Here is a 56,246-nt window from a genome sequence, read left to right on the forward strand (position 1 = left end):
GGTGTATTCGCGGGCGTATGGGCACTGGGAGTTACAATTATTGGCTACTACAACAGCGAGGTGACCAGTATTGACAGAGCACTATTCTCCGTCTCATCGTTGTTGTTAATGGTTCCAGCACTTATTCTGCTTCCAGTAGAGACCACGCTCTCGTTTGCAGGCGTTTCGGTTTCGTTGCACACGCTTACGTTCGATCTGATCTTCCGAGGTCTCGGTGCAGCGTTGCTTGTTGGACTAATTGTACGCAACCGCGGTGGAAATAAAGAGGATCAAACTGTTCACGAATCCGCAGGCGAGCCGATCGCAGCCGAATAGCGCTAACGCGTTTCCGTTCGAGTCTCATTACATATACCAATTGATCAGACCGTGTCACGGTGTCGTGTGCTGGTGTGCATGAGGCTAGATTCAGATACGAACTGCGCGCACCAATTACCAGCGATTGCATACGCAATGTACGGAAGATTCCGGTCTGTGAACTTCGGCACCCAGATGTCCGGATACTGAACAAATGCGTTATTTCATTAGGTTGACGCTATGTGACGAGTATCATAACAGACAGAAAAATATGGCAGAACGTATTGCAATCAGAATCCAAATAGAAACGTACTCTAGCTCCCTCGGTTCAGTGCGTTGGTGACGTACGGTTTGATCGATGGACCTAATACCATGATCACGATCAGAATCGAGAGGATAATTGTCAGTGGTCGATCTGGGTTAAAGAATACCAACCAAGAACCATCAGAAAGCTGGAGTGATCGGTCTAAGTTCTGTTCAGCAATTGGCCCCAGGACCACCCCTAACACGAATGCAATAATTGAGTAGTCGAATTTTTTCATGTAGTATCCGATAATCCCAAGCAGTACGACCGTGGAGACATCAAGCCAGTTTTGTCCGGTTCCACGGAGTGCGAATGCACCAACGAGTGCAAGGACGATGATGATTGGAATGATGTAATCCGTGTCTACTCTAGTAATTGCACTTGCACGAGTGACCAAGAGCAGCCCGACCGTCAGAATCAAGACGTTACCAATCAGCAGTGCGATAAATAGACTGTATGTTGTCACTAACTCTTCACCAAAGAGTGTCGGCCCTGGGCGAAGTCCATGCATCACCAATCCACCAAGCAACACTGCAGTAGCGGCACTTCCAGGAATACCGAATGAGAGTGTCGGAATGAGCGACCCACCAATTGTACCGTTGTTTGAAGATTCGGCCGCGATGAGTCCAACTTCATTCCCTTTTCCGTAGGTTTCGGGATCTTTTGCAGACCGAACTGCCTCACCATACGCAACAAATGTCGAAACGGTGGAGCCTGCGCCAGGAATAGAACCGATCGCCATGCCAATGTATCCTGACTTGAGAACTGTTCCAGGATACGAAAAGACCGTTCGGATACCTGGGATGACACTACCTGAAAGAACGGTGTCACTCTGGGAGATTCCTCCCTTTTCCCCTGCAAGTTTGAACATCTCTGCAATTGCAAACAACCCAATGAGGACCGCGACAAACGCAATCCCCTCGACTAACACGAATCCGAACTGGTCCTGGAATGTGTAGCGTGGGGTAATTGCCATTGGGGCAGTCCCAACTGACGTAATGAGGAGGCCAAACATTCCTGCAGTGATACCCTTGACCATTGACCCACGTGCAATGACCGTAATCATTGCAAGTCCAAGCAGTGCAATAAGGAATCTCTCAGGAGATCCAAAGGCTAATACAATCTCAACAAGAACGGGTGACAGTAAAATTAGTGTAATTACGGTAAAAAATCCAGCAATCGACGATGCCGTTGCCGAGATTGACAATGCTTTCATAGCATCGCCCGATCTCGACATCGGATACCCGTCAAACGTTGTTGCTGCTGCGGCGGCGGTCCCCGGTGCATTGATTAGAATAGCCGCAATCGCACCACCATACATTGCACCGCTGTATACACTCACAAGGAGAATAATCGCATTGACCGGCTCAAGCGGTAATGTGAGCGGAAGCATAATTGCCATACCAAGTGAGGGACCAAGCCCAGGGAGTGCACCAATCACAATTCCTAGTAAGATCCCAACAATGATCCATCCAAATGTTGGCCAACTAAATGCAATTCCTACTGCCTCAATGAACACGGATATGGTCTCAGCAAATGGCATTAGTATCCCTCCCTCATAGATATGACCCCAAATCAACGAGTGCACCACTGTCAATATTGATGTTCAATACAGCGACAAATCCATAGGCCATGAGGAACCCAAGAACCGACAGTAACACAATCATATACCACGGACGTCGGAGTCCAATCAAATACGCTGCGATAAATATTGGTGACGCCCACAGCATACCAATTGCATACGAAAGGGCAACAAACAATGATGTGAGGATACCAACAAACAGTGCACCATGTACAGTAACGTATTTTAAATCAACATATCGCGTTTCAGGCTCTGCAAGAGACCCTTGCTCATCTCCCGGTGTTTCTTCATCAGCAGCCATATCTTCAAATGCACCACTGCTATCAGTAACAAGCCGCTTCAACGGTCCCGGTAGGTACGAGCGAAACAACAGAGCTAGTGCACCGAGGACCGTCATTGCAGCAGTGAACCGTGGGAATGCTGCCGGTCTGTCGGGAAACGAATAAGATTCGACGAACATGTATGTCCCTACTATGATAAATAATAAGAGAAGCCCATGTTCGGCGGTAACCCGTTCTTTAAATGAGCGTAGTTCCATGCGTGTAGGTAAAAAGCGATAGTTGCAGTTGACTATTTTTTGTGGGTAAATCCACCGGTTATTGTTATTAGGCGTCTTCTCTGAGCTCGTCTATATCAACAACCTCTGGGATTGTCTCGAGGACCTCGTCGAGAATCTCTTGTGCCTCTTCCGGTCCGCTATGTTCGACAACATTTCCACTATCTTCACCGAACTGTTGTACTTCATCGGTGTCAATTCCTTCTCGTGCAGCCTCGGAAACAATCTCGCGGACTTCCATAGGTGTGCCCGGCGGCATGTACCAGCTTGGCTGAAGCATTGCAAGAAGATCAATATTGTCTCCTTCATCAGCAAAGCCTTGCTCAGCAATGGTCTCTGTATCTGGGAAGACAGCACTTCCACCCGATGGGATTATTGCAATCGGATCCATACGTTCCTCTTCAACACCTGAGAGTGCGCCCGAATCAGTACCGATACCGACTGAAACCTCATCCCCCATAATAGCTTGCGTGACTTCGCCGCCACCTTCATACGCAATGTAGTCGTTCCACGCAAGACCCACCTCGTCACGGAGAACACGTGCAACAACATCAACAAGTGTTCCTGATCCTTGTCCCGCAATTTGAGAGAATTCTCCATCTTCAAATCGGTCCACCAAGTCGCCAAACCCTTCAACTTCATAGTCGGAGTTCGCGGTGATGATGTACGGGAATCGACCAATCGTACACACTGCTTCAAGATCTCCAATCTCAAAGTCAGGTTGCTGAATAAACCAAGACATTGGTGTTGATGGTGGATTAAACGCAACCATATTGTAGCCATCTGGCTCTTGTCTGAATACCTGTTGTGTACCGATGAGCCCACCTGCTCCAGATTCATTTTGCATCTCGATCGGTTCATCAAGGAAGTCGGCCGCAGCTCGGCCAACAGTCCGTGCAAACGTATCTGTTCCGCCACCTTCTCCGAACGGAATCGTCATGGTAATCGACTGTGTTGGGTAGTCAACACCAGCGTCGCCGTTACCGTCATCTGCGCCGTTGCCGTTACCATTTCCACCAGCACCCGCGTCGTCACCGTTTCCATCGTCTCCGGTACATCCTGCAAGAGCAGCCATACCGACGGTTGCTACTCCAGACTGTTTGAGGAATCTACGTCTGTTGACCTTTCTCATACATAGTAGGAGTATGTAACAGATATATAAATAACGTGAAATTGTACTCAAATATAAATGCCTAAACATGTTTTAAATATATTTTAATATTTATGTTATAGTAAAGGGTAATAATGTCAGAATCAGTTGCTGAAAAAACACGACACAAAATCAATTCAAACCCATTCATTTATAAGGCTTTACAGGCCGATATTCTCAATTACAGTACGACGGCATCTTTTTTATTTAACACCGATAAGACAGAATCTGTCGCTGCTGCAATTCGGCGCTACCAATCAACACTTCCCAAATTTGACCAAAAGAGCTCTCGAGTGACAATCCGTGTTCTCACCCCAGTCGAGGTACAAGAGATGGATAACCCTTGTACAGCCACTCCGCTGCTACGGCTTGGTAAATATCGTATTATCGAAACAGATGGAGGACACACTGCATTAGTCCTCACTGGTGAAATAAGCCACTCACTATTTATTACAATGCTATCTCGGCTCACTATTGCTAATATTGAACCAGTTGCTCATTCGTTTGTTGAAAATACAGCGTACATCATTGTGGACAATACAGAACAGATCACAGCGCTTCGCTTGATTGAAGAAACAGCTGACAGCTACTACGAATGATCGACGATTTATAGGGGGTGGACGAAGTAATCGGGGTAATGACGCTATCCGTGACCAATACCATTTCAGGTGAACGTGAAGCTTTTGAGCCGGTCACTGATGAGACGGTGTTGTTGTATGTCTGTGGGTTAACCGTCTCGGATGATGCACACTTGGGTCATGCCCGAGTATGGACACATGCAGACGTAATGCACCGCTGGCTCGAACATGTTGGGTATACTGTCACGCATGTTGAGAACTTCACCGATGTGAACGAAAAGATTGCAGCAAGAGCCGGAGAGCCGGGGCTTGGAGAGACAGAAGAAGCGGTCGCACAGCATTTTACTGCATCTGTAATTGCCGACATGCGCGGATTAAATCTCAAGCGAGCATCGGTCTATCCACGCGTCTCAGAGCATATTCCAGAGATTATTTCGCTTATCGAACGCCTGATTGATGGTGGGCACGCGTATGAGTCAAACGGTTCAGTGTATTTTGACGTAACCACATACGCGGAGTACGGAAAGCTCTCTAATCAAAAACTTGAGCACCTCGAATCACAGGGTGACCCAGATGAACGATCGGAGAAGCGGAATCCATCCGACTTCGCACTGTGGAAGGCTGGTGGTGTCTCACCTGAAGCCATCCAAGAACATGCAAAACATGACCACGGGGATGACGTCCCATGTGGGCAAACGTGGGATTCACCATGGGGAGAAGGACGGCCTGGATGGCACATTGAGTGCTCAGCAATGTCGATGACACACCTTGGAGAGACGATCGACATCCACGTTGGCGGCCACGATCTCGTCTTCCCGCATCACGAGAACGAAATTGCACAGAGTGAGGCCGCAACTGGAAACCAGTTTGCAAACTACTGGCTACATACAGGGTTGCTTGAGACGAAAGGCGAAAAAATGAGTTCGAGCCTCGGTAACTTCTTTACCGTCTCAGAGGCGCTTTCGGAGTTCGGCCCGAATGTGATCCGATCGTTCTACCTCTCAACCGAATACAGCTCAAAACAGACCTACTCAGTTGATGCAATGACAGAGGCAGAAACTCGATGGGAGCGGCTCTCACGGGCATATGAGAATGGTGTGGCAGCACTCGACTCCGTTACTGCACAGACAAAAGCAGCAGATGAATCGCTCCGGAGTGCGGTCGAAACCACACGAACCGAATTTACAGCCGCAATGAATGATGATTTCAATGTCCGAGAGGCAATGGCTGCACTCCTTTCTCTTACCAGTGCCGTAAATAGCCACGTAGATTCAGGAGGGCCGCACGATTACAAGGCGCTCAAAGACGCAATTGAAACGATCGAAACCTACGCAGAGGATGTGTTTGGATTCCAGTTTACAACTCCAAGCGATGGTGATGTCTCGCTTGCAAGCGATCTTGCAGCACTTGTCCTCGAAATTCGAACGCAGGAGCGTGACGCTGGAAACTACGATCGAGCGGATGACCTTCGAGACTCACTCACCAGCATTGGGATAGAAGTTCAAGACAGTGATGATGGGCCAACATTCAGACTTCCATAGACCCAATCGCGCCGGTCCAAATATGTACTGGCAAACAAAATACCACGGCACCTGCACTGCCTCAAAAACCCATATGTGAAAAGTTCAATCGAGGCAGTATTTATTATTTCCAGTTCGTTCCATGCTGAAAGTCATCAAACCAATATCTAGGCAAATGCACGATGTATTTTATTTACTGGTCAGTCGAATCCTATGTAATGAACGCCCAGCGTGGCGTACTGTTGTTGTTGATCGCGGCGCTATCGTATCTCTCCTTTCAGTTGGTCCAACCGTATTTCCCATATCTAATTGGCGCGGTACTGCTGGCGTACATCTTCTCTCCAATTCAAGCGAAATTGGAGACCAGAATTAGCCCGACGGCTGCTGCTGCGCTGTTGGTTGTCGGTGCAACAGTCGCACTGTTGTTTCCGCTTGCCGTGCTACTTATCGCGGTTGCGGGCGATGCGATCCGGTTTGCTCAAGCGTTTGCTGCGGATGATATCACTGGCCAGATTGAGCCTGCCGAAGCGTGGCTCGCCGAACAGTTTAATCAAGACGTCAACATTGTTGCTGAGGTTGCAACTCGAATCGAAGGACTCGCCGGAGTAGTGCTCGGAACGGCACCCGACATCATTGGGATACTGGCAAACGCGACAATCGGGCTCGGGTTGGCCGTCTTCGTACTATTTTATTTGCTCCGCGACGGCGACCAGTTGATGGTTTGGATCCGTAGCGCGACGCCACTTCCAGAATCCGTCCAAACCAAACTGTACACCCGTGTCGATGATATGACCCGTGCAGTGCTACTGGGCCACGTGCTTGTCGCGGTGATTCAGGGAGCGATCGCCGGTCTCGGACTCCTTGTTGTTGGAATTTCGAACATACTGTTGTGGACCAGCGTGATGGTTCTGCTCGCACTCTTACCGTTTATTGGGACGTTCTTAGTCTGGGGGCCAGCCAGTATCTATTTACTCTGGACCGGCGACCTGCTCGGCGGCGGATTCCTGTTGGTCTATGGAACGATCATTGTCGGAATCTCCGATGAGTACCTCCGACCAGTTATTGTCGATCGGTATGCCGAGGTCAGCCCCGCAATTATTGTTATTGGCGTTATCGGTGGCCTCTCAGCTTTCGGTGTCATGGGACTTTTTATTGGTCCTGTTATCGTCGGCGCACTCAAAGCTGCAATCGAAGTCTTCGACGAACAATATGAGCAGCTGTGACAGTAGCACTTTCGGACAGCCACAGACACTCACATTGTAAATAGCTCAGTGCCGTCTGGAATCTGGAACAAACCAATTCTCACACCTGCATCAAGCCATCCATAGCCGTATGAGAATGACGCTAACGCGTTTACTGGATCATCATGTTCCAAAAAATGTTCACCATCTTCAAGATACGAGGCGGCCATCTCCTGACAATCTGCTGCAGCATCACCAAGCGGTGTCTCAGGTGGAACTGCAACCGTCGCCTCAGCGAGTGCCGATGCGAGCATCTCATGATATCGATCGGTCTTTTCTGTAAGATCTGCGGGCATTTCCGATTCAGGATACGCGGTTGATCAATAAAGGCGGCACCGATTTTCCGAAGGGCGATTAGCTGATGGAAAGGAACGTTACGTAGGTCAGGACAAGCAGTATCGTTGCATGTTTGACACCGTCATGAACACGGCCTTCACCAAGCTGGCCTGCGACAAGGCCTGAACAGAGCCCTTGAATTGCAGAGACATGATAAAATACGATTAGGTACGCTTCTGCGTTGATATCACCAAGCGTTGGGGCAAACCCAACACCAACCGGGAGGTCGTCGGTCGCTGCTTCGCCCGCTGCAGCCTCTATCGCAGGGATAAACGAAACAGAGAGTGCTGCGATAATTCCCAAGAACACAAGGAACGAGATATAGATCACAATGAGGTAGGTGAGCATCTCTTGGCTTCGTTCCCGTTCAAGTTGTGCACTCGATCGAGACTGATCTGCTGCAATCGAGACAACAGGCCCAACGTCACCGCTTGTCCGCATTGCATTACTAATGAGCGCAACTGAACGAGTCACTGCTGGCGATCGCGTTCGAGCATCAAATCGGGTTAACGCATCCTGGGTCGTTGCACCCCATTGGATGTCGTTCCATGTTCGTTGTAACTCATGAGTAAGAACACCAAGATCAGAGTTTGCAACCCGTTTGAAGCTCTCGATAACAGTCATTCCAGCATCATTAACGCTTGCAAACCGATCCAGGAAATCAGGCATCTGTGACTCAATCCGTTTCGTCCGGCGCTTTCCTAGCTCGTAAACAATCGCATACATACCCAATGTGATGATTGCTGCCTCAACAACCGGACCAGCGATCGCTGCACCAAGTTCTGGGAGTGGAAGGAAGAAGGAATCAACACGAAACGTAATCCAAATAATACTAAATGGAACGGTTACAATCGCGGTGGTCCATGGTGCAGAGAGGACTGCATCTTTCGGTTGGTTCGCCCACTGCAAGATGGTTTTAATCCGGTCATACGCGGCTAACCGCTCTTGATTGACAATTTGTTGTTCGTCACTATCGGTACCGGAAAGTGTCGCTGTATCAGTAGAAATTGAGTTTCCGGTGGTGGATGCATCACTTGTTTTTGCACCCGATTGAAAACTCTGTGTGATGCTATCTACGTAGACAACAAAGGCGATTGTTCCGAGCGGTAAGCCAATATAAGAGATCGCACGAACGAGCGAGAGGGTGTCCTCTAAGACCAACCCAATAACAACCAAAATCGTGATCAAAAACAATGGACCAGCGACAAGAACGGTGACGTACGCTTCAGCAAACGTTGCAAGGAGATCTAAATACTGACGCTGTTGGGACTCGGACTCATCTTTATATTGGATGTACTGTTCATGCAGGAACCCGGAGACATTTTTTCCGCTCCCAAGAACGCTCGCCAAGTTTTCCGAGAGGTCTGCCATCCCATCCGAAGGAGTCCGTTCAGATAGCTGTGTAAGTGCAGTGATGACATCCGTCCCGAACGTATCCATGTCGTTGACAACAACAGAAAACTCCTTTGCAGCCTCACCGTACACTGCTTGATTGTCCGACAACGTTGAGAGAATCGCAGGAAACGACATTCCACTGCGGGAGAGTGCATAAATAAACGCAATTGTTTGTGGAAGCGTCGCTTCAATCTCTGAGGCTCGTGCATGTGCTTTTTCACGAAGTATGTACCATCGAAGCCAGTAGCTCCCGATTCCAAGCACGACACCACCAACAGAACTTGCTGCAACGAATAGTACAAAAATCTGACTAAGAGATAATGATTCGAGTTGAAACAGAGCTGCGACCGACCAAAACATCGCCGGAAGGGCGTTTGCGAGCGGTTCATCACCAACTTCGAGGACCCAAAAGACAAACGTCGCAAAATATACTCCCAAAATCCCACCAGCAACACCGAGTATTGCAGAGTATAGCAGTGTACGTGACGCATACTGACGGTGTGTCTCTGCAATATGTGCAGCATGCATCAGTTTTCGCTGTTGTTGTTTTTTGTGTGAAGTTGCGACGTATTCGCCGAACAGGGCGAGTGCGAGTCGGGAGAGGAGTGCATCAGCACGGGAGCTCACAGAGGGAATGAGAACAACGAGACAGAGCGCACTTGCAAAAAGAAATGGGAGATATCGTATCATGCTACTGTGCAGTGTGTGATTGTTGTTCTATCTGTGTATCTGCGTCTGCAATACGCGATAAGACCTTTTTTGGCTCCGAATAATACTCGTTTATTAATGCGGTAAACTCTCTGTATCCAGTTACCTCTTTTTTTTGCAAAAACTCCAAGAATCGCTCTCGGTTTCTGATCTCTTCGAGTAACTCTGACCGGGACCATCCCCGTTCGTCTTGGATCTCATCTATCAACCTGCTGTCGTTTCGACTGAACGAATCTGTCGTAGGGTTCCAGACATATGCAGAAGAGTAGTCAAGTTCGCCGGTTCGCTGGTCAATTCTCCCAATTTCACCGATCGTTTTTGCCCGGCGGACCCGTTTGTCACCAAAGCGTGATAACGTTTGTACGGAAAGCAAATCGAGCGATTGGACCATTGCACGTGGGACATTGATCGGGTCGTTTTCTAATCGGTTGATGACTGTCTCGATCGAATCTGCGTGCATCGTCGAAAACGTGGTATGGCCGGTATTCATTGCCTGAAACAGCGTGACTGCTTCTGAACCACGAACCTCACCAACAATAATATACTCCGGGCGGTGACGGAGTGCCGAACGGAGGAGATCATACATGTCAATATCTGAGCCTTCCTCCCTCCGTTCACGAGTGACACTAGAGAGCCAGTTATCATGGTACAACGACAGTTCTCGTGTATCTTCAATGCTGAGCACCTTCGATCGAGGTGGAATAAACATTGAGACTGCGTTCATTGAGGTCGTCTTTCCAGATGCAGTTCCCCCAGCAAAGATCAGGCTTTTATTGTGCTCAATACAGAGCCAAAAATATGCCATCTGTTTGATATTGTAGGTTCCATAATTGATGAGATCAATCGGCGTAAACGGCTCGTCTGCATACTGCCGAATCGTAAATGCGGATCCGCGAGGTGTGACCTCTTTCCCAAGCGCAATTTCAGCACGTGAGCCGTCAGGGAGGGTTGCCTCTACAATTGGGTCACCGATACTGATATGTCGCCCCGATCGCTGTGCGAGCCGGATGACATAGTCGTCCAACTCTTCAACATCAAAGATAATGTCTGTCTGGATGTCAGTGTACTCGTCATGATATACAAAGACTGGAAGATTGTATCCATCACAGGAGATATCTTCAATATGCGGATCGTTGAGTAACGGGTCTACCTTTCCAAATGCACGAAAATCACGGTGGAGATAATAAAAAAGGCGATAGAATGTATTCATAGTTATTTCAATGCCATATCCCTCAATGACTGCTGAGAGCTCCTCGATTAGCGTCTGTTCAGCCGCATCTGCAGAGACGGGCTGATAGAGCAATGGGTTACGGATATCTTCGGCAACTCTGTCAAGTAGTTCACGTTCAAATGAGTCAAGCCCTGGTTCAACAGTATGATAATAATGGACGTTTGCTGTGGGATCGTGTGTGATAACGACATATGCATATGGGGCATTAACCCAGTAGCGATCGACCTCGGTTTCACCCTCAGGGACAGAAAATGCGCATAGAGGACCATCTTCACTCGGCCTCAATGGACGAACGTCAATTTCAGAGCCAGAAATAGCTTCTTTGACTCGTAGTAGCGTTTGTTGCGTGTCGCTCCACTGCTCGGAAAGCGTATCACGGAGATCAGAGATGGTGTATGCCATATATGAATGCAAACAGGTGTAGCGATCGGTGATTTTGTCCTGGCCCTACCGATGAGCTACCGGTTCAACGAAAATAGTAAGCGATAGTATATAAATACCGCCGTCAGTGCACGCATTCTATCTTTCTTCGAGGAGAGAATCCGACAACTCCTCTACGGCCCACCGGCGATGGCAGGCCGGATATTCAACGCTAATCCACACCATTACGTAGATTTGATTACATATCCTCTGTATGGCGATTAAGACCACACGCACCTACGTTGGTTCTATCCAGAACCACCAACAGGTCTGTGATGGTCTTGATTCGATCGGAGACTCTGCTTCCAAGATTTGGAACGTTATCAGACTATGTCTGATAGCCCGTGAGACATAATCTCACGACGTCGCACGATGGACAGCTGATGGTATCTGGAACGCAACCGGCGAAATCCCGAACGGTAGTGTGCTGAAATCGTATATGAAGACCACGCTAACCGGAAAGCAGCGGCATGCGTAGCGCAAGAGCGGTTTAACGACCACGATGGAAATGTGCTGGCTTTCGAGAGCCTTCCTCGCGTGAAGAAGGTGAGACGGACAGTATCGGGCCTGTGTGAAGAGGTCTCCGCTCACGGTGCAGTTTTTGTTCCGGGCGTTACCGAGACGGAGTCGGCGCAAGACTCTCAAAGTCAAGCAAGAGTGGAATTAAAGACTGTTGCATCCACGGCGGGGTAGACACAGACGCCCGCATCACCCGACATGGGGTACTTCACAGAAATGCAAGGAGGAAGCCCACGACTTTAGTGGTGGGTTGCTGACGCGCTAACTTGCGTTCGCAATAGGATTGCGGAGAACACAGCCAGCAAAATCAGACCGATCGGAAGCGGTATACCACCCAATCCTCGATACTGCATGTATATTGTTGCAAAGGTAAGCCCAATTGTTGCGATAAGTAATAATACGCCAATCAGTGTAACCGGATTCACGGGGCTTGTCTGTAGCTGTGCTTCGCGCAGGTAGTACACTGTTGCAAAAATACCTGCTGTTGCGATCACTACTGCTGAGAGACTCCAGAGCACATATCCAGGATACACCGCCTGTCCACTTTGGGCAGTCAGTGCAGTGCCAACATGTGCGAACGATGCTCCATCAAGCATTGGTGAGCCTGTACCCCACCAATACTGAAGTTGAACAAACGGGAACCGAACGTAGAGAACAGAGCCACCAAATATTCCGCCGACGTATGTGATATTCCACGGGAGAAACAGCGCCAACCACGCAAATACAACGGCAAGTTCACCGGCATACTCTTTTTCAACCCAAGCCATAGCAGTACTGTTATCCTGGTGAAAATAAAGTATACTGACTCTTTGGAACGATACCGTATCGAAGTTGATGTTTCAAGAGTGCAGTACTAACGGAAACCGTAGCACGAATCGGTCGACATTTTACTGCTGGTTGTCTACCTGTTGGTGTGAGAAACGTTACGGACAGAACAAAAAACCCGTTTGGAATGGAGCCGTCCTGTTCGCAGTTTGTACCGGGATATGGCGATGCGAACGCGGATTTCCATGTTATTGGAGACCATCCGGGAGTGCATGGTGGTGTAGAGACGCAGATCCCATTTACTGATGTAGACTGGGCAGAAACACTACAACAGACGTTGGTAGATGCAGGATTGTTATTATCAACTGGAGATGAGCCTACGATGCAAAATACGTTTTTTTCGTATTTGCATATGTGTGTTCCGACCGAGGAGCCGACAGAAGCGCAGTATCATGATATGGAGCGGTTCTTTGATGCTGAACTTCGTGCGATCGCTGCACACGTGCTACTTCCCGTTGGTGCACGAGCAACAAAGCATGTTCTCGAACAGTACTCCGCGCAAGCGTGGAAGACAGAGATTGACATGACTGCACTTCACGGAAAGGAGATTCGAGGCAGTGGATTCCTTATTCTGCCAATCAAAGACCCCGCCGAATGGGTCGATGGTGATGCAGAACGACTTCGAACGTCGATACAGACGCTCCGATCGACAGACTACCGTCGTGAAACCGATCTCGGTCGGTTTATTGCTGGTTCGGACCCGTACTTTGTTCGGTGAACACAACAACCCTCGATTTTGTGTCATCAATTAACATGATTATAAATCGTTCACTTTTCTTCAATTTTCAATGAAGACGCGACTCTGTAAGGTAAATACCAAAACGTCTGTCCGTCAGAGAACGCTGAAATACTATAATTTTCAAAATATTCAGAATATATAGAGAGAACAGATAGAAACATCGGTGGGGTTGGTGATATTTGGCGTAACAAAAGGTTTTTAGCCTACATCTGTTCAATACTGAATTGGCGCCTGACTCAATGGTCAGTGGCGCCGACACGCTGTGGACTAGTGCTCCCACAGTGGCTTGGTCAGTCACATGGCCCGGCCGTTTCGGCCGGTCCTTTTTGTCACACTAGATCTGTAATGATCAATTAATCCAGATAGAGACGTTCTTAACAGTCGGCCGAAATCTGATAGATATGAATGTGGAGCAGCGACTGGTTCCCGAGCAGATCTCGTTGAGCAACACAGTTTTTGAGGGTAACAATAACGTGTTCTTACTGTCTGGAGACACAACGGCATTGATTGATACTGGCGTTTCGACCCCGGCTGTCGCAACAGAACTTGAGACAAAACTTGGCGAGCATGGTTTCTCTTTCGAAGATATTGACGAGATCTTCCTTACACACTGGCATCATGATCACGCTGGGCTCGCTGGAGAGATCCAACAAGCAAGCGGGGCTACAGTGTACGCACACAGTGCTGATGCACCCCTTATTGCAGGAGATGATGAGGCGCTTCATGCTGAAAAGCAACGGCAAGAAGCAAAGTTCGACGAGTGGAAAATTCCACCGGGACCACGGTCGGAGCTTATTGCGTTTCTTGAGACAACACTCGATATTGGTGGTGAACCAGTTTCCGTAACCCCAATTGAGAACGGCGATCGGTTTGAAGTAAATGGAACACCGATCGAAGCCCTCCATCTCCCGGGGCACGCTGCTGGGCTAACGGCATACTGCTTTCCAGGAGAAACGGGTGCTGAAGCATTCGTTGGTGACGTGATCCTCCCAAAGTATACACCGAACGTTGGTGGTGCGGATGTTCGTGTCGATCGACCGCTCGAACAGTATATTTCCAGTTTGCTTACAGTCATCGATCGAGATTTCTCCCGAGTCTGGCCTGGACACAGACAAGTAATCACGGAACCGACCGTGCGAGCGGCCACGATTATCGAGCATCATCAAGAACGAACGGAACGTGTCATCGATGTGCTCTCCGAGCATGGGCCAGCAGATGTGTGGACCGTAAGCGCCGAGCTGTTTGGCTCACTTTCAAATATTCACATTCTTCACGGCCCCGGTGAAGCGTACGCACATCTTGACCACCTTGCCGCAGAAGGAATCGTTGCCCAAGAAGATCGATCGTATGAATTGATCGTTGAAAATCCGGATGTTGAATCGCTGTTCCCGGATGTCTCAGCGTATCTCTAGCACGTAAGGATATCAACAAAGACGAAACACTGAAACAGCAGACGAGCAAATACGTGTTCATGGAACTACGGGTCATCGAAAAAACCGATGAGGAACTCCGTCTTGAGATTGCTGGAGAGGATCATACATTCATGAACGTGCTGAAAGGTGTACTGTTGGAAACTGAGAACGTATTGGCTGCAACGTACGATGTGAACCCCGAGCAGTCCGGTGGGCAGACCGACCCCGTGCTCTCAATTAAGACCGAAGGTGGGGCTGACCCACTTGACGTGCTGGAAGAAGCTGCAGGCAGTCTGAAAACGCAGACTGAAGCGTTCCGTGACGCATTCAACGCCGCCGCATAAGCTGTCTATTGGATAATACGCTTCTTACGAGAGCTACTCCCACGCAGAAACATCAACAAACGCGGAGGTATCTGCAGTGAGCCACCGTGTGATTCGATCGTGCTCAGTGACATCAGGTTCAAAAATTGTTCGCTCAACACGACCAGTATCTGTCTGTGTTGCGCGAGAATGAAGGTGTGGTGTTGAGCTTGAATTACCAGCTCGATCACCGATCTGCAGGAACCTATCTCTCATAATTAATACGGACGGTGTCTTTGTTATTAATCCTTGTCCATCTGTTATTGTCAGATAGATTCAGATCGGATATGTTCTGTACCCAGTTGGAACAACAAATTATAATCTAACAGGGATGCCATGCTCATCGAGGTAGGCCTTTGTATCCTCAATGCTATATTCGTCGAAGTGGAAAATAGACGCTGCAAGCCCCGCATCAGCATTAGCATCAGTAAATACCTCATGCATATCTTCAGGACCTCCACAGCCCGAAGATGCGATCACTGGGGTTGAAACGTTGTCACACACTGCTTTTGTAAGTGGGATATCATACCCATCTTTCGTTCCGTCAGTATCGATTGAGTTTACGAATAACTCTCCCGCCCCACGCTCTTCGGCTTCGATTGCCCACTCGACAACGTCGATGCCAGTTCCTTCGCGCCCACCTTTGATCGTGCATTCAAACCAGCACGATTCACCATCAACGTCTGCATAGTATTCACCCGCATCGTCAAACCGGCGACGAGCATCAACAGAGATGACGATACACTGGCTTCCAAACGCCTTTGCACCTTCTTCGATGAGCGCTGGCCGCTCAAGTGCAGCCGTATTAATTGAGACTTTGTCCGCACCCGCACGAAGCGTTTCTTTGATGTCCTCCTGTGTTCGAATTCCACCACCGACGGTCAACGGAATAAAACACTCATCAGCAACTGCGGAAACAGTATCCAACATTGTCTCACGCCCGTCTGCGCTTGCGGTGATGTCAAGAAATACAAACTCATCAGCGCCAGCCGCGTTGTACGCTTTTGCCATCTCCACTGGATCGCCGGTATACTTTAGATTCTCAAAGTTAACCCCAGTGTAGACTGCTGCGTTTCCATCGTCGTCCAAATCAACGTCAATACACGGAATAATTCGTTTCGTGAGCATCTACTATCGCATAGTTGGCGGGTCGGTGGTTTCACCGTTTCGGCTACGGCGACACGTTATTCGGCGAGGTGGTAGACACGCGCTTCCCACGGTCGCAGTTCGAACCACCGATCGGGAATCTCATTGCCAACATCGTGGTCGTAGTTACAGACAAACAGCTCCGCATCGATCGACTGTTCATCGAACGGCAGCTCCCAATCTGGGATGTCAAAGTGTTGCTCATGGTCACTGAAATTAAGTAACACAAGCAGGTGTGCCCCATCAAGCGATCGGGTGTAGCCCCAAACCGAATCATGTTCACCAAGCAGGAGCCCGTAGTGTCCGTACACCATCACCTCATGTTCATCCCGAAGTGAAATGAGGTCTCGATAGTAGTTCCAGATCGAATTCGGATCTGCACGTGCAGCTTCAACATTGATCTCCTCGTAGTTCGTATTAACACCGATCCATGGCTTACCATCAGTGAAGCCTGCGTTCTCAGCATCGCTCCACTGCATTGGTGTTCGAGCATTATCACGGCTGTTGTGACGGAGCGCGTGTTTGACCTGCTCGAACGAGTCAATCTCGTCATTCCCGAGCGCATTTTTGACTGGGTTGATCGTCTCAACATCACGGAACTCCGAGAGTGACTCGAACGGATAGTTCGTCATCCCAATCTCTGCACCTTGGAAAATGTATGGAGTTCCTCGGAGCGTGAAAATAAGCGTTGCAAGCAGTGTTGCGGATTCACGCCGATATCGATCGTCATTACCAAACCGTGATACAAGCCGTGGCTGATCGTGATTGCTGAGATAGATACTATTCCAACCATCCGCAGACAAGCCATCTTGCCACCGTGTAAAGACGCCTCGAAGATCATGGAGTCCCCAGTCTTTTGTCTCCCAAATCGGCCCACCGTTGTCCAAGAGCACATGGTCAAAATGGAAAATCGTCGAGAGCGGGCCGTCGCGACCGACATAGCTGCGTGCGAGACCCATATCCATATGTTGGCCCATCATCTCTCCGAGTGCAAACACATCGTTGTCTTTGAGGACGCGATCGTGCATTTCACCAAGGAACTCATGAATGCGTGGTCCGTCGATCGAGTGCCACATCTCGGATTCATTCGTCGGCGGGTCGTGGTGGACGACAGAATCGGGCTTTGAAATGAGATTGATAACATCCATTCGGAAACCATCGATTCCTTTGTCGAGCCACCACTCCATCATCTCGAAAATCTCTTCTCGAACCGCTGGGTTCTCCCAGTTGAGATCCGGCTGTTTTCGATCGAACAGATGCATATACCACTTTCCAACGTCATCATCGTACGCCCATGCTGGGCCGCCAAAGAACGATTCCCACTCGTTTGGTGGTGCCTCGTTTTCTGGGCCATTGAATCCGGTGAAACCATCAATATCAGTCCGACCATTTCGCCAGAAGTAGTAGTCGCGATATTCGTCCTCGTTTGCTCGTGATTTGATGAACCACTCGTGTTCATCGGAGGTATGGTTAACGACCAGATCCATGATGAGACGGATGTCACGATCGTGGAGCTCCTCTAGGAGCAACTCCCAATCGTCCATCGTCCCAAACTCGTCCATGATGGACTGATAATCTGCAATATCGTAGCCATTATCTGCGTTTGGCGACTCATAAACTGGATTGAGCCAAATAATATCCACACCAAGGTCGTCCAAATAGTCTACTTTCTCAATAATTCCAGGAATGTCTCCGACACCGTCGCTGTTTGTATCATTAAAACTCCTCGGATAGATCTGATAGACAACGGACTCTTTCCACCATGCCCGATCGAGATCCGTGTTCGTCTCTGTCATGGAATAGTGAATGTCAGCGAGACGGATAACAGAATCGAACGGTGCAAACCCATCAAAAATTTAGATGCGTTTTAGTATCGGTGGCTGCAAGCACGGGGTATGGGAGATCACGAACCAGACCCTGATGCACGCGTTACCTCACCGATGCAGGAGTTTACCACAAGCGAAGCACTCACTGGTGGTGTGATTTTGCTTGTTGGATTGCTACTCGTGTTTGGGGTTCCGCTGCTTCTCGGCTGAAAACGTAGCGTAGCTGTTATACAGAATCAAGGAGAATACCTGCGCCTAAAGGCGCAGGATGAATCCGACAATACCCTACACTAACCACACTTCGATGACAAGGCCGGATATTCCACGCCAACCGGCACTATTAAGAAAACAGCACGCATAACCAGTTATGAAGCCAGAAATGAGTCGATCCATCCGAACTTTCGGGGCTACGATTACGAACCAGCAACAGGTTCGTGATGACCTCGATCAGCTCGGATGGGCCGCCTCAAAACTCTGGAACGTCGGTCGCTACTACGCACAAGAACAGTGGGACGAAACGGGCGAGATTCCCGACGACGGGGAACTCAAAGCTGAACTCAAAAGTCACGAACGCTACACGGACTTACATTCTCAATCCAGTCAGCGCGTTCTCGAAGAACTCGCTGAAGCGTTCAACGGCTGGTTCGGCAAGCGTCGGAACGGCGATAGTCGTGCCCGACCGCCCGGCTACCGCAAAAACGGAGACTCCCACCCACGCTCAACTGTGTCGTTCAAAGCGGCTGGCTTCAAGCACGACGCACAGTTCACCCGTGTCCGCCTCTCGAAAGGCCGTAACCTCAAAGAACACCGTTCGGACTTCATCCTGTGCGAGTACCAGACTCGCCCAGATGCTGACCTGACCGAGTGGGACATTCAACAGGTTCGCGCCGTCTACAAGCGTGACGAATGGCGACTCCAATTCGTCTGTCGCACCACCATCGACCCGGAACCGCCGGGAGACGAGGTGGCCGGTGTTGACCTTGGGATTTGTAACTTCGCCGCCGTCTCCTTCGGCGGTGAATCGGTGTTGTATCCCGGTGGCGCACTCAAAGAGGACGAATACTACTTCACGAAAAAGAAAGCCAAGTGCGACGATTCCTCGTCTCGTGAAGCTACTCGGCTTGACCGGACGCGAACGGGTCGTCGGACGCACTTCTTGCACGCACTCTCGAAAACAATCGTAGAGGAGTCCGTCGAACGAGGCGTCGGAACGCTTGTCGTTGGCGACCTCGGCGGCATCCGAGAGGACGACGAGAGAGGGCAACCACGCAACTGGGGCGACCACGGCAATCTCGACTTGCACGGGTGGGCGTTCGACCGCTTCACGACGCTACTTGACTACAAGGCGGAAGCCGAGGGCATCGATGTGGAGTTGGTGTCCGAACGCAGTACGTCGAAGTCGTGTTCGGCGTGCGGCCACATAGACGAGAATCAGCGTGTCGAACGTGGCCTGTACGTGTGTGAGAAGTGCGATACGGTTGCGAACGCGGACGTGAATGGTGCGGAGAACATTCGGCAAAAGGTACTCCCGAGTCTCGCCACGGATGGCGGTGATAGGGATAACGGCTGGTTGGCACAGCCAGCGGTTCACCTGTTCGACCGTAGTGAGGGTGTTTTCGCCCCACGAGAACAGGTTGCTAACCGCGAACCTTAATATCCCAACTCAGCGGTGCGGTGCCGTGGGATTCCCGCGTTGACGAGACCTCTGGTCTCGTTCGCACACCAGAAATCAAAGATTTCTGGGGGCGTCTTCAGGCGCGGGGGGATGTCAATCGGATTGCGGATACCACGCCAGAGAGTGGTCTGCAACAAGCTGCACTTTTACTCGTTCTTCAACAGCAAAATTGACTGCATGGTTGTGTAGACAGTGGACGGTATCGCCGCTATCGAGGTCTACTCGATAAATAAATGATGGCCCAACGTACTGCCGCGAGACCACACGACCATTGGTCTCTTCCGGGATGGCGGTTGTTGCTCGGAGATCGTCGGGGCGAACAAGTACATCTACCTTGATCCCATCATACTGTTTGTTATATCCCTCAAGCATTTTTGCATCAAACGTTCCGATACCAGTTTCTAAGGAATCTCCGGAAAGTTGTGAGGAGAGGAAACTTGCCCGTCCGAGAAAGCTCGCAACAAAGCGTGACTCTGGCTGTTCAAAGACGAGTTCGGGACGTCCAATCTGTTCAACCTGGCCGTTATTCATAACTGCGACCCGATCGGAAATAGACAGTGCCTCTTCTTGATCGTGTGTGACCGAAACCGCAGTTACCCCTGCTTCTTTGAGAATCGACCTGACCTCCTCACGCATCTCCACACGGAGCCGAACATCGAGGTTTGAGAACGGTTCATCCAACAGCAACAGTTCGGGCTCTGGGGCAAGCGATCGCGCAAGTGCAACACGCTGTTTCTGCCCGCCTGAGAGCTGTTCTGGGCGTTTATCGCCATGTGATGGAAGGTCAACCAATTCCAAGAGCGCTGTCACACGTTCATCAATGGAATCCTGATCTAAGTCCGTCAGTCCAAATGCGATATTTTCCGAGACAGTAAGATGTGGAAACAGCGCAAAACTCTGAAAGACAATTCCGACGTCACGTTTCTCTGGTGGGGTAAATGAGCCATTACCTGCAACAGATGCGTCCGCAAGCGTAATTTCGCCTGCTGTGGGTTCTTCAAGCCCAGCAATCATTCGGAGCGTTGTTGTCTTTCCACAGCCAGACGGGCCGAGTAGCGTCAACAGTTCACCACGTTCCACATCGAGGTCAATGCCGTCGACGGCGATTTCATCACCAAACGACTTTGTTACCTCTCGGAGCGAAAGAACTGGGTCAGTGACACTGGATTCAGTTCGCACACCTGCAGATCCGTGTTGTGCGGTTTGCTGTCTGCTAAATGTATTACTTGCCATAACCAATCCTCCAACAACCGATCAGCGTAGAATCGACAAATAACTGAGAAACGCCCATCCTACGTATGCTTCCGGTTGCGAACATTCGTTATCGTACACATAGATTTAGGAAAGCCTAAAAGATATCGCTCTTTGCGAACAGGTGGGATTCGTTCGAGATCACTCGAATGCAGCGGTGATTGTCCTTCGAAGCGCACCGATCGCATCGTGGTCATAACTAACTTCTTCATCGCCAACAGTGAGCGACAGCAGCCCTTCGTTCGTTGCGGCACCGAGTTGGGTCACACTGAGTGTCTCACCAACTGCGGTTTTGACTGCTTCCGGATCAGTTGTCTCGACAACAACTCGTCCTGGTGTTTCACCAAAACAATCTATCTGTGAATCGACTGTGACTGTTGCACCAGTCGTTTCCGTAACCATCTCCGCAAGCGTCACTGCAAGCCCACCGTTGCTCACGTCGTGTGTTGCAAGCGTTGTCTCGAGGTTTGCAACCGCTGCGATCGACTCGATAACACCGCTTGGATCCGAAGGAAGTGTTGGGAAGCGATCTGTGCCACCGAACTGCGCGAGGTACTCCGACCCACCAAGCGAATCGGCTGGCTCTCCAAGCAACAGGAGTTCGCCCTCACCTGCAAACGAGGCTGGTGGCGCGTTGTAGCCGCTTCGAGTACCAACCATTGCGAGGGTTGGCGTTGGTGGGATCGGTCCTGATACGGAGTCGTTGTATAGCGATACATTTCCGCCAACAACCGGTGTCGAAAGCGTCTCACACATCGTTGCTAACCCATCGACAATCGCCTTGAATCCGCCATAGACGTCCGGTTTCTCAGGGTTGCCGCCGTTCAGACAGTCCACCGCTGCAAGCGGAAGTGCGCCTTTGGAAGCAAGGTTTGTCGCATTCTCCAATGCAACCGCTTGTGCGCCCGCAAACGGAGCAGTCGCAGTCCAGTTTGGCACTGCACCTGCCGAGATTGCAAGGCCGGTTCCAGCGCCAGAAATATCGTCTTCGCCTCCTGCAGTTTCACGGAGTGCAATAATTGCGGCATCGTCACCTGGCTTCATTGCGGTTCGGGTGCCAACTTCGTGGTCGTACTGTCTGTACACCCACGCTTTTGATGCCGTATTTGGCGCAGAGACAACCGCTTCGAACGCTTCTGCAAGCGATCGGTCAGGGATGTCCGTTTCCGGCTGTTGTGGCTCCGTTGCATCAAGGTCGTTCATCGGTGCACCATCTGCAAGGAACACCGGTGCAACATCAACAACAACCTCACCATCGAACGTACAGACGTAGTTTCCGTCTTGGACCTCACCGATAACCGAGCACCCAAGATCGAAGCGTTCCGCAATTGTTTTTACCCGATCGACGTTCTCCGGTGTCACCTCATAACACATCCGCTCTTGTGACTCAGCGAGCAGAATTTCAAGCGCCTTCATATTCGGTTCGCGCTGGTGGACCCGGTTGAGGTCGATTTTCGCACCGAAGCCACCCTTTGCAACCAGTTCAGAGGATGCGCCGCCGAGACCGGCTGCACCAAGATCACGGGCCGATTCCACAAGCGACTCGTCTAACAGCTGTTCGTTCGCCTCGATCAGGAGCTTTTCCGTGTACGGATCGCCAACCTGCACGGCTGGGCGGTCCTCAGTTTCCGCATCTTCGCTGAGGTCTTCGCTCGCAAAGGATGCACCGCCAAGTCCGTCTCGGCCGGTTGCATTACCGATAAGAACGAGTTTGTTGCCAGCCGCTTGTGCTTCTGCAGTGATCATCCGTTCGCCGTTTGTCAACCCAACACAGGCGACATTAACGAGCGGATTTCCAATATAGCCCTCGTGAAACTCGACACTGCCACCAACCGTTGGGACACCGATCGAGTTTCCGTAGTTTGAGATCCCTTCAACGACCCCATCAAAGAGATACTGTGAATGTTCACGGTCAAACGGGCCGAAATAGAGGCTGTCGGTCAGTGCGATCGGATACGCACCCATCGACATTGTATCACGGACGATCCCACCGACACCAGTTGCGGCCCCATCGTAGGGGTCAACGTAGCTTGGATGATTGTGGCTCTCGATTCCAAACGTAATGTACGTCTCGCTGTAGTCATCTCCAGTTCGTTTATCGACAGCGGTCGATGAACTGTCAGGAAGTGGAACAGCGACAACCGCTGCATCGTCACCGGGGCCGATGACAACTTGGGTCCCTTCGCTCTCGAACGCAGATAATAACGGTCGAGACGATCGATACGCGCAGTGTTCGCTCCAAAGATTCTCGAACAATACCGACTCCGCTGGTGTTGGCTCACGGCCGAGTTCGGCAGTGATGAGGTCCAAGTCCGACTCCGGGAGGCTCATTCACATGTTTGTTCATAAGCGGTGGATTAAATCCTTTCCATATACACAAACGTGCGAAAAACAAGCGTTAGTTTGGTGGCTTCCGGTCGTCTTCATCGCCGTCATCGCTCTCATCTTCAGCATCCGGCTCATTCACACCAAGGCCCATCGCAAGACGTGCCTCATGGAGTTCGTCAATCTTCCGTCGGTAGTGGGTCAGTCCGACAGCTCCAATAATGATCAGGAGGACCACAATCCCACCAAAGATGTAGAGATCACGCTCAAGATATGATTGAACAACAACCGAGCCACCGGAGACATCCTCCCAGTAGAGATGGAGTTGTCCATCGATCTCCTCTGCTTCGTAGCTGCGTGGGACGACGTTACTGAAGAGGAAGAAATCAATACTGTGTCCTGGTGGGAGTACAACCTCGTAGGAACCGCTCACATATGCCGGAGTCGAGAACCGACGTGGGACGGCGCTTGCAGAGATGCCCAGCTGTCCATCCTCATCGGGAACCGTCAAAAAGACTTCGTCAGTTGTCTGATCGACCTCTCCACCATGTGCAACCATCGTCGTTCCATTCACGACCGTTCCATTGTCATAGCGATACTGGACCGCTGAGATGTCAAGGGGACCCTCAGTTCCCCATGTTTCCGGGCGATACAGCCGCAGCGTTTCGCCCGCTTCAACAGCATACACCGCTTGGAATGACGAGCCGTGGACTGTGATATGTGCATCCCGATCGGTATCCCAGTTGTATTCCTCCGCAGGTTCACGATCGAGTGCCTCTTGCGAAACATCTCCACCGCCGGTTGCCCATGCGAGACAACCGGCTGTCACAGCCATTAACACCACAACAAACGTGGCAAAAACCAGTCGACGTTTTGGGGACATCAGTTACGAAGGGATAACACAGCGTAGTTCGGCAGGAACGTATCCACCGATCGATGCTAACAACCCTGGCGGGTCTGTGCTTTCGGTACAGATAATGCTCTGTTCTAACAATCCAAGTCGTTCAACGGTCACAATATCCTGTGCGTGCCCCGCTTTATTGACTGTTGCGCGGACCTCTCCGCGAGTTGCACTATTGACGTTTACTCGACCAGCGCCACGTGACCAATCGAAGAGTCGATCGCGTTCTTCATCCGCAAGCCGTGATGGCTCGCCATAGACGAACTGCATCGGCATGTGTTGGATAAGTCCGAAGCGCTCTCTGATCTGTGTTGGCGTACCCGTACCGAGGCCGATCTCTTCGGTTGGAATTCGAATCCGCTCGCCAGCATCGAGGATGAATCCGTCATCATCCCAGCCTTCAAGCGTTCCAACATACACCTCGCCCTCCGTGAAATGGTCGGTGATCTCTCCCCACTCCTCACGGAGCGCGTTTCGGGCGATTGTCTCGTCATCTCCCGAGAGCGTTACTGAAATAAAGTCGTCGTGGCGAACACCGATTTCGTACTCGACATCGAGCCCACCAACCGTGTTTCCAATGAGGGAGGTGAGACTTTTGAGCGATCGCTCTCTGGCGTCACCTTCGACATAACATTTTGTTGCAAGGACAACCATTTACCCGGTCACATCCACGTTGAGTTCGTCTCGAAGCTCATCAATCCGACTTTGCATCGCATCGACAAGCATGGAGTTGTCCATCGACTCAAGCGGCGAGCCACACTCAGGACATTGGAAGCCAAAGTCCATTGCTTCGCCAAACTCAAATCGGATCGAACAGACATCACACAGATAGAACTCGTTTATTTCTTCGTACTCTTCGCGGTTTTCAAGCGCATCAAGGAGCCGATACATCTCCGATTCTAGATTCTCTGGGATGTTTTCGTAGTGGAACGTCCACAGATACGTCAGCCACCCCGAATCCTCGTCACGAACTCGCCGATACGATGCGAGATCGTTCTCATAGAGGATGAACAACGCCCGTCTGACGGCGTTGAGTTCAAGATCCAGTTGCTCTGCGAGTTCCTCATCGGTAACCTCTCCATCAGGTGGTGCCGCCGCGACAGGCATACCCGTTGGTCCAACAAGCTCGTGGAGGTATTTCTGGATGACAGGGTCGTTCAAGAGATCCTCAAAAGCCATTGTTGTATCCTCGTCCGTCAGACAGTTTAAAAGCACCGAATAGGATACCGGTGCGGCTGCGCTCACTCACCGGTCATCCGGCGAAACAACTTTTTTTCCTTGCTTCTGTGGGAGTACGACACGCTCTTGATTTTCCCATTCTCGATCGAGTTCACGACCCGAAAAGAGCCGATCGAGAAATACGGCAAGACCCGCAACCTCAGAGTGGGGCTGATTCGTCACACCGACATTCCAGTCCGCAGCCTCATAGACGTCGAATGGCACTTTTTCGCCACCGACGATCACAAGCAGTGGCTCCTCGGTGTGTGCCGCTCGAATATCCGATTCAACGGTTTGGACCTCTTCACCATACATTGTGAGATGAACAACCGTTCCATCGAAGTTTCGGATCGTTGCGCCTTGGCTGTCATCGAGTTCGACCGTGAACGGCCCACCAAATCGATCGGTAATATCTTCAACCGTCTCTTTTGCCTGTCCTGCGTTTGACGGGAAAATAACTCGATCGGCACCCAACGCTCGTGCGGTAAGCCCAACGTGCGTCGTCATTCGATCGTCCCGTCCCGGTCTGTGACCATAGCGGAGGACGATAACCTCGTTTTCATTCTGCATGCTACAGTAGATATCGAGGATTCCATAGGGCCTTTCGATCTCATGCGTGCGATGATTGCATTTGAACGGGAGAAATACAAGCCTCTAAATCGCCAGTCCGTCTACCCGTTTATGTGCAGATCGTTGGCTATGATTCGCTCGAAGGAGGCCTCTACATCAGCGATCGCAACGACATTGAGTATGTTCCGCTCGCCGCCGGAGACGAGCTCTCCTATACGCTAGCGGAGAGACACTGTGCGGGTACAATTCATAACGGTCGACACATCCGATGTGATGCAAGTGAGACACCCTACTGTCACGACCATCAGGATCGATGGGTGTGTGCAATCTGTGTTGGCGAGTGTCTCAAAGATGAGATGGACTGTTATGAAGAGCACGCGATCTACCTTGCGGCGTTTGCACCCGATTCGTTCAAAGTTGGGGTAACCAAACTGTGGCGGGTCGAGACCCGGCTTCGAGAACAGGGTGCTGATCGGGCGGCCCACATCAAAACGGTTGCAAATGGCCGAATCGCACGCGAGCTGGAAGCCGAGATTGCCAATACGACGCCGGTTCCGGATCGGGTTCGGGTGCCAACAAAACGAGCCGGCCTCCACCAAACCGTCGATGCGCACGCGTGGGAATCGCTGTATTCACAGTTCTTACCGATTGACACGTTTGATTTTTCATACGGATTCGCTTTGGAAACACAGCCAATGGGAGAAGTCATGGCGACAGGGACAGTTGTTGGAACAAAAGGTCGGTTGCTGGTACTCGATCGCGGTGGGTCAACGTACGCGGTCGATATGCGCGACCTCGTGGGATATGAGGTGACGACCGATCGAAACGAGAAACAGCTGCAATCCAGTTTGGGTGCATTCAGCTAACGTTTGATCGACCCGATCGGATGAACAACCGTTTTGGGGCCGCCGTGAGAAACGGTAGCTATGGCAGACGAACCAACAGACGATCACGAGGAAACGCCAACTGATGCTGAGAGCGGTGCAGAAGAGAGCGAAGAAGAAAAGTCATTCCGTGAGCGAGTAGAGGAGATTCGAGAACGCCGTGCAAAAGAGCGCGAGGAGGGCGCAGGAGGCGGCGCACCAAGCCCTGAAGAGATGATGGGTGGCGGCGGCCCAGGCGGAATGGGTGGCGGAAATCCGTTTGCCCAGATGATGAGCGGGATGATGGGTGGCGGCGGCCCAGGTGGAATGGGCGGTGCAGGCCCTGGAATGGGTGGCCGCGGAGAGGAGAAAGGTGGCGGCAACGAACAGATAGTCCGAGAGATCCGACAGCTTCGAGACGAAGTCCGCGATGCAAACCGTGAGCTTCGACGGATCGCAGACGCCTTAGAAGACCGAGACTAGTACGAGCAGTCTACCGTTTTGTTCGGTTTGTTCAGTTTGTTCCGCAATAGCTAACCGACCGCTCGCTACTGATATGTATGATGACACTCGCCGAAGAGCGGATCGATCGACTCACAGCACTTGCCCGTGAAGCAACCATCACGGGAGAGTACGATCGGTCACGGGAGTATGTTCGGCTTGCACGGCGTGTGTCCGAGCGAAACCGCTGTGGCTTGCCGCGCGAATTGAAGCGATTTACGTGTGATGACTGTGATGTATATCTTCGGCCAGGTCGAAATGCACGGGTTCGATTAGCCGATGGACACGTCGTCGTCCGGTGCTCGTGCGGTGCCACAAAACGATATCCCTACGACTAGGCGAGTGACGATCGAGACGAAACCGAACGTTACAACCGGCTTCGTCCGGTAGAGTGGTGCATGACAAACCACAAACTTCGGAAAGAAGCACACGACCTCGACGTAACTGTGTGGGTTGGTAAATCCGGTATCGAAGCAGTCACTGACGAACTGAAAGATCAGCTGCAGGACCGAAAACTCGTGAAGGTCAAATTCCTTCGTGCGGCTCGTGGTGGGACGACCACCGAAGAGTTAGCTGCGTCGCTTGCAGAAACAATCAATGTAGAACTGGTTGAAACACGCGGTAATACAGCGGTTTTTCACTAGCTGAATTTTTACAGTTCGTTTGGATCGACCTGAGAGACAACTCCTCTTAGTCCACCGTAGACGCCCACTGCTGCCACAACAAAGATACCGATCGTCAGGTAGCTCGTTAGATCTGCACTGTCGATCGCCAAGCGAGCAATTGTGTTTGTCGGCCCACCAGGGAGGAAAGACGAACCCGCGAAGAAGGCGATGACAGCGATCGAGTAGAGGAACTGTGCACCCCGTCGATCGGAGCCAACGAATGCCATCGTTGCGGCTAACGCAACCACAATCACCGTAATTGCGGTCGTGAGAAGCACAATTGGCCCGATATTGTGAATTGGCGTGCCATTGACTGTAAGCAAGAGCAGCCATGTGAGTGCCTGAACCGGGGCAATAACGATCGCAGCCAGCGCTTTCCCATCAACAATCTCGGTGAGTGTCACCGGTGCGACACGGAGCAGATCAAGCGTTCCACGCTCGATCTCTTCCGTAATCGAGTCCACTGTGATCGAGCCGCTGATGAAGATCGGGAGAAAAACAAGGAGTGGTACCAAGATTGTGTACGTAAAGTCGTAGTACGGGTTACCGTCACTCTCACCAAGCGGGGATAGTGGGGTCTGTTCAAGGAACGCAGCTCGATCGACTCGCTGTTGTCGTTCAAGGGTTTGGAGCACGTCTCGGGCTTCCGTGACAATGATTGTTGTCTCAACGTTTGAATCCGGCACAGTTGTCACTATCCGTATCCGATCGTCCTCCCAATTTGCGGTGAAGATGAGTTGTGCACTCCCTTGTTGGAACGCAGACTGTGCGCTCGCTTGGTCATCGTAGCTGGTTGTCGAAACCCGCTCATGCTCACTCGCTGCAGCGAGCAGTTCGTCTGCTGCATCGCCTGTCACTGCCGCTTCGATAGTGTAACCATCAACACCGGTTGGATCATACAACGAGACCAACCCAACGACTAAAAACGAGGAAAATCCTGCAACGAACAGCTGGATTGCAAGCGCAAGCACGATCGTCTTCTCTTTGCCGAGCATCCGAACCTCACGACCGGCGATCGTCAGCCGTGGATTCCTCCGACTGGATCCGTTGGTACGCTTACGCATAGAACGTCACCACCACATAGTTGTACAGCGCGTGTACAAGCGTCGCAATAAACAGTGCACTCCCGTAGACCAGTCTGCGATCTCTGGCCCCAATGGCAGTAATCATCGCCGTCACCACGTGCAGTGCAAGCGGGGCAAGGAGCAATCCGATGGTTAGCGTTGGTGTCAGTCCAACTGGCGCAAACGCTGCCTGTCCCAGTGCGAGTTCTGGGAGCCCAACAACTTGGGCGATCGCAGTGAACTTTTCGGCAACGAAGAATGCGGCCCCGGATGCAATTCCGAGTCCGAGTGCAACCGGAAGCGCGCGATCGAAGCGGGCGCGCTGGTAGCCAGCATAGATGTGGATGCTCTTTGCAATCTCTTCGATCGCTGCAATCGTAATGAGCAGTATCGGAATCGAAAGCTCGATCGGGGCAACAAAGAGAACCGCGATTGCAAGTAGCTCGGCAACAAAAACAAACGGAACGAACAGTGCAGTCCACAGGGCAACAGACCGATAGCCCGACAGCTGTGCGTTGAGCGCATCAAGAAACTTGTCCGGGATCGACTTTTGTGTGAACATATCCTCTTCGCGGTAGATCCCGGCACCAAGTGCAAACAGAACGACAGATCCGACAACAAATGGAACCGTCGAAAAGAGCAGTTCTCCCATCGTTGCTGATTGCCCTTGCAGGTCCATCACAACGATCGTCAGTGGCGAAATAAGTGCGATCGGTGTGACATTGGTAAAGATTGCAGGCACGAACACGTACGTCGTAATAAACACGGAGATGGTCACGGTGACAAATGTCAGCTCTTTAAATGAGCGTGCGAGCATCCCGCCGACGAATGTTGCCGACAGGAACGCGAGAACGATCGGGAGCACACCGGCGATCGATTGGAGTCCCCCACCGACTGCAACTGCAATAATGCCACAGACTCCCATTCCTGCTGTGAAGTACGGAAGCGTCTTTCCGGCAATGATTGTACGGCGTGAGACGGGGGCAACTAACAGCAGTTCACCCCGCCGATTGATCCGTTCATTGAGGATTGTACTCCCGTATGCTTGAATTACAAAATTAAGCGGGATGAGAAACACGAATGCCAACAGTAGGGAACTAAACGGGAACGGTGGTTGGATTGTCGCCGGTGAGCCGCTCTGCTCGCCACCGAAAACACCAGTGCCGATCGCAGGTGGTGGACCACTGGCCGTATCTGTGCCACCACTAGTCTCAGCGCCCGAATCAGGTTGCTCCCCGTTTGTTTCTGCACCGGTGTCACGGTCACTGCCGCTGTCTGTGTCCCCTTCGAGATCACGGTCGCTCGTCGATGTGTCATCCGCTTGTGCTGCAGCGAGCGCTTCAGGGGTATCGACAAACCGAGTGAGGTACTGAATGTCAACAAGCACCGGATATGCGGCAGTTTGGTTCGGCTCGCTTGCCATCTGTCTCTCGTTGTAGCGATCGATTTCAGAGAGTAACGCAGCGTGTGCGGCGTCCCCTTTTTCAGTTCCTGTTGTCTGCCAGCTTATAAATTGGTCGTCGAATGCTTCAATGATGACATCCTGATCCCCCCGAGCGAGCGCTTCATGATCAGGTGGATGTGCGCTCAGTTGGCTGCTCTGTGCAACAACAGGATAGTACGGGTTCTCTGTGTCAACGCCAACGCGGTAGATATCCCGATCGATCGCCACGCCACCAGCACCGGACATCACAACCCCACCGACGACACCACCAGTGAGAAGCAGGAGGATTACTCCGACTGCAGCCGTTTTGCGATCGATCACACCAACTCCACGAGAAACCTCCCACTGTGCGATACGATGTAGCTGTCTGAGCGATCTGCGGCTCACTTGCTGCCCCCAATCGTTCGCGAGCCAGCCATTGGCTTTCCTGTGAGTTCCAAAAAGATGGATTCAAGCGTTGATTCTTCGGTTCTAAAATCAAGAATATCCCCACCCGCACGCGTGATTTTCTCCCGAAGGAGATCTGCATCTTCCAGCGTATCTGCGATGTAAAGATAGGACGACGAATCTCCGCTGTCGATCGTTTCAGCTGGATCAAGGTCAGTTGGACAGTGAGTAGCCCAAATTTGGTACTCACGAGTTCCATACTCGTCTCTGAGATCCGAAATTGAGCCATTAGCAATTATTTGACCTTCATTCATAATGATGAGCCGATCGCAGATACTTTCGACGTGATAGAGGTTGTGCGCACTGAAAATGACGGTTTTGCCGGCTGCTTTGAGTTCGCGAGTGAACGCTAAGACGGTGTTTGTTGTCAGTGGATCAAGACCGCTTGCTGGCTCATCGTAAATCAGCACCGCCGGATCATTAACAAGCGATCGGGCAATCGCAACTTTGCGCTTCATTCCTTTTGACATATCACCCAGCCGGCGATCCCGGTACTCCAGCTCCAGCCGATCGAGCGTGGCCTCCGTTCGGGCGATCGCTTCCTCGCGCGGCACATCGTATAGATCCGCAAAGAATCGCAGATACGATCGTGGTGTCATATCCTCATACAGCGGTGACTCCTCGGGGAGAAAACCGAGTGACTGTCGCATCTCAGGGTCGCTCGCATCAAATCCTGCGACTGTTGCACTCCCACCAGATGGCTCGATAAGTCCGGAGATCATTTTTAATGTCGTCGTCTTTCCGGCCCCATTCGGTCCAACAATACCAAAAATCTCACCCGCATCAACCGAAAACGAACTCCCAACGACCGCGGCAAAGTCGCCATACGATTTTTGGAGTTCGTCTACCCGTATCATACAATCCGATCGACACCGTGTATAAATAAGCCCACGGTGCCTGCTATCAAATCTAAGAACAGGCCAACAATCAACCAAACAGATACATTGATATATACACTATCGGACAGGTACAGTATATGTCTCCGGTTATTCTCTCTGTTGAAACGGATGCATGTAGAGACTCCGGGGTTTCTGAAGCCTTATCTGTCGAACAAAAATACGACGTAGTTACTACGGACAAAAAGCTGTCAATTTTGTCAGAGATTGACTCAGTAGAACCGGATATTGTACTTTTTGGATTTGAAACCGGTGATGAAGCAGTCGTCCAAGCAATCCGTGACGCCCATCCACTGCTCCCGATTATCCTCTTTACCGTCGTTGAACGGCATCAGTGCAGTTCACTGTTAGAAATTGTTACTGCACATGTGTTGCGCTCACGGGACAATGCGCTCGCCGCAGTTGCAGAGGCCGTTGACAGCGTGTGTGCGTATATTGCTGGTGGCGCACAGAGCCCGCGATCGGCAACCGAAATATTACAACAAATAACTGATGGGTTCTACTCGATCGATCGCGATTGGCGGTTTACAGATGTAAATACACGAGCGGAAGCGTTGTTGGGTCGAACAGCAGATGAATTAATCGGCAAGAACGTTTGGGAGCTGTTTCCAAAAGCAACAGAGACGGTCTTATACGATGAATATCACGCTGCGATGCGGACACAGCAATCCGCGGCGTTTACGTTCTACTACGAACCGCTTGAAACGTGGTTTAAAGTAAGTGTTCACCCATCCAATAGTGAACTGCTGGTTTATTTTGAGGATATCACCGATCGGATGTTACAGACCATGGCAATGGACCGTGCAGATATTGGAATCGTGATTGCAGACCCACGAAAGCCATCGACTCCAATTGTCTATGTGAACCGTGGATTCGAAACTCTCTCCGGATACAATAGATCGGAGGCGGTCGGATCACCGGTGGAATTTTTGAGCGGCCCGCTTACCGATCAAAGGAGCAACTCACAGCTACGAACCGCAATTTCAGATGGGGAATCAACTACTGTTGAGGTGCTTAATTACCGACGCGATGGAACCCCGTTTTGGAACCAAGTACAGCTCACACCCGTGTTTGATACTGATGGGTCAATCGTTCGGATTATCACATTTCAGTATGATATTACGACTCGAATCGAGACAGAACAGCGAATTGAACTGCTCCAGCGGGTGCTTCGTCACAACATTCGAAACGATGTCAACGTTATCTTGGGGTATCTTGATCTGTTGGTCGATCGAGAGATGATTGATGCGCAGCAAACCGCTCCAATCCGACGTGGTGCCACACGGATTTTGGAACTCAGTGAGAATGCACGAAATCTAGAAACACTGCTCGAAGAGATCTCATTTGAGCCGACACCAATCTCAGTGGTTGACCTTCTTGAACAGGCGATCGATCGGGTCTCTGAAGGAGCGTTCGACGAATCAGTGTATATACAATCTACCGGCGAGACAACAGTGTTGGGTTCTGATGGGATCACGCTGGCGTGTACAGAACTCATAAAAAATGCAATCAAACACGGACGAGAGCCATATAACGAGTTACAGATACAAGTGACAGATGCCAAATTAAATCAAGCAGCAACCAACACCGCCGTTGATGCGGCCCGAATTGAGTTCCATGATCGAGGACCGCCGCTTTCTAACTTGGATCGAGCGACACTTCTTGGAAAGACCGAAACACCGATTCAGCATGGAAGCGGGATCGGACTGTGGGTTGTCCACTGGCTGATCACGATGTCAGGCGGTGAAATAAGCTATGATGTCTCTCCAACTGGTGGTAACTGTATTACGGTGACTGTACCGGTCGCTCAGGCGCGTAATTCGATCGCAGAATAATAAGTAGAGACGTTATTCTTCGGAATCCTCTTTCTGTCCTCGTTTCCACACATCAGCCGCAGAAACACCGTTCGGACTTGTATGTTTGACATCTTTCATTGTGGGGCGGGAATTATTTTTCATCGTGGCAATTCGTAGCACGAACTACTAATTAAACTTTACACCTGTATACTATTAACACTAAATATCACATTAGGATGATAATATCTATATTAATATTAGGGTGGTCGCTCGATCGAGTACCGCTCTGCAGTAGTAGCATACAAACTACCTGACAACCGGCCAACGGTCCGTAGCTTTTTGATATCAATTTTCCCTTCGGTGAGCACATCCTCATCGACATGTGCGTGTACAACCTCACCGAGGATGAGAACTGAGCCACCAACTTCGATCCAATCATAGAGTGTACACTCAAGCGATGCTGCAGCAGCAGCGACACGCGGTGCATCTACAACGATGCTCTCCCCTCGATCGAGTTCGGTGTGGTCAAATTCGCTTTCTCCCTCAGGCAGCGTTGCACTCGTTGCGTTCATTTTCTCAACGATAGCTTCGGTGACAATGTTGACAACAAATTCTTCAGTTGCCTTCACATTTGTTGGGGTGTCCTTGAGATTGTCACTCCCTACGGGCGCGAACATAACGACTGGTGGGTCGATCGCAACCACGTTGAAGAAGCTATACGGCGCAAGGTTGTCGACGCCGTCCTCGCTCGTTGTGGAGATCCAGCCGATCGGCCGCGGTGTGATAGCCGTTGAAAGCAGTCGGTACGGTGAGCCAAATGCGTCGGGTGGTCCATCCATGCGGATCAGTTATTGTACCCTTTCTCAAACGGGTCGATCTCACCGCTCCCCGGTTCATCCTCATCGAATGTGAATCCGGGGCCCGTAGTTGCAAGCTCGAAGACGAGTCCGTCAGGGTCGCTGAAATAGATGCTTTTGAAGTATGTCCGATCTTTGACGTCAGAGACACGCACACCGTGACTTTTCAGATGTTCTCGCCACTCTTTGAGAGTTTCCTCATCTTTGACGCCAAAGGCAAAGTGATGGCTCGCACCAGGTCCAGGCATCCCGCGTGTGTTCTCGTACTCGAAATACGTCACATTTGTTCCCGGTTCACCAGTCGGTGTTGGTGAAAAGTAGTAGTGCTTCGTTCCAGGATCGTCGTAGTTCTGGGTTCGTTTGACCGTGTGCCAGCCGAGAACGTCTTCGTAGAACTCGACAACAGCATCCATATCATTCGTGATGTTCGTTACGTGGTGTAATCCGGTTGTTGGGGGTGCGTCACTCATTATTCAAGTATATATTGGGTTGGAAGTCGGTTAGCTGTTCTGCTGGAACGACATATTGTGTAATCAGAAGATTCCGATACCGATCGCATACGGCCACTCGATACCACTGAGTGCGAGGAACCCAATAGCGGCAGCGAGCATAACCGTGTTTTTGAGAAATGCAGTCATCTCGGACTGTTTTTGCTCTTCAGGAGCAGCCCAAAAGTCGTGCATCAGTGGAGTTGTGACAAGCAAGAAAGCGATGAGTGCTCCGGAGGCGATCGTCGGAGCGACACCAAGTGCAATTCCAACGCCACCGAATAGGAGCATCCCGCCTGTAAACGACACGGACAGTTTGGGTGCAGGAACACCCTTCATTTCCGCGTACCCGGCCATGGTATCGGCATTCATGAAGTGGTTGAGCCCCATGAATGCAAGCATACCACCAAAGAGCACTCGAGCTGCAAGAAACAGCTCAGCACTCAGGGTCGTATCAAACAGCGATTGGGGCGGTAGCATAGAGTCAACTATCAATGGTAGCTCTAGTATCATTGTGTAACTTAGTGTACGTCCGGAACCTATATATCGATTTGCGGACAAACAAGTAACCAGGTAACACGTATGTCCTCACAAGAGACAGACATCCAGTCCGATGACACCGGACCCTGCGCAGTTGTCGATTCGATCACGCAGATTGGTTCACAGTGGCGGCTTGTTGTGCTACACGATCTACAAGACGGTGAAAAGCGGTTTAACGAGTTGAAACGATCGACCGATGCGAGCTCTCGAACGCTCTCTCGAGTGCTTGATGATCTCCAAGAGATGGGGTTTGTCAACCGGCGGCTCGAAGAGGATGCACCAGTTGCAACCTACTACAGCCTCACCGAAAAAGGAGAATCACTCTGCCCCGTATTCGATGAGATTGAACGATGGGCAGATGAGTGGCTTGTTGAATCACCGCTCGGCCAGTGACTGTTGTTGGCGTTGATGGGTGCGCTGCCGGCTGGCTCGCTGCATGGGAGTCAGCAGGTTCAATCGAGACCGCAGTGTATTCCACGATCGATGCACTTTGGGACGCACACAAGGATGCCGATCGAATGCTGATCGATATCCCGATTGGGCTTCCAGAGGCCGGGGCGCGTGCGTGCGATCGTGAGGCTCGATCGCTGCTTGGCGTTCGTGGCACCTCGGTGTTTCCAACGCCGATACGCCCAGTCATTGAGGGTGCAAGAGATGGTTCACTCACATATGACGATGCCAATGCACTCAGTCGTGATCGGACGGGAAAGGGGTTACAGAAACAAGCATGGAATATTGCCCCAAAGATCGCAGCGGTAGATACGTTTCTTGTGAACACCCCTGACGCTCGATCGGTAGTTGCTGAGAGCCATCCGGAACTCTGCTTTACCGCGCTCAATGACTGGTTTCCGGTCGCTCTCTCGAAAGCGAACGACCGTGGTCGAAACGCACGGCTGTATATTCTCACAGGATATATAACCAACGTCAGAGGGGCGTATCGTGAGACGATCGAACGGACGCTTCGAAAAGACGTCTCACGGGATGATGTCGTAGATGCACTCTGTCTATTGGCTGCAGCGAAGCAGCCAATTGCAACGGTGCCAACAGAGCCACCAACAGATACACGAGCGCTACCAATGCAGATCGTCCACCCGGACACCGCTGTGCCGTGGGATGAGCCACGCTGAGCCGAAGGCACATACTTGCTGAGCACGAAGATGCGGTATGTACGCTGGGCGAACCAATACACCGTGTTGTCTGTGTGGCTCCGAACACACTGTGAGCCGATTTGAGATCGCTCCACGGGCTGTCACACTGATGAAGAACAGCGGGCCGATCGCGTGGCGAGATATTGTTGGTGCAGTTACGCTCTCGTTTTGTGAGAGCGACTGGGAACTCGTCTCAGAGCTTGCATTGGAGATGGATATGCACCCGCTTTCTCGGTGTAACGTTGCGTATGCATCGTTTTCGTTGCGAGAGGATTTTGAAGCCCTTTTGAGTGCTAAAAAAGACGAGCCTGACCAGACAAAACAGGAGACAAAACTGCTCGATCGGAGCCGAGATGTTATCGATTCGACCGACGATCCCTACACTGAAGACCGAGATCGTGTTGAGGCGATTGTTATTGGCCTCTCGCTTGAAGAGCTCGGTGTAATCGAGGCCGCACCACATCGAAAACAGAGACCGCCATCCAGTGCGGATTGAGTATTGTTCGTTCCGACCGAGCTACTCTCGTAATCTCTCGATTGTGGCTTCGCGCGTTTCTTGTGAGTTGGAGAACACTCCATCAGGGAGTTCATCAACATCAAGGAGCCGTTCGAGCCGGTGTTCGAACTCCTCATCATCAATTTCACCGGTTGCGTAGCGATGTTTAAGCAGATCTATCGGGTCCTCCGGTTCCGGAGTTGAAAACACCTCTTCGTCGTCGAATAGTACTTCTGCGATCTCTTCTCCCCAAAATAAAAAGATCGGTGTAATCAGAAACCACCCAATAATCGCCATTGGTCCTGCCAGTATCTCAAGCCCAACGGCACCAAAAACCGCAACCAACGCAAACGTAACAATCCCGAGAAGAAGCCATAGGTCCTCGGCAACAAATTCTCGCAGCGTGTCGCTCATCACGTTGTATTCAACAGGTGATTATAAAAAGTCGATGACGGACAGCGTACTGGGTCTACTCGTCTTTGGTTTTAATATCCGCTGAGAGACCTTGTGCCATCTCGATCTCGTAGGAATTGTTGAGCGTCCATGCGGTGCGCTCGGTAACTGCTTCGATCACTTCGCGGGCGGATGGGTAGCCGTTTCCGGACTTTTTTACGCCACCAAACGGAAGCTGAACCTCTGCACCGATACATGGGAGGTTTCCGTACGCGAGGCCGACTTCTGCGTGATCACGGTAGTAGTTAATTTCGCGGTAGTCTTCGGAGATCACTGCACCAGCGAGTCCGTAGTCAGTGTCATTCTGAATACTGACTGCTTCTTCGATATCACCGCTGTATTTCAAGAGTGCAACGTGTGGGCCGAACACTTCCTCATGTGTGCAACGGAGATCTTCGTACGGATCTGCTTCGTAGACGAACGGTCCAACCCAATGGCCGTCGTCGTGGCCGTCTGGAATCTCATCATCGTCAAGATCGGTTCGATCGACAAGCACGTTCACACCCTCTTCTTTTGCAAGATCAGCGTATGAGATGACTTTCTCTTTGTGCTCTTCCTCGATGAGTGGTCCCATGAAGGTGTTTTCATCGAGCGGGTCACCAACGGCAACGTCCTTTGCGATCGCAACGTAGCGCTCTTTGAACTCATCGTAAACATCTTCGTGAACAACAAGCCGCTCGGAGGAGACACAACGCTGGCCGGTTGTTTTAAACGACGACATGACCGCCGAATGAACTGCGGTGTCGAGATCAGCCTTTGCGGTGACGACAATATTGTTCTTTCCACCCATCTCACACGCTGCGAGCTTACCTGGCTGTTGAGCGACTTTTGACGCAACCTCGTGGCCAACTTTTGCAGACCCGGTGAAAAGGACTGTATCTACACGCTCGTCATCGACGATCGAGGCACCGGCATCGCCGAAGCCTTGGACCATGTTGAAAACGCCATCCGGAATGCCTGCGTCCTCGAACATCTCCGCGATGATCTGTCCACACCATGGCGTCTGCTCGGCTGGCTTCCAGACAACCGTATTTCCTTCAACAAGGGCAACAGCCATATGCCAGAATGGGATTGCAACCGGGAAGTTCCACGGCGTAATACAGCCAATAACGCCGCGTGGCTTGCGACGCATATATGCATCTTTGCTCGGGATCTCGGATGGGACAACATCGCCTTTCGGATGTCGCGCATCACCTGCTGCCCACTCGACCATATGGTAGGCTTCGATCACATCTGCACGACCCTCCGAAATCTCTTTTCCACACTCTTTGGTGACAACCTCAGCTAACTCCTCTGTGCGCTCTCGGAGTTCGTGATAGATGTCCCAGAGATACTCGGCGCGGTTGATGTGAGAGAGCGATCGCCATTCCTCAAATGCATCATCCGCAGCCGCAAGCGCTGCATCAACGTCATCTTCAGTACCTCGTTCAAACGTGCCAAGCACCTCGCCGTTTGCTGGATTTTTGCTCTCGAATGTCTCTGAGCCGCTTCCGTCTACCCATTCACCCGCAATGTAGTGTTTGTACTCTGCTGTCATGGATTGACGTAGGATACTCCGCCTCAAATGTGCTCGCCGACCATGGACGGGAACTGACTTGTACCCCGACACCAATACACACAGTATGAGTCAGTCAGATGTACCGCAAGATAGCCACCACACGCAGACACGATTGACCCTTGATCTGTGGCACCCAAACTGCTGGGCAATTGAAGCAACAGAGAAAGCACCGGGCGGTGTGTTGGCACACGCAATTTATAATACACCAACTGCAGACTCCGACTCGGAAACAGTAAATGGACTCTTTACCGCATTCGGTGACTCTGCCAGCGAGGTTGAATCGCTGTTTGATGTTATCAAAGCATCCCCACATTCAGGAGAGCTCCATGAACTACAAGAGCGATTTGGTCGAGCAAGAAATGCACCAGGAAGCATCGTCCGTGAGTTCTTTCTGGAGTACAAACCGAGCGATATGGTCTGCCCGACGCTATTAAAACACGGGTTCGTGCACAGTGAGCCTGTTCGCATCGAAAGTGGCCGCGAAGAGTGGCAAGTTTGTTTCATGGGTGAACGTTCAGAAATCGACGACGCACTTGATGGTGTACGACGTGACGCACCAGCAGAGGTAAGCGTCAAGTCGATCGTCAGTGCAGACAGTACGCCGCACTCGGTCAGAGATAAGCGTTTAGATACACTCACACCAGCTCAGCGACGTGTGTTTGAGCACGCACGCGATGCAGAATACTACCAATGGCCGCGAGGAACATCAACCCGAGAACTGGCGTCAGATTTGGATATCTCAAAAACGACGCTACTTGAACACCTTCGAAAAGCCGAATCGAAGCTTCTAGATCCCTAATTCGTTCAGCGGCCAACAATCGCACGAAGCGCGAAGAAGGCGTTCTCTTTGCGCTCGCGTACGCGCCGGTAGAAGTACGAAAACCATTTGTCTCCATACGGTATGTACTGCCATACTTCGATGCCCTCTGCTGCAAGTTCTTTTTGTGCTGCTTCACGAACGCCCATGAGCAGTTGGACTTCAAATGGTGTGCCGTATTTTTCGTGGAGTTCGATCGCATAATCGATCATCTCCGGATCGTGGCTCCCGACAGCAACTCCGTCCTCGAAATGCTCAAACATGTACTCGAGATACTGGCGGTAGACCTTGTTCACGGTTGCTTTGTCTTTGTATGCGATCGAGGCGGGCTCATCGTATGCCCCTTTGACAAGTCGGATCTTCCCAGGGAGCGGTGCGAGCCGTTTGAGATCCTCCTCAGTGCGTTTGAGATTTGCTTGGATACAGAGCCCCATGCCACCGAACTCGGTAACAAGAGATTCGAACACATCTAATGTTGTGTCTGTTGTTGTATGATCTTCCATATCAACCCAGACAAATACGTTGTGCTCACTCGCAAGGGAGACGATTTCTCGTAAGTTATCCTCAAAAACACCTGGGCTGATATCTAGGCCGATCTGTGATGGCTTTACAGATACACACGCATCCAGTCCACGCTGATTAATTTCTGTAATGAGCGTTTTATATTCATCAGCATCTTCCGATGCTGGTGGTTGTGTGCTGTAGTGTTCACCCAATAGGTTGACAATGCCGCGGATTCCATCACGGTTTAGCTCTGCAACGTGTGCAAGCACGCTATCAACTGACTCTCCTGCAACAAAGTTAGACGCAACAGGTGGTATCATTTACATCATTCTTAGAGAGCAGATACCTAAACAGCATACCGACCAAAATAATCAGGGGTTAAATGTATGAATAAAATTACTAACTGAACAGTAAGGTAACAATTGATCGTGTAGACCTACCATGGACGGTGTCGGTCGCAGCGGCCGGATAGAGGGCATTCACGCAATAACGGGGCTCTCAGTAACACCACGCGATATTGTCATCGTCGGAACAACGCTTCTCCTTGTTGTGTCGCTACATCTGTTGTTGCAGCACACAACACTTGGACGGAAGATGCGGGCAACCGCAGACAACGCTGACCTTGCACGAGTGAGTGGCATCCGAACCGAAGAAGTCGTGCTTGCAATGTGGGTTATTGGTGCGGCATTAGCTGCCGCAGGTGGCGTTTTCCTCGGGTTGGATACACTGATTCGTCCACGAATGGGCTTTGAGCTGCTCTTGTTGATATTTGCTGCCGTTATCCTTGGTGGAATTGGCAGTGTCTATGGGGCGATGCTCGGTGGATTTGCGATCGGGATGGCGTATGAGATGACCGCTGGGTTGCCATTCATCGGTACACAGTACAATGCAGCAGTTGCGTTCATTGTGATGGTCGCAATCTTGCTTGTTCGACCAAACGGAATCTTAGGGAGTGAGACAACATGAGTAGCGACACAGCGAATCGGTTCGATCGAGAACAGATTCGACAAACGCTCGATGAAGAGCCACTAAACCTCGGGGTAACAATCGGTGATGTCTCCTCGTTTATTGGCCTCATTGTCATGTTCCTTCTACTGGTTGGGACTGGTGTGTTGAGTTTCAACTATGGACTCTATTTGCTCGGACTCATCGGCATGTATGGCTTCATGGTTGTGGGGCTGAACATCCAGTGGGGCTATGCTGGATTAATTAATTTCAGTGTGATCGCGTTCTGGGGAATCGGTGCATACTCCGCAGCACTGCTTACCTCTCCGGGATCACCACACGACCTTATGTTATCCCCGCTTATCGCACTCGTTGTCGCAATTATCGCAAGCGCGTTAGTTGCAGTCCTCATCGGAATTCCAACGCTTCGGCTTCGTGCGGACTACCTTGCGATCGCAAGTCTCGGGCTTGCGGAGGTAATCCGTCTCATCCTGCTGAATGAGCGAGAGTGGACCGCAGGCAGCCGTGGAATTAGTGGTTCGCCGGAGCTGTTCGCATGGATCCCAGCAGAGCCACTTATTCGCCTGTTCTCCGAAAGTGCATCCGTACGGACCGGGAGAAATGCAATCGTCATTATTGGGATGTTATTTATTGGCTATCTGTTTGTCCGCCGAATCCACCGATCGCCATGGGGTCGTGCGATGCGGACGATCCGTGGAGATGAAGACCTTGCAAAGGCGCTCGGAAAAGACACCTACCGGCTCAAGATGCAGGCGTTCGTGATTGGCTGTATCTTCATGGCTGTTGCAGGTTGGTTCTACGTCTATGCGTTCCAATATCTTGACCCAGGTGAGCTTGAACCGCTACAGACCTTCTACGTCTGGGTGGCACTCATTTTGGGAGGGACTGGAAGCGATCGCGGATCGCTCGTCGGTGCAGTGACAATTGTTGCGATTCTTGAAGGGACACGTTTCCTCAACGAGATTGGTACCATTGTCTTCATTTTCGAGACGATTCCGTTCATCGACCTGAACGTTTCAGCAGTTCGACTCCTCTTGGTCGGAATTCTGATTATTTTGGTTGTTAGATTCCGTCCACAAGGGATCTTACCACCGAAAGAGGAACTCATCTGGCCAGGGGCGGCACCGGAGCGATCGGCTGAGAGACAGGCAACGCGGGAACAGCGAGAGGTTGAACAATGAGCATAGAATCAAATTCGATTGGCAAACTGACCTACGATGGCGCAGATTTATCAAAAGATGATGTGGTACTGCGAACCGACGAACTCAAGAAATCGTTCGGTGGACTGACCGCAACGGACGGGGTTTCCGTCGCGATTGAGCGTGGGAGTATCACAGGGATGATCGGGCCAAACGGCGCTGGAAAGTCTACGTTGTTTAATCTTATTTCGGGATTTTACGAACTTGATTCTGGATCCGTCTTTGTTAATGATACTGATGTAACAGAGATGAAACCGCATGAGATTGCCCGATCAGGGCTCATGCGGACGTTTCAAACGCCACGACGGCTCGAGGGGATGACCGTCCGCGAGGCAATGCTTGTTGGGCCGCAGGGGCAAAGCGGCGAATCAATCATTCCTCTCTTTCTCCGTGGTGGTACAATCAAATCCGAAGAGACAACGAATCTCGAAGATGCACAAAAGATGTTAGAACGGTTTGAGATTGACCATCTCGCAAACGCACCATCAACGGAGCTCTCAGGAGGACAGCTAAAACTCGTTGAGATGGCACGTGCAATGATGGCACAACCGGATATTCTACTTCTCGACGAGCCGGTGGCCGGGGTGAACCCAACGCTCGCGAAGAAGCTCGCAGGGTTCATCAAAGAGCTCAATCAGGAGGGTCAGACGTTCCTTATTATCGAACACGATATGAGCTTCATCATGGAAATTGCAGACCCGATTATTGTCCTCGACCAAGGAAAAGTTCTCATGGAAGACGCTCCAGAGACGGTCCGATCGGACGAGCGCGTTATTGAGGCATATCTTGGAGGGAACGCATGAGCGGAAATACCGACGATGCAGTACTTACACTGCGCGATGTTGACAGCGGATACGGTGAGGTACAAGTGTTGAATGACCTCTCACTGCATCTCAACGACGGTGAGATTGTCTGTCTGATCGGCCCGAATGGGGCCGGTAAATCCACTGTCTTGAAAACTGCATTCGGGCTGTTATCACCATGGAATGGCTCTGTGCTGCTCAATGATGAGGAAATCGGTGGGATCGAGCCCGCAGACCTCGTTCGAAAAGGCGTCGGGTATGTCCCACAGACCGAGAATGTGTTTCCATCACTCACGATCGAAGAGAATCTCAGAATGGGTGGTGTGGCCCGAAAAGATGGCGTTGATAAACGAATTGATGAGTTGTATGAACGGTTTCCAATCCTCTTGGAAAAACAGGATACAAAAGCACGAACACTTTCGGGAGGGCAACGGCAGGTGCTTGCATTCTCTCGCGCGCTGATGATGGACCCCGCAGTGTTGTTGATCGATGAACCGAGTGCGGGGCTTGCACCGTCGATCGTCGAAGATGTATTCAACAACGTTCAGACCGTCAACGACCTTGGAACCTCGATTCTCATGGTCGAACAAAACGCAAAAGAAGGGCTGAGCATCTCCGATCGAGGATATGTCTTAGACCAAGGAACAGTCCGCTACGAGGACGCTGCCGACGAGCTTTTGGATAATCCAGAGGTCTCTCGGCTATATCTTGGCGGATAGCGTTACCGTCGAATCTCGAATCCAGAGAGCCCGATCGGCTCTTTGTAGGTGACCTCAACGGCTGCAACATCGGCTTGCGATGAGCCGGTGTGACACCACTCTACGAGTGTCTCAACCGCATCTTTGTCGCCTTCAAATACCGCTTCTACACGACCATCGTCCAAATTTTTGACCCACCCAGCAACGGCTTCGCTGCGAGCAGTATCACGTGTGTTTGCACGGTAAAACACACCCTGAACCTTGCCTGAGACGTACACGTGTGCATGGATTCGATCGCTCATACAATCTCTATTGTAGCGGCCGACTGAAAGTAGCTCTGGATCGAGGTATCGATCACAGACCGACGGCCTCTAAACAGTTCGCTACCGTGAGTATGGATATGGAACTATTCGGAACGGCAGGTATTCGGGGTGACGCACAATCGCGCGTCACACCCGAACTTGCACTCGCGGTTGGTCGGGCGGTTGGGTCACTCGTCCGATCGGAGTTTGACACATCGGAACAGTCAGTTGTCATCGGTCGCGATGGCCGTGTAACTGGACCATCGCTTGCTGCTGCTGCGGAGTCCGGGGTACTCTCTGGCGGCGTGTCTGTCACACGAGTGGGCGTTCTTCCAACACCTGCGCTTGCATTCGCCTCGCAGGGACGGACCGGCATTATGCTCACCGCGTCGCACAACCCGCCAACAGATAACGGAATCAAGGTGTTACATGACGGTGTAGAGCTTGACCAGTCGTTTGAATCGACGGTCGAAGCAACGGTCGAGCGTGAGGCGCCCCCAACAAACTGGGATGAATGGGGCGCGACAACAACCGAGTCAGTGCTTCCGGCATACCGATCGGTAGTCACGAACTATGCGTCACAGTTTGGGGCAGATCCAACGGAACTGAAGGTTGCTGTTGACTGCGGAAACGGTATGGCCGCACTTGCAACACCACACGTCCTCAGAAAACAGGGTGCTCATGTTGTGACACTCAACGGAAACGTTGATGGACATTTCCCTGGACGGCCGAGCAAACCGACGCCGGAGACACTCGGTGACCTGCGAGCCTTTGTGCAATCAAGCGATGCGGACTTCGGCATAGCACATGATGGCGATGCGGATCGGATCGTCCTGATTGACGGGGAGGGTGACGTCGTGCATGAAGATACGGTCGTTGCGCTTCTTGCAGAACACTACACGACAGCAAGCGAGGCAGATGACCCAGTCGTTGTTACCACACCGAACGCATCCGCTCGGATTGACGAACGTGTTCGATCGGCTGGTGGTCGAGTCGAGCGAGTTCGACTTGGTGCACTGCATGAAGGCATTGCAGCAGCAGAGAACCACGGAGCCACTGTTGTCTTTGCAGCAGAGCCATGGAAGCATATTCACACCTCATTCGGTGGCTGGATTGATGGCGTAACAAGTGCAGCCGTGCTTACTCGCCTCATCGCAGCATCTGGATTAGATGCTCTCCGAGAGCCGGTCAACGAACGGCCATACCGAAAGGTCAGCATTGACTGTCCGGACGATCGAAAAACCCCCGCAATGAGCACATTAACCGAGACACTTCCTGAAGCATTCTCAGATGGGACGGTGGAAACCGAACACGGTGTCAGGATCGAGCTTGCGGATGGATCGTGGATTCTGGTTCGACCAAGTGGGACTGAACCATATATTCGGCTATATGCAGAAAGTGAGGCCGTTGATGAATTAGTGGCAACGGCACATGAAGTCATCACGTCAGCGATCAATTCACGGTAGTACTATAAAAACAAATAACCTAAACTAATATTTTGATGCATACTAATGCATTACATGTTTTTTAGTATCCAGTAGATCGACGAGTTTATGCATTACACATCGATTCAATTAAGATAGATGTCACGAGATCTCGACAGACGTACGTTTATCAAAGGAACTGGTATTGCAGGCGTTGCAGGATTGGCTGGCTGTACAGGTGGCCCAACTGACGGCAACGGATCTGACGATGGAAACGGGTCCGGAAATGGTGATGGAAATGGCGATGACACTGGGAACGGCGATGCTGACGTCGACGCTAACATCGGAATGATTTATGCTGAGGCAGGACTTGGAGATAACTCTTTTAATGACGCTGCACAGCGAGGTCTTCTTGAAGCAGATGAAGACTTCAACATTTCATTCAATGAAGTTGAGCCCGATGACACTGGTGAGTTCAGCCAATTCCAGCGACAGTTTTCCGAGTCAGGTGACTTCGACCTGATCTCCTGTATCGGATTCGCACAGGAAGATGCGTTGGCAGAGTCCGCAGTTGATTACCCTGATCAGCAGTACATGATCGTTGATACTGTTGTTGAAGCCGATAATGTGGCAAACTACGTATTCAAAGAGAACGAAGGATCGTTCCTCATTGGGTACCTCTCAGCACTGCTCAGCCAAACCGACCTCACAATTGGGTCCGATGATGATGAGCGATCGACAAACCCAGACGAAAGTGTGGTTGGGTTCGTTGGTGGTGTCGATGCACCGCTGATTCGGACGTTCCAGGCAGGATTTGAGGCCGGTGTCGAATACGCAGACGGCGATGTTGAAGTCATCTCTTCATACACTGGCTCATTTAATGATCCAAACGCAGGACGAGAGGCCGCACTCTCGATGTATGATGATGGTGCAGATATTGTCTACCACGCATCCGGTGGTACTGGTGTTGGTGTCTTCCAGGCCGCAGATGACGAAGGGAAGTTTGCAATCGGTGTTGACTCCGATCAGTCCCTGACTGAACCGGACTTTGCGCATGTTATTCTTGCCAGCATGGTCAAACTCGTTGAAACACCAGTATACGAGTCGATCCAAAATACGATCGAAGGTTCATTTGAGGGTGGTTCAGTCGTTGAACTCGGTCTTGAAGACGAAGGTGTCGCATGCGTCTACGGTGATGAGATCGGTGATGAGATTTCGGACGATATCAAAGATGATGTTGATGACGTTCGCCAGCAGATTATCGACGGCGAGATCGACGTTCCAGAAGAACCGTAAGCTACCGATCGACGAGTGGTAACAGGTCTATCACTCGTGCGTATATCCACGCATTTATGACTACACCACAGGAAAGAGCGTACAGATGACTCCCGCGGTACATCTTGATGGCATTACAAAACGATTTCCGGGGGTCGTTGCCAACGACAACGTTGATTTACGTGTCGAGGAAGGGTCAGTTCACGCACTATTAGGCGAGAATGGGGCCGGGAAAACGACACTGATGAACGTTTTATACGGGCTTTATCAACCAACGGAGGGCACAGTCCGGGTCAACGGAGAGCCACGATCGTTTGCCTCTCCAAGCGATGCGATCGATATTGGAATCGGAATGATTCACCAGCACTTTATGTTGGTTGATCCGATGACGATCGCTGAAAACGTCGTGCTTGGTAACGAGCCGCGAAAATACGGTGGGCTTTTGATCGATCGTGAGCGCGCTCGAAAGGAAGTTCTTGAACTGAGCGATAAATATGGCTTCAATGTAGATCCTGATGCGCGAATTGAAGAAGTGAGCGTTGGTGTCCAACAACGAGTTGAGATTCTCAAAGCGTTATATCGAGGTGCAGAGATCCTCATTCTGGATGAACCAACAGCTGTGTTGACGCCACAGGAGGTCGAAGAGTTATTTGAGGTATTTGACGAACTAACCAGCCAAGGTAAAACAATTATTTTCATTACCCACAAGCTTGGCGAAGCAATGCATGCGGCGGATGATATTACAATTCTCAGAAATGGCAAAAACGTCGGCTCATTAGATGCAAAGGGGGTAACCAGAGAGGACCTTGCACAACGAATGGTCGGACGTGAGGTACTCATGGAGCCACAAGTCACGCCACAAGAGCCAGGGGAGGTGACGCTTGACGTCTCACACCTCCACGTTGAAGATACACGAGGTGTTGAAGCGGTCTCAGATGTTTCCTTTTCGGTTCGATCAGGTGAAATATTTGGCATTGCAGGTGTTGATGGGAACGGGCAGTCCGAACTTGTAGAAGCGATTACAGGGCTTACAAACCCGACGGATGGTGACATCACGTATCGGGGACGACAACTTGAATCAATGACTCGCCGAGAGCGTATCGATTCGGGCATTGCGTACGTTCCTGAAGACCGACACGAACGGGGTATGGTTATGCCATTTAATCTTGTTCAGAACGGTATTTTGGGAAGTCAACATACCTCGGAGTTTGCACCAAGTGGACGGATCAACTGGGAAACTGCAGGGGCTCATGCAACAGAAATTATCGAAGAGTATGATGTTCGGCCGCCAACGGCGGAGGCAACCGCAGAGTCACTCTCCGGTGGCAACCAACAGAAATTCATTGTTGGACGGGAGTTCGATCGCGACCCCGAACTCGTTGTGGCAACACATCCAACACGCGGCGTTGATATTGGGGCAATGGAGTTTATTCACGAGCGAATTCAGGAACTACGAGCGAATGGGAAGGCTATTTTGTTAATTTCATCAAAGCTTGAAGAGGTTCAAGGACTCTCCGATCGACTCGCCGTGATGCATGAGGGCGAGTTTAGCGGCATTGTCGATCCAAGCTCCGTCACAGAAGAGCAGATCGGACTCCTGATGGCTGGTGAGTCGATTTCTGGCGGTGAAAATGCGGCACTACGTGAGGAGGATGTAGCATGAGTGGACTCAAAAAGCGTGGAAAAGATGTACTTCGATGGCTGGTTGCACGATCCGGATTTGAGCGCGCAATTATTAGCCTTGCATCGCTTGTATTCGCAATTTTTGTTGGTGCACTCATCATTCTCGTTTCAGGACGGTTTACGACCTGCAGTACCGCGGCATTCTATCTTCCATTTACGTCGATTGGGTTCTGTTATGATCCGATACAGATCTACCTGCTGTTGTTCAACGGTGCGCTTGGCAGTCCATTCCTCCTTGGCGAACCCGGATTACTCGATCCGGAGTGGTCGATATTCAATTTCCGTTTTGGGTTCACGCTGAAAGAGACGACACTGCTCGTCTTTACAGGACTCTCAGTCGCAGTTGCGTTCCGTGCTGGGCTGTTTAATATCGGGACCCAAGGACAGTTAGTCGTCGGTGCACTCACAACTGCACTCACGGTGATTTTTGTCGCACCATTTGTACCGGAAGGAACGATCGGTGGACTCATTCTCGTCCCATTAGGAATCATTGCCGGTGCAGTTGGTGGAGGAGTGTATGGCGCAATACCGGGCGCACTGAAGGCGTATGCGGATGCAAATGAGGTGATTACGACAATCATGCTCAACTTCATTGCTGCAAACATTGCGTTTGTGTTGGTCTCCGGTGTCTTCCGTGATCCATCAAGTTCGGTTGTGGCAACAGAGCGCATCCCGGAGTATGCACGGTTACCAGCGGTTATTTTCCCTGCTGCAAGTGATTTTGCTGAGATCGCACTCATTGGTGGACTGCTCGGAATTGCAGGGCTATACTATCTGTTGGAGTATACCTCGATCGGCTATGATATCCGAACAAGCGGCGTCCAACCGGAAGCGGCAGAGTACGGTGGCGTCAACGCAAAGCGAACGACTGTGCTTGCGATGACACTTTCCGGTGCACTTGGTGGCATTGGTGGTGCGATGTGGGTGCTGATGGAGACCGCACGTTGGGAGTCGTCTGTTCCAGCACTCGGGTTTGACGGAATTACGGTGTCGATCCTTGCAGGAAACAATCCACTTGGCGTGCTTCCTGCGGCGTTCCTCTTTGGCGTTCTCAAAGGGGGTGCGCTTGAGGTTGCCTTCCAGACAGATGTCCCATCTGATCTTGTTGGCGTGCTTCGAGGACTGATTATTCTCTTTGTTGCAATGCCGGAGTTCTTCCGCATGATCGGGTCTCACTTTGTGGATCTCAGTGAAGATGAGATTCCTGCGCAGTCAGGAGGTGAAGACAATGCGTGAGAATGCTGAGCAAAACCAAGACCAAGAGCTAAAAAAGAGCCTCATTGATCGGTTCAAAAGCCTCTCATATGTGTGGCAGATCATAGTCGGAACGATAGGTGTGCTGGCACTGATCGGCGTGGTTGGACTCCTGTTCCCTGCATCGCCTGCCGGTGACCTTGCACGGATTATCTTCCGATGGAGCGTGTTCACACAGGCGCTTCGAATCTCTGCACCGATCGCACTTGCAGCCATTGGTGGAATCTTTGCCGAAAAAAGCGGCGTCATCAATATTGGACTGGAGGGCTTGCTTATCATCTCTGCATTCACAGCAGTATTGGTTACTGCAATGATTGGCCCTGCCGAGACCGTCGCGTTTATTCCCGCAATCTGGATTGGCTTCCTTGCTGGTGTGCTTGCCGGAGTGATCCTATCAGCCCTGTTCGGTATCGTCTGTATTGAGTTCAAAGCAGACCAGATTATTGCTGGCCTTGCTGTCTGGCTGATCGCGCTTGGCCTTGCACCGTTTGCATCAACGCTGTATTTCGGTGGACGAGATACTGGCAGCCTTGGAACAACGATCGGTAACTGGCCAATAGCCATCATGTTGCTCTCTGTGCTTGCGGCATGGGTGTTGTTGAACCACACGACGTTTGGAAGCTACATTCGTGCTGCGGGAGAGAATCCAAAAGCGCTTGACACCGCTGGCGTGAGTGTCTCTCGAATTCGACACGCTGGGGTTCTCCTCTCTGGCTTCTTTGCGGGCATGGGTGGTGCATCGCTGTCGCTTTCGATCGGCCTATTCATCGGAACCGGGGAGACAATGGTTGAAGGCCGTGGGTTCATTGCGATCGTCGCATATCTGTTCGGAAACTACAATCCAGTTGGCGCCTTCGGTGCCTCCCTCCTCTTCGGAGGGTTGGATGCGATTCAGATCAGACTCCAACAGATCGGGTACGGCATACCGGATACGCTTGTCCAGACAATCCCATATATTGTTGTGATCCTTGTACTTGCATTCGTCGGCCGAACCCGGATTCCGAAGGCAGCAGGAAAACACTACGAAACCGAAGAGTAACCGTCGAAGGTTGTTTTTACAATCCGTTGTCACAGTATCGACGCAATGTTGCATAAAGAGTTTTCCCACCACGGTTAGGATTCGAACTAATGAGCGATTTCACATATGATCTTGTGGTTGTTGGTGCTGGAACCGCCGGCTGTTATGCGGCAGCAACCGCAGCAAATGCAGGGCTCGACACGGTGATTGTTGAGCGAAAAGATGAGACAGAAGCAGGACACATCGCCTGTGGAGATGCACTCAAAGGTGCAAACAACTTCCCAAATGCGATCGATCGATCCCAGATCGAGCCCGCATTTACAAACACGGACGTTGATCACGGCCGGTTTGAAATCCCGAGCGAAGATACCGTTCTCGAAATTCCGGTCCCGGGAGAGCTTGCGGTGATCGATCGGTGGGAGTATGGTCGCCGGATTATCGACGGTGCACAACAGGCTGGTGCAGATATTCATTACGACACCGTTGTTCAAGATGTTGTTCAAGATGCAACTGGGACGGTGAACGGTATTCGAGGAAAGAAAAACGGTGATGTGGTCGCATATGATGCACAAGTCGTGCTTGATGGCGCAGGTTCGCTCTCGTTGTTGCAGGATAAGACGGACTTTTCAGGCACACATTTCGACACGAATGTTCGGTACTCGCAGTTCTGTTCAGCCTACCGTGAGATCGTAGAGGTTGAAGAGGAAGTCGAATGGAAAGACGCCCTCGTATTCAAGCCAACAAAGCGTGCGGCAGGCTATCTATGGTATTTCCCGCGCACAGGAACGACAATCAATGCAGGGCTTGGATTCCAGATGAACGAACAGCCGATGCAGATGATTGCGGATCTTAAAGATGATCTCCGCAACCGGCCTGAGTTCAAAAACGCAACTGTCACAGACAAGCTTGGCGCTGCGCTTCCAACCCGCCGTCCGTACGACTCTGCGGTTGCAAACGGCTATATGGCGATCGGCGATGCTGCAGGACACGTCAATCCAACAACCGGCGGTGGGATTGCAGGAGCGGCATATGGTGGAACGTATGCAGCCGAGCAGGCAATAACAGCCATCAGCGATGGAACAGTCAGCGAAGATGCGCTGTGGCACTACAACGAGCGGGTCATGGATCACTTCGGCGCTCGATATGCCGGGCTTGATGTGTACAATATCCTTTCAACTGCAGTTGATGTTGATGAGCTAATGGGCCTGCTTGCGGCGCTCCCTGGTGAAAAGCTCGCGGAGGCGTTGTATGATGGGAAAACATCGATGGGGCCGGTGCTGGCCGCCCAAACCGCGATCAAAAGCTACGGCTACTGGCGACAGATCATTGATTTCTACAAGACAAAACAGCTTGCAGAGGAGCTTATTGACCACTATGGCCGGTACCCACAGTCGCCGGACGCCATGGCTGGTTGGCAACGACAGCGAGATCAGTTACTGGATCGGATCTACGAGACAACTGGTGCAGAGCCAAAATACTAGTTGAGTAGCTGACTTGTCTTTGTTGAAATCATTAAGCAGTTGGTAGAAAGCGCGTGCAACATTTAGAATCCGAGTTCGGCATGTTCGTATACAATTTGTATGAGATGTGGTGGGAACCGACTGCTGAATACGACCCGTGTATCTTGTATAGAGTGACAGCCGAATTGATTGAGTCTCGCTTATCTTAACACAATCAAAACTCTTGCAAACGGATCGTTCAAATTATTTCGATCGCCATGGTAACCTCACCATCCTCATCGATACCAACTCCCCCGTATTCAGTGCCACGGATATGCACTGACTTTGCATGTTCATTGTCAATAGATATTTCAAATGAGCACTCTTCACCCAACTCTTCCCTAACATATGGGATTGATTCGTTTGGCTGGCCATCCGTAATAGATACTTCAACAGCCTCGTCACGACAAGACGGAACAATACGGACGGTTCCTGAAAAATTATCCATATCTGCGAACCCAATAAACGGGTCCCCTTCGTGAAAATATAACTCCCTATCGGATTCTCCAATACAACCGGCAAGCCCGGCTACGCAGGCAGTCATTCCAAGGAACCGACGGCGATACATAACTTAGATTTCATTGTAAATGGCATAGCTCTTGTGAGGAAGGCTCTTGACGCTAAAAAATATCTCTGGGTGAGTGATCTAATAAGGCCGCTGATCTTAGTTTCCGAGCTGTTCGATCGCCGACGCTAACACGTCGATACCGATCTGGATGTCATCCTCCATCACATCGAAGGTACGAGTATGATGGCCGCCCGGGTGGTCCGTTCCGACACCAACATACGCTGCAGCTCCGCCATTGTCTTGGACGCGCTGCATCAGATAGGTTGCATCCTCACTGCCACCCAGTGAGTCACGTTCGATAACTGATGTGACACCCGGTGTCTTCTCTGCGGCGGCCATCACAACTGACGTGAGTTCCGGATCGCTGACCGCGCTCGGAGCTTCACCAAGTCGCTCAATGTCAACCGTACAGTCATGCATTGCTGCAGCACTCTCGATCACTGTGTCCGCCCGATCGACCATGTATTCCATTAGCTCAGTCGTCTCACCGCGGACCTCTCCCTCGATGAATGCCTCTTCAGGAGTGATGTTTGTTGCAGTACCGCCACCAACGAGCCCCGCATTGACACGCGTTTCTCCGTCCGCGTGACGTGAAATCCCGTACAGATTCTGGATTGCCGCAGCCATGGCTTGGACAGCGTTGTTCCCTTCATTAGGCCGCGCGCCAGCGTGTGACGGGGCACCAGTAAAATTGGCACGGAACTGTGAGACTGCGAGGAACCCATCAATACCAGCCACAATCTCGCCGGATGGATGGTCGAGGCCGATATGAACCGCCAATAATGCGTCAATATCATCGAGATGCCCGGATTCTGCGATCGGTTTGCCGCCAACAATCTGTTCTTCGCCCGGTTGGAAAATAACTTTCAGTGTACCCTGGAAGCTACTTTTTGCAACTGCATCAATCACACCAAGGCCGATCGTTGTGTGAACGTCATGCCCGCACGCGTGCATGTAGCCATCCGTCTCCGATCGGAATCCCTCCACAGCAGGGATATGATCGTCAGTCTCTGCCTCGGGAATTGGTAATGCGTCGATATCGACACGAAGGCCGATCGTCGGGCCATCACCTTGTTTGAGCGTTGCAATTGCGCCGGTAAATCCGTCGCCGATCGCCTTGACAGTGTCTGGATCAGCACCAGCCTCAAGCGCCCGATTCCGCCACTGTTGGAGTGACTGCTCGTCGGGAACGTTGTTTCGTGCATCACCAGCGTGGATTTCTGGGCCAAACTGAATCGAATCAAGGTTTCGTTCGTTGAGTGCTTCGATCAACCGAGCGGTGGTGTAAAATTCACACCACGCAGGTTCAGGGTGCTTGTGAAGATCGCGCCGGAATGAAATGAGACTCTCTGTATCTGTTGCATTGCTCATATATGAGGAAAGACGGACCTGGGTAAAATAAATGGTGAGAAGCCGGCGACCTCTACAGTGTTCAGTTTTTTCGGTGTCCGAGTGGCTTTTTTTGCTCAACTTCGATTTCGACATGAACGGAGTCCGGAAAGTCCATATGGCCAACTTCCCGGGCGATGTGGTCTGCACCGTGAATCTCCATCTGCCGAGAGTAGACGGTGTAGGTCCAGTTTGGGAACGTATTTCCCGGTTTAAGATTCCGATACAGCGGCACTCGAAGGTCGTCCGGTGGTGCTGAGTGTGGGCCTTTGCATTCGCCACCTTTTCGTTCGATAAGCGATTTGAGGTCGGAGACTGTTTTTTCTAACACTGTTCGATCGCCGGATTGGAAACTGAGTTTTGTGACGAATGTCATATGAAACGCCGTAGACGTTCAGTGTATGTCCGTAGTAAAAAAGTCATCTAGACAGGTCAACCGCGGCAGTCGGAGGCGCGGGAGATGACCACACGCACAGAAATCGCGCTCTATCCCTCCGACACCCTCTTAACGTGGGGTCACATACCCGTGTTTAATGACGGTAGAGGCGATCAGCGCTGGAGCGATCCTCTTCCGCGATACCCGTGGTCGAAGGGAGTATTTACTCCTGAAAAGCCGACCTGGGGATTGGGAATTCCCCAAAGGCGGGGTCGAAGGAAATGAGGAACTCCAGCAAACAGCAATCAGAGAGGTCCAAGAAGAGGCCGGAATCAGCGATTTCCGCCTTATTGACGGCTTCCGTAGAGACTACGACTACGTGTTCGAAGCGAACGGGAAAACGATTCATAAAACGGTTCACCTGTTCATCGCACACTCGTTTGAGGCGAGCGCAGAGCTCTCAAAAGAACACCGCGACCTGCAGTGGCGCGACTATGATCAAGCGATAAACACAATCACCCAGGATGGTCCGCGTGAAATATTCGAAGAGGCACACAACTACCTCGACGAACTGTTACAAGAGCAGGACCGCTACGTCTAAGCAGAGAGCACGCATTTTTTGCGGCTGGCTATAGACTACTACTGTGAGCGGATGGAATAGTTATAGCTCCGAGTTTGCGTTCGAACTCCGAGTCTGTCGATGGGCGGAACTGTCGTGGCCTCCAAGTGGTGACACTGAACGGCCACATATTGTTGCCAGACAGCTCGGTACGAAACACCGACGATGGGATACGATCGTCATTGAATGTGACCCAAAGGGGCTGCGTACGCGATCGCAGTTCGGGGACAAGGCGCTCGATCGGGACCTACTTCATGTCGTTACGAACGCTCCGGCGTCGTGGCAGTGGTATCGGAACGCCCTTCCAAAGCCATCCTACGACTGGAGATATGTGCGAGAGTCGGTTCATCGAGCCGCAGATCGGGGAATTCTGAACACCCGAAAGCGAGGGAACAAGATCGAAATCAAACGGATTGCACCCTATCCACAGTGGGTTCGTCGAATTGTGGCGATCGAAAACAAACCAGATCTCACCGCAGCGGCAGCAGATTCGCTTGCGGAGCAGATTGAACATGATGTCACTGCACGGCTTGCTGATGAGGTCTGGGTTGC

Annotated in this window: 59 protein-coding genes and 2 pseudogenes (2 of these 61 only partly in view); 31 read left to right on the plus strand and 30 right to left on the minus strand. The window is 51.2% G+C overall.

The window, feature by feature from the left end; genetic code table 11:
- Positions 1 to 315, plus strand: partial view of a TRAP transporter permease gene (locus AArcSt2_RS10450; RefSeq protein ID WP_250584419.1) — the end only. It extends 2,403 nt beyond the left edge of the window; only the last 315 of its 2,718 coding nucleotides appear in the window; its start codon lies beyond the left edge, outside the window; its stop codon occupies positions 313 to 315.
- Between the two features lie 293 nt (positions 316 to 608).
- Here AArcSt2_RS10450 and AArcSt2_RS10455 read toward each other — a convergent pair whose 3' ends face one another.
- The 3 genes from AArcSt2_RS10455 to AArcSt2_RS10465 all read right to left on the minus strand — a co-directional run bounded on the left by AArcSt2_RS10455 (position 609) and on the right by AArcSt2_RS10465 (position 3,868).
- Complete coding sequence (locus tag AArcSt2_RS10455) at positions 609 to 2,141, minus strand: tripartite tricarboxylate transporter permease (RefSeq protein ID WP_250584421.1); 1,533 nt, start codon at positions 2,139 to 2,141, stop codon at positions 609 to 611.
- A gap of 13 nt (positions 2,142 to 2,154) precedes the next feature.
- On the minus strand, positions 2,155 to 2,718 hold the full coding sequence (locus tag AArcSt2_RS10460) for a tripartite tricarboxylate transporter TctB family protein (protein WP_250584423.1): 564 nt from the start codon (positions 2,716 to 2,718) through the stop codon (positions 2,155 to 2,157).
- A 67-nt stretch (positions 2,719 to 2,785) separates the two neighbouring features.
- A complete protein-coding gene (locus AArcSt2_RS10465) occupies positions 2,786 to 3,868 on the minus strand; it encodes a tripartite tricarboxylate transporter substrate-binding protein (RefSeq protein ID WP_250584425.1) in 1,083 nt (360 codons plus the stop codon).
- A gap of 113 nt (positions 3,869 to 3,981) precedes the next feature.
- On the opposite strand from AArcSt2_RS10465, the gene AArcSt2_RS10470 reads away from it, so the two are divergent.
- The 3 genes from AArcSt2_RS10470 to AArcSt2_RS10480 all read left to right on the plus strand — a co-directional run bounded on the left by AArcSt2_RS10470 (position 3,982) and on the right by AArcSt2_RS10480 (position 7,207).
- Positions 3,982 to 4,485 (plus strand): DUF7523 family protein, encoded by a 504-nt coding sequence (locus AArcSt2_RS10470; protein ID WP_250584427.1) that lies wholly within the window; start codon positions 3,982 to 3,984, stop codon positions 4,483 to 4,485.
- A gap of 38 nt (positions 4,486 to 4,523) precedes the next feature.
- Positions 4,524 to 6,005 carry a cysteine--tRNA ligase gene (gene cysS / locus AArcSt2_RS10475; RefSeq protein ID WP_250584429.1) on the plus strand — a complete coding sequence of 494 codons (1,482 nt, stop codon included), beginning with the start codon at positions 4,524 to 4,526 and terminating at the stop codon, positions 6,003 to 6,005.
- A 197-nt stretch (positions 6,006 to 6,202) separates the two neighbouring features.
- On the plus strand, positions 6,203 to 7,207 hold the full coding sequence (locus tag AArcSt2_RS10480) for an AI-2E family transporter (RefSeq protein ID WP_250584431.1): 1,005 nt from the start codon (positions 6,203 to 6,205) through the stop codon (positions 7,205 to 7,207).
- A gap of 29 nt (positions 7,208 to 7,236) precedes the next feature.
- Here the strand turns inward: AArcSt2_RS10480 and AArcSt2_RS10485 are convergent, their stop codons facing one another.
- From AArcSt2_RS10485 to AArcSt2_RS10495, 3 genes are read right to left on the minus strand one after another with little or no spacing between them, the layout of a single operon-like run.
- Entirely contained in the window at positions 7,237 to 7,521 is a 285-nt protein-coding gene (locus tag AArcSt2_RS10485; RefSeq protein ID WP_250584433.1) for a DUF357 domain-containing protein, read from the minus strand.
- A 58-nt stretch (positions 7,522 to 7,579) separates the two neighbouring features.
- Entirely contained in the window at positions 7,580 to 9,646 is a 2,067-nt protein-coding gene (locus AArcSt2_RS10490; protein WP_250584435.1) for a type II secretion system F family protein, read from the minus strand.
- A 1-nt stretch (position 9,647) separates the two neighbouring features.
- The gene (locus AArcSt2_RS10495; protein ID WP_250584437.1) at positions 9,648 to 11,297 is read right to left on the minus strand and encodes a type II/IV secretion system ATPase subunit; all 1,650 of its coding nucleotides are present in this window, start codon (positions 11,295 to 11,297) and stop codon (positions 9,648 to 9,650) included.
- A 232-nt stretch (positions 11,298 to 11,529) separates the two neighbouring features.
- On the opposite strand from AArcSt2_RS10495, the pseudogene AArcSt2_RS16835 reads away from it, so the two are divergent.
- Positions 11,530 to 11,790 (plus strand): annotated as a pseudogene (locus AArcSt2_RS16835) (hypothetical protein); the annotation flags it as partial.
- A gap of 283 nt (positions 11,791 to 12,073) precedes the next feature.
- Here AArcSt2_RS16835 and AArcSt2_RS10500 read toward each other — a convergent pair.
- Positions 12,074 to 12,601: a DUF7549 family protein gene (locus AArcSt2_RS10500; RefSeq protein WP_250584439.1), complete on the minus strand. Its 528-nt coding sequence runs from the start codon at positions 12,599 to 12,601 to the stop codon at positions 12,074 to 12,076.
- A gap of 146 nt (positions 12,602 to 12,747) precedes the next feature.
- Between AArcSt2_RS10500 and AArcSt2_RS10505 the strand changes: the two genes are divergently transcribed.
- From AArcSt2_RS10505 to AArcSt2_RS10515, 3 genes are all read left to right on the plus strand, one after another.
- Positions 12,748 to 13,377, plus strand: coding sequence for a uracil-DNA glycosylase family protein (locus AArcSt2_RS10505; protein WP_250584441.1), 630 nt, complete (start codon positions 12,748 to 12,750; stop codon positions 13,375 to 13,377).
- Positions 13,378 to 13,799: 422 nt separating this feature from the next.
- Positions 13,800 to 14,810 (plus strand): MBL fold metallo-hydrolase, encoded by a 1,011-nt coding sequence (locus AArcSt2_RS10510; RefSeq protein WP_250584443.1) that lies wholly within the window; start codon positions 13,800 to 13,802, stop codon positions 14,808 to 14,810.
- 59 nt (positions 14,811 to 14,869) lie between these two features.
- Positions 14,870 to 15,154: a DNA-directed RNA polymerase subunit L gene (locus AArcSt2_RS10515; protein WP_174653531.1), complete on the plus strand. Its 285-nt coding sequence runs from the start codon at positions 14,870 to 14,872 to the stop codon at positions 15,152 to 15,154.
- A gap of 33 nt (positions 15,155 to 15,187) precedes the next feature.
- Here the strand turns inward: AArcSt2_RS10515 and AArcSt2_RS10520 are convergent, their stop codons facing one another.
- From AArcSt2_RS10520 to AArcSt2_RS10530, 3 genes are all read right to left on the minus strand, one after another.
- Positions 15,188 to 15,388, minus strand: coding sequence for a DUF7511 domain-containing protein (locus AArcSt2_RS10520; protein ID WP_174653530.1), 201 nt, complete (start codon positions 15,386 to 15,388; stop codon positions 15,188 to 15,190).
- A gap of 99 nt (positions 15,389 to 15,487) precedes the next feature.
- On the minus strand, positions 15,488 to 16,300 hold the full coding sequence (gene hisF / locus AArcSt2_RS10525) for an imidazole glycerol phosphate synthase subunit HisF (protein ID WP_250584445.1): 813 nt from the start codon (positions 16,298 to 16,300) through the stop codon (positions 15,488 to 15,490).
- Positions 16,301 to 16,356: 56 nt separating this feature from the next.
- Positions 16,357 to 18,114 (minus strand): glycoside hydrolase family 13 protein, encoded by a 1,758-nt coding sequence (locus AArcSt2_RS10530; RefSeq protein WP_250584447.1) that lies wholly within the window; start codon positions 18,112 to 18,114, stop codon positions 16,357 to 16,359.
- A gap of 99 nt (positions 18,115 to 18,213) precedes the next feature.
- Between AArcSt2_RS10530 and AArcSt2_RS10535 the strand changes: the two genes are divergently transcribed.
- Complete coding sequence (locus tag AArcSt2_RS10535) at positions 18,214 to 18,354, plus strand: DUF7550 family protein (RefSeq protein ID WP_174653527.1); 141 nt, start codon at positions 18,214 to 18,216, stop codon at positions 18,352 to 18,354.
- Positions 18,355 to 18,523: 169 nt separating this feature from the next.
- Positions 18,524 to 19,798, plus strand: coding sequence for an RNA-guided endonuclease InsQ/TnpB family protein (locus AArcSt2_RS10540; protein ID WP_174653526.1), 1,275 nt, complete (start codon positions 18,524 to 18,526; stop codon positions 19,796 to 19,798).
- A gap of 114 nt (positions 19,799 to 19,912) precedes the next feature.
- Here AArcSt2_RS10540 and AArcSt2_RS10545 read toward each other — a convergent pair whose 3' ends face one another.
- The 6 genes from AArcSt2_RS10545 to AArcSt2_RS10570 all read right to left on the minus strand — a co-directional run bounded on the left by AArcSt2_RS10545 (position 19,913) and on the right by AArcSt2_RS10570 (position 26,084).
- On the minus strand, positions 19,913 to 21,052 hold the full coding sequence (locus tag AArcSt2_RS10545; RefSeq protein WP_250584449.1) for an ABC transporter ATP-binding protein: 1,140 nt from the start codon (positions 21,050 to 21,052) through the stop codon (positions 19,913 to 19,915).
- Positions 21,053 to 21,211: 159 nt separating this feature from the next.
- The gene (gene purL / locus AArcSt2_RS10550; protein ID WP_250584451.1) at positions 21,212 to 23,401 is read right to left on the minus strand and encodes a phosphoribosylformylglycinamidine synthase subunit PurL; all 2,190 of its coding nucleotides are present in this window, start codon (positions 23,399 to 23,401) and stop codon (positions 21,212 to 21,214) included.
- A gap of 67 nt (positions 23,402 to 23,468) precedes the next feature.
- The gene (locus AArcSt2_RS10555; protein WP_250584452.1) at positions 23,469 to 24,230 is read right to left on the minus strand and encodes a DUF5803 family protein; all 762 of its coding nucleotides are present in this window, start codon (positions 24,228 to 24,230) and stop codon (positions 23,469 to 23,471) included.
- Between the two features lie 51 nt (positions 24,231 to 24,281).
- A complete protein-coding gene (locus tag AArcSt2_RS10560; protein ID WP_250584454.1) occupies positions 24,282 to 24,950 on the minus strand; it encodes a DUF2110 family protein in 669 nt (222 codons plus the stop codon).
- A complete protein-coding gene (locus AArcSt2_RS10565; RefSeq protein ID WP_174653521.1) occupies positions 24,951 to 25,475 on the minus strand; it encodes a transcription factor in 525 nt (174 codons plus the stop codon).
- Positions 25,476 to 25,541: 66 nt separating this feature from the next.
- Entirely contained in the window at positions 25,542 to 26,084 is a 543-nt protein-coding gene (locus tag AArcSt2_RS10570; protein WP_250584456.1) for a tRNA (cytidine(56)-2'-O)-methyltransferase, read from the minus strand.
- Positions 26,085 to 26,197: 113 nt separating this feature from the next.
- On the opposite strand from AArcSt2_RS10570, the gene AArcSt2_RS10575 reads away from it, so the two are divergent.
- From AArcSt2_RS10575 to AArcSt2_RS10590, 4 genes are all read left to right on the plus strand, one after another.
- A complete protein-coding gene (locus AArcSt2_RS10575) occupies positions 26,198 to 26,950 on the plus strand; it encodes a DUF2797 domain-containing protein (protein ID WP_250584458.1) in 753 nt (250 codons plus the stop codon).
- 60 nt (positions 26,951 to 27,010) lie between these two features.
- Positions 27,011 to 27,430 carry a hypothetical protein gene (locus AArcSt2_RS10580; RefSeq protein WP_174653518.1) on the plus strand — a complete coding sequence of 140 codons (420 nt, stop codon included), beginning with the start codon at positions 27,011 to 27,013 and terminating at the stop codon, positions 27,428 to 27,430.
- Positions 27,431 to 27,510: 80 nt separating this feature from the next.
- Positions 27,511 to 27,786, plus strand: coding sequence for a ribonuclease P protein component 4 (locus tag AArcSt2_RS10585; RefSeq protein WP_250584512.1), 276 nt, complete (start codon positions 27,511 to 27,513; stop codon positions 27,784 to 27,786).
- A gap of 60 nt (positions 27,787 to 27,846) precedes the next feature.
- Positions 27,847 to 28,092 (plus strand): YhbY family RNA-binding protein, encoded by a 246-nt coding sequence (locus tag AArcSt2_RS10590; protein ID WP_174653517.1) that lies wholly within the window; start codon positions 27,847 to 27,849, stop codon positions 28,090 to 28,092.
- A gap of 8 nt (positions 28,093 to 28,100) precedes the next feature.
- Here the strand turns inward: AArcSt2_RS10590 and AArcSt2_RS10595 are convergent, their stop codons facing one another.
- The 3 genes from AArcSt2_RS10595 to AArcSt2_RS10605 are packed head-to-tail and all read right to left on the minus strand — an operon-like array spanning position 28,101 to position 31,925.
- Positions 28,101 to 29,177: an ABC transporter permease gene (locus tag AArcSt2_RS10595; protein ID WP_250584460.1), complete on the minus strand. Its 1,077-nt coding sequence runs from the start codon at positions 29,175 to 29,177 to the stop codon at positions 28,101 to 28,103.
- Entirely contained in the window at positions 29,170 to 31,008 is a 1,839-nt protein-coding gene (locus tag AArcSt2_RS10600; RefSeq protein WP_250584462.1) for a PrsW family intramembrane metalloprotease, read from the minus strand. The genes AArcSt2_RS10595 and AArcSt2_RS10600 overlap by 8 nt, the downstream gene beginning before the upstream one ends.
- Positions 31,005 to 31,925 (minus strand): ABC transporter ATP-binding protein, encoded by a 921-nt coding sequence (locus tag AArcSt2_RS10605; protein WP_250584464.1) that lies wholly within the window; start codon positions 31,923 to 31,925, stop codon positions 31,005 to 31,007. Before AArcSt2_RS10605 ends, AArcSt2_RS10600 begins: the two co-directional genes overlap by 4 nt.
- 119 nt (positions 31,926 to 32,044) lie before the next feature.
- On the opposite strand from AArcSt2_RS10605, the gene AArcSt2_RS10610 reads away from it, so the two are divergent.
- Positions 32,045 to 33,799: a PAS domain-containing protein gene (locus tag AArcSt2_RS10610; RefSeq protein WP_250584466.1), complete on the plus strand. Its 1,755-nt coding sequence runs from the start codon at positions 32,045 to 32,047 to the stop codon at positions 33,797 to 33,799.
- Between the two features lie 12 nt (positions 33,800 to 33,811).
- Here the strand turns inward: AArcSt2_RS10610 and AArcSt2_RS16905 are convergent, their stop codons facing one another.
- The 4 genes from AArcSt2_RS16905 to AArcSt2_RS10625 all read right to left on the minus strand — a co-directional run bounded on the left by AArcSt2_RS16905 (position 33,812) and on the right by AArcSt2_RS10625 (position 35,585).
- Positions 33,812 to 33,922 (minus strand): DUF7989 family protein, encoded by a 111-nt coding sequence (locus AArcSt2_RS16905; RefSeq protein ID WP_484549544.1) that lies wholly within the window; start codon positions 33,920 to 33,922, stop codon positions 33,812 to 33,814.
- Positions 33,923 to 34,017: 95 nt separating this feature from the next.
- A complete protein-coding gene (locus tag AArcSt2_RS10615) occupies positions 34,018 to 34,599 on the minus strand; it encodes a flavin reductase family protein (RefSeq protein ID WP_174653512.1) in 582 nt (193 codons plus the stop codon).
- A gap of 5 nt (positions 34,600 to 34,604) precedes the next feature.
- Positions 34,605 to 35,087, minus strand: a complete 483-nt coding sequence (locus AArcSt2_RS10620; protein WP_174653511.1) for a VOC family protein — start codon at positions 35,085 to 35,087, stop codon at positions 34,605 to 34,607.
- Between the two features lie 63 nt (positions 35,088 to 35,150).
- Complete coding sequence (locus AArcSt2_RS10625) at positions 35,151 to 35,585, minus strand: DoxX family protein (protein WP_250584468.1); 435 nt, start codon at positions 35,583 to 35,585, stop codon at positions 35,151 to 35,153.
- A gap of 102 nt (positions 35,586 to 35,687) precedes the next feature.
- Here AArcSt2_RS10625 and AArcSt2_RS10630 point away from each other — a divergent pair, with 102 nt between their 5' ends.
- From AArcSt2_RS10630 to AArcSt2_RS10640, 3 genes are read left to right on the plus strand one after another with little or no spacing between them, the layout of a single operon-like run.
- A complete protein-coding gene (locus AArcSt2_RS10630) occupies positions 35,688 to 36,038 on the plus strand; it encodes a winged helix-turn-helix transcriptional regulator (protein ID WP_174653509.1) in 351 nt (116 codons plus the stop codon).
- Positions 36,035 to 36,772 (plus strand): DUF429 domain-containing protein, encoded by a 738-nt coding sequence (locus AArcSt2_RS10635; RefSeq protein WP_250584469.1) that lies wholly within the window; start codon positions 36,035 to 36,037, stop codon positions 36,770 to 36,772. Before AArcSt2_RS10630 ends, AArcSt2_RS10635 begins: the two co-directional genes overlap by 4 nt.
- 37 nt (positions 36,773 to 36,809) lie before the next feature.
- Positions 36,810 to 37,289, plus strand: coding sequence for a DUF7960 family protein (locus tag AArcSt2_RS10640; protein WP_174653508.1), 480 nt, complete (start codon positions 36,810 to 36,812; stop codon positions 37,287 to 37,289).
- Between the two features lie 21 nt (positions 37,290 to 37,310).
- Here AArcSt2_RS10640 and AArcSt2_RS10645 read toward each other — a convergent pair whose 3' ends face one another.
- Positions 37,311 to 37,703 carry an SHOCT domain-containing protein gene (locus tag AArcSt2_RS10645; RefSeq protein ID WP_174653507.1) on the minus strand — a complete coding sequence of 131 codons (393 nt, stop codon included), beginning with the start codon at positions 37,701 to 37,703 and terminating at the stop codon, positions 37,311 to 37,313.
- A gap of 55 nt (positions 37,704 to 37,758) precedes the next feature.
- Positions 37,759 to 39,279 (minus strand): aldehyde dehydrogenase family protein, encoded by a 1,521-nt coding sequence (locus AArcSt2_RS10650; RefSeq protein WP_174653506.1) that lies wholly within the window; start codon positions 39,277 to 39,279, stop codon positions 37,759 to 37,761.
- 85 nt (positions 39,280 to 39,364) lie between these two features.
- Here AArcSt2_RS10650 and AArcSt2_RS10655 point away from each other — a divergent pair, with 85 nt between their 5' ends.
- On the plus strand, positions 39,365 to 40,099 hold the full coding sequence (locus AArcSt2_RS10655) for a helix-turn-helix domain-containing protein (protein ID WP_250584471.1): 735 nt from the start codon (positions 39,365 to 39,367) through the stop codon (positions 40,097 to 40,099).
- Between the two features lie 5 nt (positions 40,100 to 40,104).
- On the opposite strand, the gene AArcSt2_RS10660 is transcribed toward AArcSt2_RS10655, so the two are convergent.
- Positions 40,105 to 40,941: a proline dehydrogenase family protein gene (locus AArcSt2_RS10660; RefSeq protein ID WP_174653504.1), complete on the minus strand. Its 837-nt coding sequence runs from the start codon at positions 40,939 to 40,941 to the stop codon at positions 40,105 to 40,107.
- A gap of 127 nt (positions 40,942 to 41,068) precedes the next feature.
- Between AArcSt2_RS10660 and AArcSt2_RS10665 the strand changes: the two are divergent.
- The 4 genes and pseudogenes from AArcSt2_RS10665 to AArcSt2_RS10680 all read left to right on the plus strand — a co-directional run.
- Positions 41,069 to 41,587: pseudogene (locus tag AArcSt2_RS10665) on the plus strand (branched-chain amino acid ABC transporter permease); the annotation flags it as partial.
- Positions 41,584 to 42,768 (plus strand): branched-chain amino acid ABC transporter permease, encoded by a 1,185-nt coding sequence (locus AArcSt2_RS10670; protein WP_174653501.1) that lies wholly within the window; start codon positions 41,584 to 41,586, stop codon positions 42,766 to 42,768. The pseudogene AArcSt2_RS10665 and the gene AArcSt2_RS10670, both read left to right, overlap by 4 nt.
- Positions 42,765 to 43,589: an ABC transporter ATP-binding protein gene (locus AArcSt2_RS10675; RefSeq protein ID WP_174653500.1), complete on the plus strand. Its 825-nt coding sequence runs from the start codon at positions 42,765 to 42,767 to the stop codon at positions 43,587 to 43,589. The genes AArcSt2_RS10670 and AArcSt2_RS10675 overlap by 4 nt, the downstream gene beginning before the upstream one ends.
- Positions 43,586 to 44,308 carry an ABC transporter ATP-binding protein gene (locus AArcSt2_RS10680; protein ID WP_174653499.1) on the plus strand — a complete coding sequence of 241 codons (723 nt, stop codon included), beginning with the start codon at positions 43,586 to 43,588 and terminating at the stop codon, positions 44,306 to 44,308. Before AArcSt2_RS10675 ends, AArcSt2_RS10680 begins: the two co-directional genes overlap by 4 nt.
- Positions 44,309 to 44,310: 2 nt before the next feature.
- Here the strand turns inward: AArcSt2_RS10680 and AArcSt2_RS10685 are convergent, their stop codons facing one another.
- On the minus strand, positions 44,311 to 44,589 hold the full coding sequence (locus tag AArcSt2_RS10685) for an acylphosphatase (RefSeq protein ID WP_250584473.1): 279 nt from the start codon (positions 44,587 to 44,589) through the stop codon (positions 44,311 to 44,313).
- A gap of 98 nt (positions 44,590 to 44,687) precedes the next feature.
- On the opposite strand from AArcSt2_RS10685, the gene AArcSt2_RS10690 reads away from it, so the two are divergent.
- The 6 genes from AArcSt2_RS10690 (at position 44,688) to AArcSt2_RS10715 (ending at position 52,724) form a co-directional block, all read left to right on the plus strand.
- Positions 44,688 to 46,055, plus strand: coding sequence for a phosphopentomutase/phosphoglucosamine mutase (locus AArcSt2_RS10690; protein ID WP_250584475.1), 1,368 nt, complete (start codon positions 44,688 to 44,690; stop codon positions 46,053 to 46,055).
- Between the two features lie 117 nt (positions 46,056 to 46,172).
- Entirely contained in the window at positions 46,173 to 47,309 is a 1,137-nt protein-coding gene (locus AArcSt2_RS10695) for a BMP family ABC transporter substrate-binding protein (RefSeq protein ID WP_250584477.1), read from the plus strand.
- A gap of 85 nt (positions 47,310 to 47,394) precedes the next feature.
- Positions 47,395 to 48,951 (plus strand): ABC transporter ATP-binding protein, encoded by a 1,557-nt coding sequence (locus AArcSt2_RS10700; protein WP_250584479.1) that lies wholly within the window; start codon positions 47,395 to 47,397, stop codon positions 48,949 to 48,951.
- On the plus strand, positions 48,948 to 50,207 hold the full coding sequence (locus AArcSt2_RS10705) for an ABC transporter permease (RefSeq protein ID WP_250584481.1): 1,260 nt from the start codon (positions 48,948 to 48,950) through the stop codon (positions 50,205 to 50,207). Before AArcSt2_RS10700 ends, AArcSt2_RS10705 begins: the two co-directional genes overlap by 4 nt.
- The gene (locus AArcSt2_RS10710) at positions 50,200 to 51,264 is read left to right on the plus strand and encodes an ABC transporter permease (protein WP_174653493.1); all 1,065 of its coding nucleotides are present in this window, start codon (positions 50,200 to 50,202) and stop codon (positions 51,262 to 51,264) included. Before AArcSt2_RS10705 ends, AArcSt2_RS10710 begins: the two co-directional genes overlap by 8 nt.
- Before the next feature lie 89 nt (positions 51,265 to 51,353).
- Positions 51,354 to 52,724, plus strand: coding sequence for a geranylgeranyl reductase family protein (locus AArcSt2_RS10715; protein WP_250584483.1), 1,371 nt, complete (start codon positions 51,354 to 51,356; stop codon positions 52,722 to 52,724).
- A gap of 217 nt (positions 52,725 to 52,941) precedes the next feature.
- Here the strand turns inward: AArcSt2_RS10715 and AArcSt2_RS10720 are convergent, their stop codons facing one another.
- The 3 genes from AArcSt2_RS10720 to AArcSt2_RS10730 form a co-directional block, all read right to left on the minus strand.
- Entirely contained in the window at positions 52,942 to 53,310 is a 369-nt protein-coding gene (locus AArcSt2_RS10720; RefSeq protein WP_250584485.1) for a hypothetical protein, read from the minus strand.
- 96 nt (positions 53,311 to 53,406) lie between these two features.
- Positions 53,407 to 54,681 (minus strand): amidohydrolase, encoded by a 1,275-nt coding sequence (locus AArcSt2_RS10725; protein WP_250584487.1) that lies wholly within the window; start codon positions 54,679 to 54,681, stop codon positions 53,407 to 53,409.
- Positions 54,682 to 54,742: 61 nt separating this feature from the next.
- Entirely contained in the window at positions 54,743 to 55,075 is a 333-nt protein-coding gene (locus tag AArcSt2_RS10730) for an uS10/mL48 family ribosomal protein (RefSeq protein WP_174653490.1), read from the minus strand.
- A 157-nt stretch (positions 55,076 to 55,232) separates the two neighbouring features.
- Between AArcSt2_RS10730 and AArcSt2_RS10735 the strand changes: the two genes are divergently transcribed.
- Both AArcSt2_RS10735 and AArcSt2_RS10740 read left to right on the plus strand, forming a co-directional pair.
- A complete protein-coding gene (locus AArcSt2_RS10735) occupies positions 55,233 to 55,676 on the plus strand; it encodes a bis(5'-nucleosyl)-tetraphosphatase (protein ID WP_174653489.1) in 444 nt (147 codons plus the stop codon).
- 43 nt (positions 55,677 to 55,719) lie between these two features.
- Positions 55,720 to 56,246: the 5' portion of a DUF5787 family protein gene (locus AArcSt2_RS10740; protein ID WP_250584489.1), read on the plus strand. The gene runs 484 nt beyond the window's last position; the window shows 527 of its 1,011 coding nt (coding positions 1-527); its start codon is at positions 55,720 to 55,722; the stop codon falls past the right edge of the window.

The organism is Natronocalculus amylovorans, from assembly GCF_023638035.1.
Lineage (GTDB): Archaea > Halobacteriota > Halobacteria > Halobacteriales > Haloferacaceae > Natronocalculus > Natronocalculus amylovorans.

Coding starts and splice junctions, on each gene's coding strand:
- AArcSt2_RS10680 (WP_174653499.1), top strand. CDS start 43,586: ATGAGCGGAAATACCGACGATGCAGTACTTACACTGCGCGATGTTGAC.
- AArcSt2_RS10730 (WP_174653490.1), bottom strand. CDS start 55,075: ATGACATTCGTCACAAAACTCAGTTTCCAATCCGGCGATCGAACAGTG.
- AArcSt2_RS10455 (WP_250584421.1), bottom strand. CDS start 2,141: ATGCCATTTGCTGAGACCATATCCGTGTTCATTGAGGCAGTAGGAATT.
- AArcSt2_RS10675 (WP_174653500.1), top strand. CDS start 42,765: ATGAGCATAGAATCAAATTCGATTGGCAAACTGACCTACGATGGCGCA.
- AArcSt2_RS10465 (WP_250584425.1), bottom strand. CDS start 3,868: ATGAGAAAGGTCAACAGACGTAGATTCCTCAAACAGTCTGGAGTAGCA.
- AArcSt2_RS10565 (WP_174653521.1), bottom strand. CDS start 25,475: ATGGCTTTTGAGGATCTCTTGAACGACCCTGTCATCCAGAAATACCTC.
- AArcSt2_RS10650 (WP_174653506.1), bottom strand. CDS start 39,279: ATGACAGCAGAGTACAAACACTACATTGCGGGTGAATGGGTAGACGGA.
- AArcSt2_RS10660 (WP_174653504.1), bottom strand. CDS start 40,941: ATGATACCACCTGTTGCGTCTAACTTTGTTGCAGGAGAGTCAGTTGAT.
- AArcSt2_RS10655 (WP_250584471.1), top strand. CDS start 39,365: ATGAGTCAGTCAGATGTACCGCAAGATAGCCACCACACGCAGACACGA.
- AArcSt2_RS10470 (WP_250584427.1), top strand. CDS start 3,982: ATGTCAGAATCAGTTGCTGAAAAAACACGACACAAAATCAATTCAAAC.
- cysS (WP_250584429.1), top strand. CDS start 4,524: ATGACGCTATCCGTGACCAATACCATTTCAGGTGAACGTGAAGCTTTT.
- AArcSt2_RS10625 (WP_250584468.1), bottom strand. CDS start 35,585: ATGCTACCGCCCCAATCGCTGTTTGATACGACCCTGAGTGCTGAGCTG.
- AArcSt2_RS10685 (WP_250584473.1), bottom strand. CDS start 44,589: ATGAGCGATCGAATCCATGCACACGTGTACGTCTCAGGCAAGGTTCAG.
- AArcSt2_RS10705 (WP_250584481.1), top strand. CDS start 48,948: ATGAGTGGACTCAAAAAGCGTGGAAAAGATGTACTTCGATGGCTGGTT.
- AArcSt2_RS10495 (WP_250584437.1), bottom strand. CDS start 11,297: ATGGCATACACCATCTCTGATCTCCGTGATACGCTTTCCGAGCAGTGG.
- purL (WP_250584451.1), bottom strand. CDS start 23,401: ATGAGCCTCCCGGAGTCGGACTTGGACCTCATCACTGCCGAACTCGGC.
- AArcSt2_RS10670 (WP_174653501.1), top strand. CDS start 41,584: ATGAGTAGCGACACAGCGAATCGGTTCGATCGAGAACAGATTCGACAA.
- AArcSt2_RS10515 (WP_174653531.1), top strand. CDS start 14,870: ATGGAACTACGGGTCATCGAAAAAACCGATGAGGAACTCCGTCTTGAG.
- AArcSt2_RS10725 (WP_250584487.1), bottom strand. CDS start 54,681: ATGAGCAATGCAACAGATACAGAGAGTCTCATTTCATTCCGGCGCGAT.
- AArcSt2_RS10715 (WP_250584483.1), top strand. CDS start 51,354: ATGAGCGATTTCACATATGATCTTGTGGTTGTTGGTGCTGGAACCGCC.
- AArcSt2_RS10500 (WP_250584439.1), bottom strand. CDS start 12,601: ATGGCTTGGGTTGAAAAAGAGTATGCCGGTGAACTTGCCGTTGTATTT.
- AArcSt2_RS10690 (WP_250584475.1), top strand. CDS start 44,688: ATGGAACTATTCGGAACGGCAGGTATTCGGGGTGACGCACAATCGCGC.
- AArcSt2_RS10735 (WP_174653489.1), top strand. CDS start 55,233: ATGACGGTAGAGGCGATCAGCGCTGGAGCGATCCTCTTCCGCGATACC.
- AArcSt2_RS10485 (WP_250584433.1), bottom strand. CDS start 7,521: ATGCCCGCAGATCTTACAGAAAAGACCGATCGATATCATGAGATGCTC.
- AArcSt2_RS10460 (WP_250584423.1), bottom strand. CDS start 2,718: ATGGAACTACGCTCATTTAAAGAACGGGTTACCGCCGAACATGGGCTT.
- AArcSt2_RS10710 (WP_174653493.1), top strand. CDS start 50,200: ATGCGTGAGAATGCTGAGCAAAACCAAGACCAAGAGCTAAAAAAGAGC.
- AArcSt2_RS10640 (WP_174653508.1), top strand. CDS start 36,810: ATGTACGCTGGGCGAACCAATACACCGTGTTGTCTGTGTGGCTCCGAA.
- AArcSt2_RS10545 (WP_250584449.1), bottom strand. CDS start 21,052: ATGGCAAGTAATACATTTAGCAGACAGCAAACCGCACAACACGGATCT.
- AArcSt2_RS10570 (WP_250584456.1), bottom strand. CDS start 26,084: ATGCAGAATGAAAACGAGGTTATCGTCCTCCGCTATGGTCACAGACCG.
- AArcSt2_RS10615 (WP_174653512.1), bottom strand. CDS start 34,599: ATGGATGGACCACCCGACGCATTTGGCTCACCGTACCGACTGCTTTCA.
- AArcSt2_RS10580 (WP_174653518.1), top strand. CDS start 27,011: ATGGCAGACGAACCAACAGACGATCACGAGGAAACGCCAACTGATGCT.
- AArcSt2_RS10720 (WP_250584485.1), bottom strand. CDS start 53,310: ATGTATCGCCGTCGGTTCCTTGGAATGACTGCCTGCGTAGCCGGGCTT.
- AArcSt2_RS10510 (WP_250584443.1), top strand. CDS start 13,800: ATGAATGTGGAGCAGCGACTGGTTCCCGAGCAGATCTCGTTGAGCAAC.
- AArcSt2_RS10700 (WP_250584479.1), top strand. CDS start 47,395: ATGACTCCCGCGGTACATCTTGATGGCATTACAAAACGATTTCCGGGG.
- AArcSt2_RS16905 (WP_484549544.1), bottom strand. CDS start 33,922: ATGAAAAATAATTCCCGCCCCACAATGAAAGATGTCAAACATACAAGT.
- AArcSt2_RS10605 (WP_250584464.1), bottom strand. CDS start 31,925: ATGATACGGGTAGACGAACTCCAAAAATCGTATGGCGACTTTGCCGCG.
- AArcSt2_RS10630 (WP_174653509.1), top strand. CDS start 35,688: ATGTCCTCACAAGAGACAGACATCCAGTCCGATGACACCGGACCCTGC.
- AArcSt2_RS10695 (WP_250584477.1), top strand. CDS start 46,173: ATGTCACGAGATCTCGACAGACGTACGTTTATCAAAGGAACTGGTATT.
- hisF (WP_250584445.1), bottom strand. CDS start 16,300: ATGCTCACGAAACGAATTATTCCGTGTATTGACGTTGATTTGGACGAC.
- AArcSt2_RS10645 (WP_174653507.1), bottom strand. CDS start 37,703: ATGAGCGACACGCTGCGAGAATTTGTTGCCGAGGACCTATGGCTTCTT.
- AArcSt2_RS10610 (WP_250584466.1), top strand. CDS start 32,045: ATGTCTCCGGTTATTCTCTCTGTTGAAACGGATGCATGTAGAGACTCC.
- AArcSt2_RS10540 (WP_174653526.1), top strand. CDS start 18,524: ATGAGTCGATCCATCCGAACTTTCGGGGCTACGATTACGAACCAGCAA.
- AArcSt2_RS10590 (WP_174653517.1), top strand. CDS start 27,847: ATGACAAACCACAAACTTCGGAAAGAAGCACACGACCTCGACGTAACT.
- AArcSt2_RS10555 (WP_250584452.1), bottom strand. CDS start 24,230: ATGGCTGTGACAGCCGGTTGTCTCGCATGGGCAACCGGCGGTGGAGAT.
- AArcSt2_RS10560 (WP_250584454.1), bottom strand. CDS start 24,950: ATGGTTGTCCTTGCAACAAAATGTTATGTCGAAGGTGACGCCAGAGAG.
- AArcSt2_RS10535 (WP_174653527.1), top strand. CDS start 18,214: ATGGGAGATCACGAACCAGACCCTGATGCACGCGTTACCTCACCGATG.
- AArcSt2_RS10520 (WP_174653530.1), bottom strand. CDS start 15,388: ATGAGAGATAGGTTCCTGCAGATCGGTGATCGAGCTGGTAATTCAAGC.
- AArcSt2_RS10480 (WP_250584431.1), top strand. CDS start 6,203: ATGAACGCCCAGCGTGGCGTACTGTTGTTGTTGATCGCGGCGCTATCG.
- AArcSt2_RS10620 (WP_174653511.1), bottom strand. CDS start 35,087: ATGAGTGACGCACCCCCAACAACCGGATTACACCACGTAACGAACATC.
- AArcSt2_RS10585 (WP_250584512.1), top strand. CDS start 27,511: ATGACACTCGCCGAAGAGCGGATCGATCGACTCACAGCACTTGCCCGT.
- AArcSt2_RS10530 (WP_250584447.1), bottom strand. CDS start 18,114: ATGACAGAGACGAACACGGATCTCGATCGGGCATGGTGGAAAGAGTCC.
- AArcSt2_RS10490 (WP_250584435.1), bottom strand. CDS start 9,646: ATGATACGATATCTCCCATTTCTTTTTGCAAGTGCGCTCTGTCTCGTT.
- AArcSt2_RS10595 (WP_250584460.1), bottom strand. CDS start 29,177: ATGCGTAAGCGTACCAACGGATCCAGTCGGAGGAATCCACGGCTGACG.